We start from the raw sequence: 57671 nt of genomic DNA on the forward strand, positions 1-57671 counted from the left end.
TTGCTGTCACAATGTGCGCAAACTGTGAAACGTACTTCCATGGAATTAGGTGGTAACGCGCCTTTCATCGTGTTTGATGATGCAGACCTTGACGCCGCGGTAGAAGGCGCCATCAATTCTAAATACCGTAATGCAGGTCAAACCTGTGTATGCGCTAACCGTATTCTTGTTCAAGAAGGCGTTTACGATGCTTTCGCAGAAAAACTAGCACAGCGCGTTTCCAGCTTTAAAACCGGTGATGGTTTCGCCGAAGGCGTCAACATTGGCCCTCTTATTAATGGCGCGGCGGTAAGCAAGGTAGAGCAATTGGTTGAAGACGCGGTATCAAAAGGGGCTAAAGCGCTCATTGGTGGCGGTGTCGCACAAGGTGCAGGAACACAATTCTTTGAACCGACCGTCTTGACGGGCGTGACCGAAGACATGGACATTTTCTCTAATGAAATTTTTGGTCCAGTTGCGCCATTGTTTAAGTTCAAAACCGAAGAAGAAGCCGTTGCCATGGCAAACAATACCCCATTTGGCTTGGCTTCTTATTTCTATTCCCAAAACTTAGGTCGAATCTGGCGTGTTTCTGAAGCTTTAGAATACGGCATGGTGGGCATCAATGAAGGTTTAATTTCCAGTGAAGTTGCACCATTCGGTGGTGTAAAAGAGTCTGGTAGCGGTCGCGAAGGTTCTAAGTATGGCATCGATGAATACGTTGAAACTAAGTATTTATGCATGGGTGGTTTAGCTTAAACCCTCTCTCGTTTGTTTGCAGGGTGATAACGGTCATCCATTTTAGACTTTAAGGCAAAGCCAGTGCGACATTACTGGCTTTCATAACTAAGGTAGTACACATGAAAAACGCTGATTTACAAAAACGCAAAGAAGTAGCCATTGCACGTGGCCAAGGAAACATGGCGCCAGTCTATGTTGACCGAGCAGTAAACGCTGAAATTTGGGATGTTGAAGGCAAACGCCACATTGATTTTGGTGCTGGTATTGCCGTCGTCAATACGGGTCACAATCACCCGAAAGTAAAGGCTGCTGTGCAAGAACAGCTAGAGCGCTTCACACATACTTGCGTTATGGTTAGCCCTTATGAATCTGCTGTTGAGTTGGCCGAAAAGCTAAACGCAGCAGCGCCTGGTAACACGCCGAAAAAATCCATCTTTGTGACCACAGGTGCTGAAGCCGTAGAAAACTGTGTGAAAATCGCCCGAGCTCATACGGGTCGTCCAGGCATCATCGCGTTTAACGGTGGTTTCCACGGCCGTACTAACATGACCATGGGTCTAACGGGTAAAGTAAACCCTTACAAGATTGGTTTTGGCCCATTCCCAAGCGATATCTTCCACGTACCTTACCCAAATGAGTACCTAGGCATCACTGAAGAGCAAGCACTTGCTGACCTGCAACTGCGCTTTACTTGTGACATCGAACCTTCTCGCGTTGCGGCCATTATCATTGAGCCAGTGCAAGGTGAAGGCGGTTTCTATATGGCGTCAGCCAGCTTCCTACAGAAGCTTCGTGCGCTATGTGACGAACACGGTATTTTGTTAATACTTGACGAAATCCAAGCAGGTTTTGCTCGTACAGGGACTATGTTCTGCCACGAACAAGCCGGTATCGAAGCGGATCTGATGACGGCGGCAAAAGGCATCGCAGGCGGTTTCCCAATTGCGGCAGTAGTGGGTAAAGCGGATATTATGGACGCACCCATTCCTGGAGGTTTAGGCGGCACTTACGGTGGCTCTCCAGTAGGTTGTGCGGCCGGCCTTGCGGTATTTGACGTAATTGAAGAAGAGAAGCTGTGCGAGCGTGCTGTGCAAGTGGGTGATCACTTTGTGAAGCACTTGACTGAAATGCAAGCCGAATACCCACAGATCATCGGCGAAGTCCGTAATGCTGGCGCGATGATTGCGGTGGAATTTGTTCACGATGGCGATGTAAACAAGCCATACCCAGAGTTAGCAAAACAGTTGTCTGCGAAAGCCGCTGAAAACGGTTTAGTGCTTCTTTCTTGTGGTATTCGCGGTAACGTCATTCGTTTCCTACCAGCGTTGACCATCGAAATGGACATCATCGACGAAGGTATGGACATCTTCAAACGCTGCTTTAAAGAGCTTGTCTAAAGACTTCCGTTCAACTTATTGCATTCCATGTTATGAGTAGAGCAAGCCACTTCTTAGGAAGTGGCTTTTTTATGTCGTGGCGATATTCTCAATGATCATGCTTATCATAGGAATCATAAGGAGGTAGCCCTAAGTCTTTTCTTAAATACTCTGGTAAATTACGGCTCTCTAAATGCACTTCTCGTAATTCTTCACGTCTTTTCCTTTCTTCTCTTTTTTCTTTCAACGTATTGTTTAATAGTAATATTTTTTGATTTAACCACAATAATAGTGCCCACATACTCTCACCTCCTGTTGAATTATCACTTTATTCTGGTGGCAAAAGCGGGTAAAAACGAACGTTATATTCTTACGGGAAAGATTAGAAAATCTTATGGATTAAGGCCTATGAATCATAGAGTGACCCATCTTAAAGCCAGTCATTATTTCTCCGTTGCCAGTCAGACCTTAAGTTACACCAAGGCCGCGGAGCAACTGAATGTTTCACAGGCCGCAGTCAGTCAACAAATTCGCTTACTGGAAGAATACCTCGGTGTGCCTTTGTTTTATCGAGTCGGACGCGAAATGCGGCTCACCGTACAAGGTAAAGAGTTGGCTAGTCATCTCACACAAGCTTTCGAACACATCAGTCAAGGTTTGGAAAGCGTGAAACTCGAGCCTTTAGAAGGGACGTTACGAGTGTCTGGGTTACAAAGCTTTGTTTCTTTATGCTTAATGCCTAAATTGTGGCGTTTTTCTGATCTGTACCCTGGAGTGAATGTGAAACTTTTTTCCTCTGACGAAAGGGAAGACATTCACTCAGGTAAAGTGGATGTCATTATCGATAATCATAAGAATACAGACGACAATGCTGAGCAAGCGTTACTCCTGTCTTCCGAAGTCATCCCTGTATTTTCACCAGCGTTAGCAAAGAGAATTGGTGTGCAACAGCCAACTGATTTACTGCGCTGCTGGCTAATTCAAGTTGATTTACCTCAGTATCGTTGGCGTACTTGGTTCAATGAACAACAGATTTCCGCCCTAAACAGTGACCAATTACTTTGGGCAGAAGTCACCTCTTGGTATATGGGCATTAGCGCGGTCAAAGCTGGACATGGTGTATTTTTGTGCCCTAGGTTTATGGTGCAAAAAGAATTAGATGAGGGCTCTTTATTACAGGCTTACCCTAAAGCACTCAACACGCCCATTGAATTCTATTTGTGCTACGCCAAAAGCTCACCACGGAAAAAAAGAATACAGTCATTTGTGGATTGGCTACTGGAAATAGACAATCAATGCAGCGGTTAAATCACGTATTTCCGCACAGCTAGACATTAATAAGGCGCGACGATGAGTTCTTCTACCGTCTGATGTAGCACTCGAAGGAACAGCTCGCGAGGTTTATTCGGCTGAGTGGTTTTCTTACAAATCACAGCGACGCCTAAAGTATAAGACTTACTGTTAGGTGCAACCGCAAGAATGTCGCCGCGATCCACATAAGGTTGAGCATATTGTTCAGGCAAAAACCCTATGTATTGACCTGATAAAATCAATGCTAAGCGACTATCGTAAAAATAAGATATGGCGGTGAGATTCATATGTGAAATTTGCTCACTCACTGCTTCATGAGGCTTTAAACCGGCATGAGTAGCAGGGTAAACGTCAGCTTGTTCTACTTGATCAACTTCAGACAAACTCGCTAATGGATGATGCTTACCACAATAAAGATAACAGTCGTCGCTGTACAAATGCACGTAATCTAGACCATCTAACTTGCGGTGATAAGGAATAAAACCAATGTCCGCTTCATCGTTTAGTATCATTCTTTCGATATTCGACATGGACGATACATTTGTCGTGATGGATACCTCTGGGGCATCACTGACAAAACGTTGGATTAATTCGGGAAAGTGACTACGCGGATCCAAGCTCACTTTGTCTGATAAAGCGAGTCGTAGCTGACCGGTCAAACTGGCATTGAGATTGTTCACTGTGGTTCGAAACGCATCCAGAGATTCCAGTAGTTTTTCTGTCATTTCATAAATAATGATGCCTTCTTCGGTCAGGGAAAACCCGCCTCGGCCACGTTTGCATAACACCAAGTTCAAGCGTGCTTCCAAGTTCGAAATATGCAAGCTAATGGTCGAACGACCAATGTTTAATGAGGTTTCCGCTGCTGAAAAGCCACCACAGTCCACTACCGTCTTGAATACTTTAAGCTGTTTGATTTCATAATCACCAACTTGTCCTAGTGAATAGTTTTTTGCGCTCATCTCTGCCTCATTCGCCTTTGTGATTCATTATTATGAGTCAATTATCCTTCTTCTGACCTTAACAGGGTAGACACTGACATCCCTTATTCCTTGCTATTTTAGCAACTAAGTTCGTTGATCCTCTAACTTTACATTGATTGATCCTGCTTTCATCCGACTTAGGGCTTGATTAAGGTTATACAGGTCAAACACGCTCGTGATCTCAATGATCTGATTACTGAGAAAGTAACGTGTTTGCTCGGTTATACCTTAGAAATGGACTTTTGCCTATCGCATCTTTCATTTCGACCTTCCAGCATATTTGTTTTTGGCCTGTCTATCTATTTGGGTAGGCGGGCTTTTTTAATTTTACAAATAGCCTATTTGAAAAAGCGATTCTAGGGAGCTTAATATGTCGATCGCGTTATCCGTCCGTCAGAAACTCATCGCCATAGTGATCATGGTATCTATTGGTTATGCTGGTTTTGGCGCTTATGCCATATATAACTTGGCAAAAATGTCGAGTGCTGCTGACGATGCCAGTCAATTAAGTGCGTTAACCACTCAAGTGAAAAACATCGAAGTCGCGTTGTTGAAATTTGAACGAACCATGTCGATCGTCACAACCGGCAGTCTACCTCAAGTTCGAAATACGCTGGCCAACATCCAACAAACTACCGGCGCAGGCTTTGACATCAAAGCCAATCTAGTTGGAGAGCGTGGCACACAATACCTCAATCAAAGCCAGGCCATTCTACCAAACTATATTGAGGCCCTAGGTCAGCAACTAACGCAATTAGAAGCCTTAGGATTGGACGAAGAATCCGGCGCGCTGCGTGAGCTGAATCAATCCGCACAGGTTTTAGAAGAACAATTCAGTACTCTGGCAAGCTTTGCGGCTAGCTTTAAAGAAGTTCGTAATCAAGAAAAGAACTTCCTAGCTTATCGAGATGAAGATCATAGAAGCAGTTTGTTTGAGGCCATTAACCAACTAAAAAACAACGTTAATAACATTGGCTTTGGGGATGTTTTTAACCCTTTTATTCAAACTTATGAAGACGCCTTAACACCTGTTATCGATCGCGCCATGACCATAAAGTCACAACAAGTCGCACTGGCTAAGTTGAGTCATGATTTTACAGAATCCATGGATCAAAGTGCGGACTATTTACAGGGCACACTGCTCACCCAAGCGCAACAACGCTCCAAACAAACAGCACAACAAGCACGCAATTCTTTGATCATCGCTTGCCTATTACTTGCTGCGTTTATCGGCTTTGTTTTAATTGGTGTCATGCGCTCTTTAAATCAAAACCTGTCCTCTGTCTTGAAAATGCTGACACAAGTCGCACACGGTAAATTGACCTCGCAACGCTTTCAAGTCAAAACCAATAAGCCAGATGAGTTCCAGCAACTCTCTATTGCCTCTTATCAAATGTCGAATGAGTTGCATCAATTAGTTGGTCATCTACTGTCCAGCAATCAGCACCTCATTGTCACCGCCGATGAATTAGATACTGGCATTCAAACCATCGTCACTGGCAGTCAGCGCATTCGTGATCGTAGCCATACCTTAGCCGCCTCAACAGAAGAAATTTCGGCCACAGCAGACACAGTCCGTAATATGACGCAAGCCGTCGAAAGTGGGGCTCAACTGGCGTATGAATCGGCCAGCCATGGTGCGAAGACGATGGAGCAAGCCATGACCAGCATTGGTGATGTAGCAGACTCCATTCAACAGACCAATAATCGGGTGGATCGACTGGGCGCGTTATCTAAAGAAATCGATGTGGTGATTGAGCTAATCGTTGGTGTTGCAGAGCAAACTAGCTTACTGGCCCTTAACGCCGCCATTGAAGCCGCCAGAGCTGGAGAGGCCGGTCGCGGGTTTGCCGTGGTTGCGGATGAAGTCAAAGCGCTGTCAGAGCAAACCGTGAAAGCGTCTGGCGACATCACCAGTAAGGTGGAGAACATTCAGCGAGAGACACAAGCCGTCATTGAAGCCATGGTTCACAGTTTATCTAAAGTTGAGCAGAGCAAAGATCAAGGTGAGAACGCTGTCACCACCATACATCAGATTGAAAAGAACACCTTGGACGCCATGAAAAACAGCCAAGAAATCAGCCAAGCGATTCAAGAAGTCGCCTTAACCACGACACAAATGGCACAAGACATGGATATCATCGCTCAAGAGATCAAGGAAAATCACTTTGCTACAGAATCCATCCAATCTGCTAACGATAATATTCACCAACAAACAAAACAATTGGCCAAACAAATTCAAGGTTTTGAACTGTCTTAATGAGCTGAATGACAGGATTTCGAAAATCAATTTTCACAAAAGCACCATTTTAGGGCAACGATAAATTAGAATCATCCGTTGCCCAATTATCTTAAAAATTGCAAAAAATATGCAGATATTTCAATGCGATAGAATAGATTTACTCATGCTATTATTGATTTAAAGTTAACCTAATTGCGCACCATAATAGAGCACTAAAGCATCTTAATGGTGCGCTTTTCTTTATAGTTGGCTGATTTTAAAAGGCTTTTTTATTTTTCAATAGTTTGGTGATGGCAAAACTTTAGATGGGTTTTGTATGCTTTAACGCTAGTTGGCTTTTTGAAAGTATCAAATACAAGTTGTCACAACATCTGGTTGGTGACCTTTTTCTGCAAACTTTGTTTATGAGGTAGTTCATGTTAAAGACGATTCAAAAAGCAAAAAAACGTTTGGTCGCAAGTTCATTAGCTGTGGCGCTTGGTTTAGGAGCTGTCGCTTCTACTGCGGCTCAAGCAGCAGATCACAATTGGCGTTTCGCTAACCTATATAGCCGAGGCAGTGCGTTCGGTGAAGTATACGAAAGCTTGGCGAAAAACATTGAAACTATGTCTGATGGCCGTATCAAGGTTCAAGTACTTTATTCTGGTGAAGGTGTCGGTACAACAGGAATTCTAGGTGCCGTAAAAACTGGCCTGATTTCCATGGGCGCGCCTTTCCAATCTATGCACGCTGGTGAACTACCGGCAGGCATCGTGGAAATTGGTCTACCAGGTGGTACTGATAACGCAACGGAATTGACGACCTTGTTCCAAGAAAAAGGATGGGCACCTATCCTTAAAGAAGCTTACGGTTCACAAGGTCTTGTTTGGCTTGACCCATACATTCAGCCAGCCGTTTACGTTTTAACAAAAGAACCAATCAAATCCATTGAAGACTTCAAAGGTTTGAAAATCCGTGCGCCAGGTGCTTATGGTAAATTCCTACGTAATCTAGGTGCTTCACCTGTTTCTCTAGCTTGGGGTGAGATCTACACTTCTTTGTCTACTGGTGTAATCGATGGTTCTATCGGTTCTAACATGATTGACCACCGCGATGGTAATCACGTTGAAGTTGCGAAGTACATGTACCCACTTCCTCTAGCGGGCGCACAAGTGTTGCCAATCATAGTTAACCGCAATGCTTGGAACAAATTGTCTCCAGACCTTCAAGCAATCGTTTCTGCTGCGACAACTGTCCACGCTCGCGATCAGTTGACTAAGTCTAAGCTATGGGAATCTCAAGCCGTGGCTGAGATGGAAGAGAAAGGCCTAAAATGGAGCCCAGCACCAAGTGATGCTGATAAGGCTGCTTGGCAATCAGCAGGCGCAGGCTTGTGGGATGAGTACGCTAAATCTGATAAATACAGTGCTGAGTTGATTGAAGTACTTCGTAAAGAAGCGAACTAATTCAGCCTTTCTATCAAGGGATTGATACAATAAACAAAGGAGACATATTTTACTGTCTCCTTTGTTTTTAATAATTTGTCATAACGCACAACCAACCCTTCCCATCCTTTTAAGGTATTACACAATGATAGAGACAGCGATTAGGCGTTATTGCCTTACCATTCATGCGCTGGTGGCCTTTGTCGGCAAATCCATATCTTATTTGATGCCAGTGCTGGCTTTTGTCGTCGCTTTTGAGGTTTTCTCACGCTACTTCTTAAATAAGCCAACGATTTGGGCATACGACTTATCCCTGTTTATTTTTGGTTACATTGCCGCTTTAGGTGGAGCCTACGCGCAACAGCAGCGAGCCCACATCAACGTCGATATTCTTTACAACAAAGTGTCGCCACGTATGCGCAGTTTGTTCAATATTCTTTCATTCTGTCTCGCTATCTTCTTTGTCGCCATTATTTGCAAAATGAGCATCGGCAAATTCGAAGAAGCCTTACAGTTCAACTATCGCCGTCAAAGTGAATGGGCGCCTCATATGCACCATTACTGGGTCATGATGGCCGTTGCCAGCTTTATGCTTGGTTTGCAATTAAGCAGTGATTTATTAGAAGAAGGTTTTCACCTGATTACTGGCAAGACATTACTTCCAGATTCCATTCGAAATGTAGAGGAAACGCCTCATGATTAGTATTGAGCTGCTTACCGGCGTTTTATTACTTTGTATCCTAGTCACCTTCGCACTGGGTGCACCAGTTGGTTTGGGCCTAGGCGGTATCGCCATGGCAGTAGGTTACATTACTTGGGGAGACGGTTTATTTAATGTCATTCCCACCACCTTAGAAGCGACACACTTTAGCTTCATTTTGTTAGCCATCCCTTTGTATATTTACATGGGGCAGCTGCTGACCCGCTCTGGCATCGGAGATGCCATGTTTAACGCCAGTCAAATGTTGATTGGTAAAGTACGTGGTTCATTAGCCATCAGCGTTATCATTGTGTGTTCTATGATTGGTGCCATGGTTGGCATCATAGGTGCCGGCATTATGACTTCTGGCAGCATTGCCTTACGTCCTATGTTAGAACGTGGTTACAACAAGCGTTTGGCCTTGGGTGTAATCATGGCTGGTGGTGGTCTGGGGATTTTGATTCCCCCTAGTATCCCAATGATCATGTTTGCTTCTTCCACGCAAAACTCAGTAGGGCGCATGTTTATTGCGGCCTTGGTACCAGCCTTAATCACCATTGTGTTACTGATCACTTATGTGGTGATTTCGTGTAAGCTGGATCACAGCAAAGCCCCTTTGGACAAAGCGCCAGATGTACCACCAACATTAAAAGAAAAATGGTTTACGGCTCGTGATGGTCTGTTGTCATTGCTACTGATTGTAGCGGTATTGGGTAGTATTATCATGGGGGTTGCGACCCCAACAGAATCCGGCGCAATCGGTGTGGTCGGTGCCATTTGTTTGGCAATCCTCTTTAAGCGTTTTAAACCTCGCATGGTTCGTAATGCTGGCATGCAAGCCGCTTTGTTGGTCAGTGTCGCCATGTGGATCATTTTTGGGGCCACGGTTTTCAGTAACTTCCATCTGTTGATGGGCGTACAGAACATGGTCGCCGGCTTCACACAAGACCTAGGCTTATCGCCAATGATGGTCATCATTATGTTCCAGCTAATCATGTTATTGCTTGGCTTCATTATTGATGAATTCATTATTGTCTTGATGTGTGCGCCAATCTTCACACCAATTGCGGTGTCGTTAGGTTTTGACCCTATCTGGTTTGGTATCTTAATGATTCTTAACATCGAGATAGCCGTACAAACACCACCTTATGGTTTTGCCTTATTCTATTTAAAAGGCATCGCGCCACCAGGCATTACCATGTTGGACATCTATAAATCCGTGACACCGTTTGTTCTTATAAAACTCTTGGTGTTGATCATTTGTATGTGTTTCCCTGAATTGGTGATGTGGTTACCAAACAAATTGATGGGATGACGATTGTATTCCTGTCACTCTAAATGAATAAAAATAAAAGCGGCTCTGTGATTAGAACAGAGCCGCTTTTTTATTATGCTTATCTTTTAATCGCCTGCTGCCTCTAAGCCACTGTTATTGCTCAAACCGCTTTAAAATTATGGCGGCATTTACACCACCAAAACCAAAGCTATCAGACAATACATAGTCCACTTGTTTTTCACGTGAAACCAACGGCACCAAATCCATATCCTTGATGCCGTCTTCCGGCTGATGCAAGTTCAGTGTCGCAGGTAACTTACCAGTGAGAATACTTTGCGCACTGAAGATTGCTTCCACACCACCGGCCGCGCCAAGTAAGTGCCCAATAGAGGATTTCGTCGAAGAGACCGCTACTTGACTCACGGCATCGCCAAAGATGCTTTTTAAGGCATTAATCTCACCACGATCCCCAACAGGCGTCGACGTGGCATGTGCATTAACATAACCAATTTGGTCTGCCCTGATACCTGCCATCGTTAAGGCTGCCGAGATCGCGCGAGCGGCACCTTCGCCACTCTCAGGGCCAGAGGTTAAATGATACGCATCGGCACTGGTGCCATAACCGACAACTTCAACTAAAGGGGTCGCACCTCTTGCTAGAGCATGCTCTAACGTCTCCATAACAATGAGACCAGCACCTTCCCCCATGACAAAACCATCTCGCTCAGAGTCAAAAGGTTTTGATGCTTGCTCAGGGTGATCGTTATTGGTTGATAATGCTTTCAAAGCACTAAAGCTAGCCAATGATAAAGTATCAATACAAGCTTCTGTGCCGCCAGCTAAGGCTACCTTAGCTTCACCAGATCGCAGCAAACGCATAGCATCGCCTATGGCCTGAGCACCAGCCGCACACGCCGTAACCGGTGTACCAATAGGGCCTTTGAAACCATATTTTAGAGACACGTTGCCTGCCGCGAGGTTAGCCAGAAAGGCAGGTACCGTAAAAGCAGAAATCCGTTTTGGACCAGACTCCTGTAATGTTGTATGGGCTTTAGTAATGGTAGGAAAGCCTCCTATGCCCGTACCGATCACTGTGGCCGTCGCCTGTTTGTCTTGTTCCGTCTCAGGTAGCCAATTTGCCTGTTTTAGTGCTTCATCCGCTGCGGCTAAAGCAAACAGTGTAAACAGATCTACTCTTTTTCTTTCTTTTGGTGACAGATAGTCGGATTCATTTAATCCATTCTCTTGTTCCGTAATACTCGGCACTTGCCCGGCAATCTTAGTTGATAAGTTTGCGGCTATGGAATCGGGTAAAGTGCGAATACCAGATTCACCAGCAATCAGTTTTGCCCAAACGGATTCGACGCCAACGCCCAGTGGCGATACCAAGCCCATTCCGGTAATAACGATTCGATCTTGTGAAGACATGAGTTAACCCTCTGCATTTCAAATAAGTGGTTTTGCATTTTTGATCGTTTTATTTGATCTCTGCAAAATGACCTTACCCATGCTAGAGTGAGACTTAATATGATCAAGATAATATTTTGTTTACGTCAACATGACTTAATGCAAGATGGTTAAATTCAGGAGGAAACAAGATGCCTTATACTCAGCAACACAAAGAGCAAACTCGCCAACGTATTTTGGTGGCGGCGGCAAAATTATTTTGTTCCAGAGGATTTGACCGCGTCACTTTGACGCAAATTATGTCGAAAGCCAATATGACCCACGGTGCTTTCTATGCGCACTTTTCAGGGAAAAGCAGCCTTTACGAAGCCGCCATGCAATTTGCTACCTCTCATGCTTTCTGGGCGCGAAACGACAAGCAAAGCGAAGACAAAGAAACCCACATCAAAGCTCTAGTGACTCGTTATTTGAACTGGAGTAAAAGCGACGAAGAACACCCATCACCATTAGAATTTTTAGTAACCGATGCAGCACACAAGGAAGAAAAGGTTCGTCAAGCTTATCAAGCCTGCTTCGATAGCTTGGTTGATCGCCTTGCCCTTATCTTACAAAAACATGCCTTGAAAAAAAGCAGTGGCCAAGAAGCAAAAGCCTTAGCCGAAGAAACCGTGGTGTCACTCGTCGGCACCGTGGCTATCGCACGTTCCTTTGCGCAACCACTGCAAAACGATTTTTTAAAACGTGCAAAAGTCCGTATCGTCTCTCGGCTCAATAGCGGATTAAAAAGCACCGCCTAGCGACAGAACAGAGCATTTTATAGCATGGTATTTCAACACACCAAGGCAGAAAAGCGCTGATGAAGCGTTTCTTCTAGCGTATCTTGCAACGCCTGAACCGCTGCATTTTTCGTCCCCTCCGTTTCTAACATCAATAGTTGCAGAAAGGGAAGAGTAGGTAAGTATTCACTTTCAATAATAGATAGACTCTTGGGCATGCCAGCAATCGTTCTAACGGTAATCCCTAATCCCGCCTCAACCGCAGACCATGCTCCCGATAGGCTATGGCTAGTCAAAGCAATACGCCAGCCCAAAGCCTGCTGATCCAATGCTTGCAAAGCCTGCTCTCGCATTAAGCAGGGTCGTTCGAATAACACCAAGGGCAGAGGCTTATCTAATGTAATGGCATAGTCTTTTGGGCCAATCCATTGCATTGGAAAGGTTCCTAATACGGACGCACTCTGGGGTGGATCTAGCGCCCAGACAAGAGCCAAGTCTAGACTGCCTGCTGCAATACCTTCTTGTAGTTTCGCATTGCGCATGACTTTAACTTCAATCTCTACATCAGGAAAAGCGCGGCTAAAACGCGCAAGGGTTTCTGTGAGTACTTGCTCGCCGAAGTCTTCTTGTAAACCGAGGCGCACTCGACCATTAATTTGGCCTTGTTTGAGCAATAAAAAAGCATCGTCATTCACCGCTAACAATTGCTTAGCCGGTTTCATTAAACGTTGGCCCGCCGATGTCAGCTTTACATTCCGTCCATCACGATGAACTAATGGCTGACCGATTTGCTCTTCGAGTTTTTTTAAATGGGCACTGACTGCGGAAGTAGATCGACTCAAATGTTCCGCCGCTTTTGCAAAGCTACCCAGTTCAATGCCCATCACAAATGAACGCAAGGCTTCTAAATCTAATGTGGGTTTACGCATACAATTTTCAATCCCTATTTTCAGGACTATTAATATCAAATGTTTTGATATTCAGAATAGTATAGAGAGTTTAGTCTTGTTTCGTTCACTCAACAAGACTGATTTTAGGAGTATCGCATGTCCTCTCAAACACCTTTCAATCATGAGCCAGAAGCACAGGAAACATCTAACCAAGGTATGCTGCATTTTGGCCATATTGCACCTGAGTTTGCCAAACTAACGGACCAAGTATTATTTGACCAAGTCTGGCAACGTACGAAGCAATTAAGCGCACGGGAACGTAGCCTCATCACCATTGCCAGTTTAATCACACAAGCTCGTCCAGAGCCGTTGTTATTTCATTTAAAAAAAGCGAACGATAATAAGGTAAGTCATGAAGAATTAGCTGAAGTGATAACGCATCTGGCGTTTTACGCAGGTTGGCCTTCTGCAGCCGCGGCAAGCACCCAGCTACAAACCTTGATCACTGAAGATAATTAGGAGCTTTATATGCCATTCATCGAGCTATTTGTTCCCGAGCACAAATCAAAAACAGAACTTAAATGCATTTCCGACATTTTACATGATCAGTTAGTTACGCATTTTGATGTACCAGAAGAAGACAGATTTCATGTTTTCCATCCTATCGCATCAGAACGACGGTTTTTCGACTTGCACTATGGTGTATCAACAGGGCAGCGTTCCAAAGATTGGATACTCATTAAAATACTCGCGGGCAAACCTCGTCAGCCCGAAGCAAAACAGGCACTTTATCAAGCATTAGCTAAGAGCTTCAAAGCACAACTAGGTTTAGCCACAACCGACCTAATGGTTGTCATACATTTTAACCACATCAGTGATTGGTCGTTTAGCGAAGGACAAAGCGCTGTATTACCAAAAGAGGTATTACTATGATTATCATGCAGTACCAATTCGCCCTGCCAGCTCAATTTGATATGAATATAATACGCCAACGCATAGAGCAAAACGGCCATAAGCTAAATGGTTTTCCTGATTTAGGCTTCAAGGCATTCATGTTTCAAGAACAAGATAGTCCTGATATTTATCAACTAGAAAACAACTACGCACCTTTCTACTTTTGGAACAGTAGCGACGGTATGAAAGAGTTTTTAGCGTCTGATGGATACCACAACTTAGAGCAAGCTTTCGGACGGCCTGAAGTTTGTAGTTATTTACCCTTTATTCATAAACAATATACAAATGTAAGTGACAGTCGATATGTCTTGGCTAGCAAAGAAAATGTTTCACGTGACACAAATATTCGAACGTTATTAACACAGCAACAAGCGCTAGCTGATAATTTTAACCATTCTGAGGTAACGGCTTACATTGTCGCGCTCGATACGAAAATGTGGAATTTACATACTTGGTTGTTTTTCCGTTCGACTATTGATCGGCAAGAGCTTACTCGACTTGATGCAAACAGAGGTGCGGAGCTAAACACTTTTCAAGTGGGTTATGTGGCTAAATAAAATTTTTAGCAAGAAGAATCACAACACTAAGGTAAAGATTAACCTTAGTGTTGTGACTTGTACCAATTTATTACGCTTGGAGCAAGCTCTGGGCCAGACACAAAAAAATGCCCATTGAGTAGGGTTTCACGTTGATTATAACGGAAAGGTTTGCCGGTTGGTGTTACCAACATGCCGCCAGCCGCTTCAATGATCGCTTGTTGTGCTGCCGTGTCCCATTCACTGGTGGGGCCACGACGTAGGTGTAAATCGGCAATTCCTTCTGCAATGCGACACCCCTTAATTGAACTGCCTTTAGGCAACTCTCTGACTTGCTCATAATTGGCTTTTAGCGTGTTTTTTAAATCAATAGGCAGGGCAGGGCCATGACTGCGACTGGTCATGACAATAATAGGTTCTCTTGGCTCTCTAACATTAATAGATTCATATGACGCTTCACGATCTACGTCGTCATGCCATTTAATCGCACCAACCGGCAAGTCTCGCCAAGCTTCAGTAACACCAAAATAGCCTTCTGATGTGGTTGGCAAATAGACCATTCCAACAATGGGTTTGCCATCTTGCACTAATGCAATGTTAATGCTGAATTCACCATTCCGTTTAATGAATTCTTTGGTGCCATCTAAAGGATCAACGATCCAAAGGCATGGCCATTGAACGCGCTCTTCAAATTTAACCGTCCCTTCCTCAGACAATATTGGTATGTCAGGTGTAAGTACTTGCAAACCCGCAATAATCACACGGTGAGCTGCCAAGTCAGCCGCTGTCACAGGGCTATCATCAGACTTCTGTTGAATACCCAAATCGGCACGTTGATAAATTTCCATGATCGCTGTGGCTGCATCGTGTATTATTTTTTGTAGCGCTTGAAAAACGGGGTGTTGATTAACGTCCTGCATAACAGCCTCAATATGACAACAATATAGGTCAATGTATTCCTTATGAGTAAAACAGAAAAACAGTCAGAACTACAAGCTGTTCGTTTAGATAAGTGGCTTTGGGCGGCACGATTCTTCAAAACTCGCTCGCTCAGTAAAGACGCCATTGACGGAGGTAAGATTACCTATAACGGTAGTAAGGGCAAAGCCAGTCGTAATGTTGAAGTCGGCGCTTTGATCGGTATTCGAATTGGCTGGGATGAGAAGGTCGTAGAAATAAAAAGCATTAGTGGTCAGAGAAGAGGGGCGCCAGAAGCTAAGCTGCTTTATGAAGAAACGCCTGAGTCTATTGAAAAGCGAGAAAAAAGAGCATTGGAGCACAAGTCTTTTGGTGGTCGTATCATGGCAGATCATAAACCCAATAAGAAAGAGCGTCGTGACATCAAACAGTTAAAACAAGACATCTTTGGTGGCATGGATTAATGACATGCTCTAACCGATATTTATCCGCTTGTAATTATCATTAGACAATTTGGCTATTTCGACAATACAGCCCTGCGTTGCACTTTTCCCTGTGTTGCACTTTTCCCTGTGTTGCACTCTTAAAGATAAAGACTAAAGACGTACATAGCGACCGTCTTTGTTTTCTAGGCAAGCATTCAATTCTAACTCCATGAGTGCTTGCATTAACCCACTAGCATTGAGTTTGGTCGCGCGCGCCAGTTCATCAAAATCCATTGATCTTGCTTGATCATCGATACAGTTAATAATTTGTTTCGCATTCGATGAGAGTGATTCAGGAACCGGCTTAGCCGTGTGTTTTTTATCTTGCTCAAAGAGAACCGTCTGACGAGGATGAGCATCCGATGATGAAGGGTGTGGCTTATCTGCTGCTATGGTCTTGTTCATTGGCAGACAGTCATCAGGACATTCATCCAGAATGTCCTGAACATTACGGACCAAGGTCGCACCTTGACGAAGAAGCTGATGACAACCCGCTGCGTTAGCATCATGAATCCGACCAGGTAAAGCAAACACTTCACGATTTTGTTGTAGTGCATAACTGGCACTGATCAGTGAACCACTTTTGAGAGACGCTTCAGCCACCAGAACGCCCATGCTCAAACCGCTTATAATGCGATTTCTAGGAGGAAATAAACTGGGTTTGGGTGTCGTGGTTAGTGGGTATTCACTTATAAGCAAGCCACCTTGATCTAATAGTTGTTCAAACACTGGGGTATTCTTTTGCGGGTATAAATGTTTGAGCCCTGTCCCCATCACGGCAATACTAGGGGTCTGCTTAGAGGCTAATGCGCCTTGATGCGCTGCGGTATCAATCCCCATTGCTCCGCCACTGACAATGGCAATGCCTAAGGCTGACAATTCATAAGCCAGATGATACGCCATATCTCGCCCATAGCTTGAACAGCGTCTGGCACCGACAATACCAAACTTTGGAAACGTTAACGCCGTTAAATTTCCCTTTGCATATAATAAAGTGGGCGCAACACTGATTTGTTTTAATGCCTCAGGGTAAGCTGAGTGCGTTGGTAAAATAAGGTGATGGTCCTCTTGCTCCAACCAAGCTAGAGCATCTTGGCGTTTCTTTTCTTGTGCATCATTCAATCGTCCAGTGGTTAAATACGCCATCGCTTCACGTGCGGTGACATCTGGCCACTTTAAAGACCTCAAAACATCATAAGATAATACCGAATCTATGTGACTTTCTGACATACGACGCATTGTAAGCGGATCATCTAATGCTAAGGAATGAGGAGAATCAGAGACTGTCGAATTCTCTAAATGCATTAAATAGGTAAATAGTCGAGATAGACGAGCCGGACCAATACCGGATAAAAAGCTCAAGCAAAGCCAATCTTCTTGACGTAATAGGGAAGAGGTAGACATTTTTTTGGCATCCTTGCAGAACGAGTATTCGCCATTGGCATCCTGCCAAGTAGCATTTTGGTGATTCAATATCGTTAAAATAGAACACAACTATCAGACCCATTGAATCATATTGGGTAAAAAACCGCCATGAGAAGACTGCCCAATCCCGCCACATGCGTTACAATACACTTATTAACCTATGCAGAGCCTGGAGACTAAACCTATCATTTTTTGTTCTCCCTTGCCTGCCAACTTATTTAAAAGAGATTATTGGAATACAACATGGCGGTTTTACCTGTACTTGAATACCCAGACCCACGCTTACGCAAAGTAGCGGAACCTGTCAGCGATTTTACGGACGAATTGCAGTCTAAAATCGATGACATGTTAGACACTATGTATGATGAAAATGGCGTTGGTTTAGCGGCGACTCAAGTGGACTATCATTATCGAGTGGTTGTCATGGATCACTCTGAAGAACGCAATCAACCCATCATTTTTATCAATCCTGAATTTGATGTTTTGGATGATGAACCTAATGAATTTCAAGAAGGTTGCTTATCCGTTCCAGGGTTTTATGAACACCTGTATCGTGCCGCAAGAGTCAAAGTAAAAGCCCTAGATCGACACGGCAAACCATTTGAGATGGATGTTGATGAATTGATGGCGGTGTGTGTACAACATGAAATTGATCACCTAGATGGCAAGCTGTTTGTTGATTACTTATCGCCTCTTAAACGTAACCGCATTAAGAGCAAACTCGAGAAAGCGCACAAACTGGCTCAGAAAAACGCTCAATAACAAAGCACCCTGTTGTCCAGTTGTTATCCGACAATAGGAGAAACAGAAAAACATTTGAACTTCGTGAGCACTTATCTCACGGTAACTCGTTATCAAAATCAGGCTTCTAGCCTGATTTTTTCGTTAAGGAATCCACATGACTTCTTCACCACTTCGTGTTGTTTTTGCTGGAACACCCGATTTTGCAGCGGCCAGCTTACACGCTCTGATTGCGCATAAAGACCAGAACCAATATGAGTTGGTGGGTGTTTACACCCAACCAGATCGCCCAGCAGGTCGAGGGCAGAAACTGGTACAAAGCCCAGTGAAGCAATTGGCGGTTCAGCATGACATTCCGGTTTACCAGCCAATAAATTTCAAACAAGAAGACGATAAGAAGCAGTTGGCAGAGCTGAATGCCGATATCATGATTGTGGCTGCGTATGGCATCATTTTGCCAAAGGACATTCTAGAGACACCGAAAATGGGTTGTATCAATGTACACGCCTCCTTACTGCCTCGCTGGCGTGGTGCGGCTCCGATCCATCGCGCTATTATCGCAGGGGATGAGCAAACAGGAATCACCATTATGCAAATGGACGTTGGCCTCGATACGGGCGACATGTTGTTAAAAGCACAATGTGACATTGGCGCGACGGAAACCTATGCTTCACTCCACGATAGATTAGCTACTTTAGGTGGAACGGCATTGATTGACGCCTTAGAAAAACTGAAAGCGTCTGAGATAACACCTGAACCACAAGACGAAGCCAACACCTGTTATGCGGCGAAACTCACCAAGCAAGAAGGCAACCTTGACTGGTCTCATACCTCCGCGTTGCTTGAGCGTCAGGTAAGAGCATTATCTCCTTGGCCTGCTGCCTATACGTTTAGCCAAGTGGGTAGCATGAAAATTCATGCAGCAAGTGCCTCAGATGCGTCGTCCGCCTCAGAGCTTGCTGCCGGAACCATCCTTAAAAGTGATAAGAACGGTGTCCTTGTTGCGACCGGTGAAGGGGCATTGCTGATTACTGAATTGCAATTTGCTGGTGGTAAACGCATGAAGGTACAAGACGCTCTAAACGGCAAACACAAAACCGCATTAGAAGTTGGTAAGCAATTCAGCACCATTGAACAGGCAGTACAATCATGAGCCACATAGAACAAGCCGCGACACAAACGCCACGTCAAGTCGCCATACAAGTGCTAACCAATGTCTTGCTTCAACAGGGCTCCCTAAGCACACAGCTAAACCGATTACAGGGGCAGCTGGCCACGGACCAACAAGCGTTACTAAAAGAGTTTTGCTTTGGTGTTTGCCGCCAATACCCAAAACTTAACAGTGTGGCTCTGAGTTTGTTAACACACCCTTTTGAAGAGAAGGATACAGATCTGTATGCGATTCTCCTTTTGGGTCTATATCAATTGTCCTACATGAAAACGCCAGATCACGCCGCGGTAAATGAATCTGTTGAGGCCTGTCGAGAACTGAACAAGGACTGGGCAACGAAACTGATGAATGCGGTGTTGCGTCGTTACCAACGAGAAGAGCTTGAGATTATCGATAATCTTATGCAGATGCCATCAGTTGAATTCAACCATCCAAAATGGTTGGTTAAACGCTATAAAAAACATTGGTCAAACGATTTCCAGCAAATAATCGATGCCAGCAATGCTCATCCACCAATGTGTATTCGAGTTAACTTGGATAGAGTTTCACGTGAAACATACCAATCAACATTAAATGAATTGGGCATAGAAACAACACTTGGTCGTTTATCAAATGCTTCGCTGTACCTATCTAAAGCCATGTCAGTCAATCAATTACCAGGCTTCGAAGATGGCCTCTGCAGCGTACAAGATGAAGCCGCGCAACTGGCTGGTGAGATTTTAAATCCAACCCTAAATGAACGCTTACTCGACGCTTGCGCTGCTCCAGGTGGTAAAACAGGCCACTTACTAGAATGCATGAGTCACTCGCAGATTAAAGATCAGAAGGGCGACCAAAGTGAAACTCAAACGAGCAGCCAACGCTTACCGTCCTTGACCGCCATTGAGTTAGAAGCTTGGCGTCTTGAAAAAATTGAATCCAATCTAGAGCGCCTTGGATATTGCGCCGAGTTACTGTGTGCAGATGCATCAGAAGTCGAAGAGTGGTGGGACAAACAAACCTACGACAAAATCCTTCTCGATGTGCCGTGTTCGGCCACAGGGGTTATTCGTCGCAATCCTGACATTAAACTCAATCGTAAACCGGCGGACATTGAAGAGCTGACCCACATACAGAAAAACATTCTTAACTCAGTGTGGGCGACACTAAAACCAAATGGTCATTTGCTCTACGCAACGTGCTCTTTAATGCCCGAAGAAAATGAACAACAGATAGCGACTTTTTTGTCAGAACACACCGATGCTAAGGAAGTGCCTTTAAATCATTTGAATGCAGACTTAGATTCAAATTGGGGACTCGATGTGAGCCATGGGAAACAATTATTTCCCACTCTAAATGGAAATGATGGTTTCTATTATTGCTTACTCCAGAAGTCTGCTTAGCCGTGTAGTTAGCATTAGAAGACCTCTTATTCTCTTTTCATGGATGCTGTGTTTCATGTGAAACACAGTTAGGAGTTTTTTTAAACTCATGGAAACAGATTTAAATCACCATAAAGAAGATAAAAATAACCTCACCGTATTGAAGATAATTGATCTGTAAAAATAATTATCAGTATTTTGGTAGATCAAGTTAAATAATCTCGCTTATGTAGGTAGACTTTACCCATAAGGCTATTAAGGTTGTCATACTCTCCATATAAAGAAAGAAGATGGATCGCACACCGATAGTCTACCGGCTAAAACTTTCAGACAAGTTCGAGTCAACATTCTAAAACTGAATTGAATAAGAAACAGTAGGGCAATCGATGAGCTCTGCTAAGGCGAAGTATGAAAATCATCATTATTGGAGCCGGTCAGGTTGGCGCGACTCTGGCTGAAAATCTAGCAAGCGAAGATAACGACATTACGGTCATTGACACCGATTTAAATCGCCTTAGAGAACTGCAAGACAGACTCGACATACAAACAGTAGAAGGCAGTGGTTCGCATCCTGACGTTCTTAATCAAGCTGGCTGTAACGATGCCGACATGCTCATCGCGGTGAGTAACCAAGATGAAACTAATATGGTGGCCTGTCAGGTTGCTCATACCTTGTTTAAAACACCGACTAAAATTGGTCGCGTACGTTCCAGCGCTTATTCAAACTACCCAACGTTATTCAGCGATCAAGCCTTACCAATGGACGTGCGCATCAGTCCCGAAAAAGAAGTGACTAAGCATTTGAGTCGTTTGATTCGCTACCCAGGTGCATTGCAGGTTATGGAGTTTGCTGAGGGTAAGGTACAACTCGTGGTGGTCAAAGCCGAAAAGGGCGGTCCGTTAATAGATCAACCTATCAGTTTCTTAAAAGAACACATGCCTTCTATCCAGACACGTATCGCAGCCATCTATCGTGACGGTAAATCCATTTCACCTGATGGCAACACTCACATTCGCGCTAACGACGAAGTTTTCTTTCTGACAGCACAACGAGATGTACTGGATGTAATGAGCGAGTTGCGCCCATTGGACACACCTTATCGTCGCATTATTATTGCCGGTGGCGGTAACATAGGTGAACGTTTGGCGCAGAGTCTGGAGAAAGAGTATCGCGTCAAAATTATCGAACGCGATGTAGAACGTTGTCGCTACCTTTCTGAAACTCTCGATAACACGATAGTGCTTAATGGCGATGCTTCTAAACAAGAACTCTTATTAGAAGAAAACATCGAATCTACTGACGTATTCTGCGCACTCACTAATAACGATGAAGCCAACATCATGTCTTCTATGTTAGCCAAAGTGTTGGGCGTTCGTACTGTCATGACCATCATTAATAACCCAGCCTACGTAGACATAGTACAAGAAGGCATGATCGACATTGCCATCTCGCCGCAACACACCACCATCAGCTCTTTGTTAAGTTATATTCGTCGTGGTGATGTGGTGAACGTTCACTCTATGCGTAAAGGCGCAGCAGAAGCTCTGGAAGCCGTAGCTCATGGTGATCATCGCTCATCAAAAGTAGTCGGGCGCAGTATCGCCAATATCAATCTTCCTGAAGGGGCAACCATAGGGGCGATCGTACGAGGTGATGATGTCATGGTCGCAACCAGTGAGTTAGTGGTTCAAGCAGAAGACCACATCATTATTTTCGTGACAAACAAAAAACAAATTCCAGCAGTAGAGCAACTCTTTCAAGTAGGATTGACCTTCTTCTAAAAGAGCACTGTCTCTTACATAAGAGTTAAGGGACATAAGCTATTGAGATTAACATCAGATTACAGCCATTGTTCGGCACTACCGTCTCAGCCAGTAGCCGAATGTTAGGACATAGATATGCATTTTAAGGTCATCTTACGGGTCATCGGATTATTGGTCATGGTCTTCAGTGTGTCGCTGATACCTCCCATTATTGTGTCTCTCATTTACGACGACGGTGTTTTATCTGCCTTTTTGTATGCATTGGGGATCAACCTAATGGGCGGCTTTATTCTCTGGTTCCCGGTACGCAAAGAAAGAGGGGAATTGAAGATTCGCGATGGCTTCTTAGTGACCGTTTTATTCTGGTCTGTATTGGGGCTATTCGGATCTGTGCCTTTCTTTCTTGCTGAGACACCAGACCTCACCTTTACCGATGCCTTGTTTGAATCCATATCTGGTTTAACCACAACCGGTGCCACCATTCTGACGGGCATCGATGTGTTACCCAAATCCATTCTGTTTTATCGTCAGTTACTTACTTGGTTAGGCGGCATGGGTATCATCGTTCTCGCGGTCGCCATTATGCCAATGCTCGGCATTGGTGGTATGCAGTTATATCGAGCGGAAACCCCAGGGCCTGTCAAAGACACTAAGCTCACGCCGCGAATCGCAGAGACAGCAAAAGCCTTATGGTATATCTACGCGACGTTAACGTCCGTTTGTGCTTTGGGTTATTGGATTGCAGGCATGAGTTTGTTCGATGCCATTTGTCATAGTTTTTCCACCGTGGCAATCGGCGGTTTCTCAACCCATGATGCCAGTATCGGTTACTTCAACAGTGTCGCAATCGAGCTGATTTGTACCTTCTTTATGATCGTATCAGCCTTTAACTTTGCGTTGCACTTTTATGCTTGGCGACACAAAAGCGTATGGCATTACTTCAAAGACCCTGAGGCACGCTTCTTCCTACTCATCCTATGCAGTACTGTGATCCTGTCCACTTTAGTGCTGGCCATGACTGCCACCTTTGATTGGACCACTTCATTACGTTATGCCTTGTTCGAAAGTGTGTCCATTGCGACCACCTCAGGTTTTGGTACCTCAGACTTTTCCACTTGGCCGCATTTTTTGCCTTTCTTGCTTATCGTAACCTCGTTTGTTGGTGGCTGTGCCAGCTCAACGGGTGGCGGTATGAAGGTAATTCGTATTCTATTAATCCTCAAACAAGGCATACGTGAAATCCAACGCTTAATCCACCCTAACGCAGTGATTCCGGTTAAGGTGGGCGGTAAAGCCGTACAAGAGCGTGTGGTATCTGCAGTATGGGGCTTCTTCTCGGCTTACTTATTGGTTTACGTCATTTTGATGATAGGTCTAATGGCAACCGGCTTGGACCAAGTAACCGCTTGGTCGGCCGTGGCTGCCACCTTAAATAACCTAGGTCCCGGACTGGGTGAAGTGGCCAGTAGCTTTACCAGCATTGGCGACCCAGCTAAATGGATGTTGTGTTTTGCAATGCTGCTTGGCCGCTTGGAAGTCTTTACCTTACTGGTATTGTTCACGCCTATGTTCTGGCAGAAATAGTGATTTGATGAATTCAATTAGGATGACTCAGACATGACACCCGCAATTGATCAGCTTAAAAAACACAAATTTTCTTTTACATTGCATGAATACGAACATGATACACATTGCCAAAATTTTGGCGAAGAAGCCGCGAGCAAACTTAACTTAGCGCCAGCGACCGTGTTCAAAACGTTATTGGTTACCGATGAAAAGCAATTTTTTGTCGCCATTGTTCCCGTGACAGGGCAACTCAATTTAAAGCGTACCGCCAGTGTCTTTGGCGTTAAGAAACTGCGTATGGCTGACGCCAAAGAGGCGGAACGCATCACAGGCTACTTAGTGGGTGGTATCAGCCCAATAGGACAGAAGAAAGCACTGATTACCTGTGTCGATGAATCCGCTCAAGCTTACCCTAAGGTGTATGTGAGTGGCGGACAAAGAGGTCTAGACATTGGTCTTGCGCCACAAGACCTGAGTCACTTATGCCGTCAAGCTCGCTTTGCCAATATCGCTCAGCCCAAATAAAACATCAGCAAGAGAAGACTCATGCCACACATCAAACCCATCATCCTGTTGGACAGAGACGGCGTCATCAATCAAGACTCCGATGCCTATGTAAAATCCGTTGCCGAATGGCAGCCTATCCCAGGCAGCATCAAATCCATCGCGGCATTATCAAAAGCGGGATTTCAAATCTTCGTTGTAACCAATCAGTCAGGCATCGCTCGAGGCTACTATGACGAAGCCACTCTGCAAGCCATGCACGATAAAATGACCAGCTTAGTTGCCGCAGAAGGCGGCACGATTCAAGGCATTGAGTATTGTCCCCATGGGCCAGACGACAACTGCTTGTGCCGTAAACCGAAAAGCGGCATGATCGAAAAGATAGAAGCTCAGTTAGGTGTTAGCTTCAACAGCACGCCAGCTGTCATGGTAGGGGACTCATTACGAGATTTACAGGCGGGACATGCCAGAGGTTGTCAGTCAGTATTAGTGCTAACCGGAAAAGGTCGTCAAACTCAGTACAAGGACATTCCTTTTGCGTTTGAAGTTTACACAGACTTAGCCGCCTTTAGCATTGCACTACTGCATAAATACAACTAATCAATATAACAATAAACCCAGTATGTAAGCACTTACATACTGGGTGTCATATAAATTATTTTGTCATGCTGGATAAACGATACCAACTCACAGCAATCATACTGATCAAACACGCCAGTAAATAGGGAAAAGCGTCAACACTAAACAGCTCAATGATTGGGCCCGTTAACGTTGGCGCGACTAAGGCACCTAAACCACAACACACAAACACAAAGGCCGTGCGTTTACCATTTAAGGCCATGATGCTATTGGCATATGAAAACACCATGGGGAAGAAGGCGGAGCAGCCAAGGCCTAACCATAACGCCACCAGCACAAACGACGCGTCTGAAAAGATCATCGCCAACACACCCGAAGCCGCGATACACAAATGCAAATTCACCCCTTGCTGAGGGGTAATAAAACGCAGTAACGGTACAGAGACCAAACGGCCAATGGAAATACTGACAAAGAACCAGGTGACCAGAATGGCCGCCGCATTTTGTTCTACGCCAGATAACACCGCATAGGTACTTATCCAGCCAGCAATGGTAATTTCAAAACCAACATAGAGGAAAATCACCGTCACAAACGCTAAAAAAGTGGCTTTTTGCTTCGTCTCTGGCACCACTTCTTGCGCTCTGGCTTCAAACGTTGGACTGGGCTGTCGCCATAACAACAAGGGTAAGAAGACAGCATAGAGAGCAACTAACCAATAACCCGCACCGTAATCTTGTCCTAACCATCCAGAAAACACCAAAATCAATGGCGCTAACATAGAGCCGGCACTATGGCACAAATGCAATACGGTGACATAGGAGCCCACTTTCTCCTTATGCAACCAAATCATCATCATATTGCCACCAGCGTTCGCTGACACTTCCGTCGCTCCCAGCAAAAAGAACAACACCATTAACATGCTTAGACTGGTTGAGAAGGGCACCAAGACCAAGGCGACAATCATAATGCCCAACATAAGCATGATGTAATGATGGCCTTGCCAGCGCTCGTACATTCGTCCGGCCAACAATGCGCCGAGAATATTGCCGATAGCACGTGCTGTAAACACAACGGAAATCTCAGCAACCGAGGCGTCAATCAGATCGGATAAATAAATTAAGCTCGGGCCCAACAAACCGGCAACCGCACCAATCGCTATGAACATAGCGCAATATAAGCTTGTACGGGAAAGTTCTTTCATCGCTGCTCATCCAAAAGTATTCATCTGCTCGTCTTTCAATGACTCACATGAGGTTATTATTGTTCACAATCTGCAGAATTTAATCATGCAAGCTGATTAAATCCTAGGGCTTTTCAAAACTCTTTAAACAACTGAGGATAGATCATTGGCAGCACCACTTAATTAGATGATAATAGTTATTATTTGATGTTGCGCTAGATACTCCTATGACAAACCAAGACAAGTTGAATCGCATTGAAAAGGTGCTCGACTATATCCATGACCATTTAGATGAAACCATCCATGTGGCCGAATTAGCTGAGAAAAGCTGTTGGTCACGCTGGCAGTTTCAACGCGTCTTTGGTGAAGCCACAGGACTAACGGTGGCACAATACACTCGAGAACTCAGACTCAGTCATGCTGCAGAGCTGCTTCTTTCCAGTCAGCAACGACATTTGGACATTGCGATGCAATGTGGATTTGATTCGGAAATCAGCTTTTCCCGAGCTTTTAAGCAAATGTTCCATACCACACCAAGAGACTATCGTCAGCGCGGTATACGCCAAGGTTTGCGCACTCCATTACAGTACCGACAGGCCAATCACAGAGTCGAAGCGCCGAAGGCCTTTACTCAGATTCGCATCGAAAACCGCGGTTCATTTCAACTTAAAGCTCAATGCGATTGGATCTATGGACCTTTTTCAAACCAACCAGACTTTCAACATAAAGTCAGGGAATTATGGCGCAAAGTGGACAGTGAAGTCGCTGAAGGTAATCCAAAAGGACAGCCAATTGGCGTCATTAATACCCAATTTTGTGCCAAACACCCTGAACAAATGCACTATTGGGCCAGCTATGCAGAACAAACCATGCTGCCTGACAACTACCCAACACTGACCGTGCCCGCTCAGGAATACGCCGTTATTCCCGTTCACGGTAAGGTTCAAGCCATTGAAGAAGCGGTTCGTTGGTTTCTGTTTTATTGGCTACCAGATTCTGACTACAACGGCGTGTCTGGTTTTGAACTGGAAATGTATCAATCCCACTATGATCCTGCCGATCCAAGCAGTTATATGGAATATTGGTTACCGATTACACCGAGAAAGTAAGGTAAGAGTCATAACTTGCACCAAATCGTTAAGTTTTCCAAAGGTGATATCAATAGAATGAGAGTCATTCTCATGACTAACATTATTCTCGGAGCAACAATGAAATCGACTCAGTCATTTCGACCTACTTTGATCGCCTTAGCAATCGCCGTTGCGACAGGTCAAGCCATCGCGGAAGATACCATCGATACGAATGACCTAAGCACCCTTGAAGTAAAAGGCCAAACCTATCGTAACACGGCCACCAAAACCCAATTGGATGCAGAAGAAACACCACAAGCCATCAGTATAATAGATGGTGAGGTACTCGAAGAACGGGGCGTAGAAAGTTTAGCAGAAGCCGTGCGATACAGCTCTGGAATCAATACTGAACTGCGCGGCGGTTCTGTAACACGCCTAGATTTGTTTAACATTCGAGGTTTTGATAACGATACTGTCTTATTAGACGGTTTACCGCTGCTATACAATGAATGGAACTTACAACCGCAAATTGATACAGCTGTGGTTGATCAAATTGAAATATTCAAAGGACCAACTTCAACCTTATACGGTGAAATGCCACCAGGCGGTATGGTCAACATCATCAGTAAATCCCCTCAAGAGGACGCTGCCAACAGTGTGGAAATCACTTTTGGCAGCGATAATAAACAACAGATACAGTTTGATTCTACAGGTGCAATTAGTGACAGTGTAAACTATCGCGTCATTGGTTTGGCTCGTCAAAAGGACGGTCAATCCACAACAGCGGAAGAAGAACGTATTCTTATCGCACCATCCTTGGATATTCAACTTAGCGATTCAACCTTCTTGAATCTGAATATGTATTATCAAAATGACCCTGAGATGGGGGTATATTCGTCTCTTCCAGGACAAGGTACCGTCAATAAAAATAATGGTAGTCGACTGTCTTCAAACGCTTATTTAGGCGACGAAAACTGGGAGACCTACGAACGTGAAGTCTTATTGTTTGGTTATAAATTAGAACATGAGATTAATGATACTTGGAGCTTTCTTCAAAATGTTCGCTTTACTCAAGCTAAAGCCAAACAAAGAAATACTTATGGACTTGGCTTAGAAAGTGAAATCGCCGCCTATTTGGATTCTGAGTATGGCAACACTTATGGATTTGACATTAATGACAGCAGTACTTACTACCGAAATGTCTACTCAACAGATGAATCATCAAAAGGCATCAATATTGATAACCAACTTGCAGCCATAATTGATATTGATAACGTAGAGCATAACCTTCTGTTTGGTGTTGATTACTTAAAACTTGAGTCTGACGTTGTATATAAAGACTCTGGACTTAATGTCAACTACTTAGACCCAACGTATGCAACCAATAATAGCGTTCCAAATTTAACCAAGGCATATTTCACGCCTCTCAGCATTGATATTTTCAACCCAGATAACAACAGTCTTTCATCAACTCTGACCACATATACTTTTAGAGATGGTACATTAGAGAAAGAACAACTTGGTTTTTATGCACAAGATCAAATGCGTTTTGATCAACTCGTTGTCATTGCTGGTGGACGATATGATTACTTTGAAGGAAAAGATTTAGCTGGAACAGAAATCGATCAATCACAATTCAGTGGTCGAGTAGGTGCGTTATACGAGTTAAACAATGGTTTCTCACCTTTTATTAACTTCGCGCAAAGTTTCGAGCCTGTTTCTGGTTCTGATAGATTTGGTAACACCTTTAAAACCTCCACTGCAAATCAGGTTGAAGCTGGCATAAAATTCCAAAATGCAGACACACTCGCTTCGGTGACCGCTTTCAGTATTGTCAAAAGCAATGTACTGACTAGAGACCCAAATGGTGGTACCTACGACAAAGTCCAAGTCGGTGAAGTTACCTCGAATGGCCTAGAAGTTGAACTTACAAAAGCGCTTACCGAAGAACTGAATGCGACCCTTGCCTATACTTATCAAGATGTTGAAGTGACTAAGAGTAATGATGGTATTCAGGGAAACACACCTATCTGGACACCAGAGCAACAAGTTAGCGCTTGGTTAGGTTATCAACCTAAACAAGGTTCATTACTCGGTGCTTCTTTCGGTGCAGGCTTAAGATATGTGGGCCAAATGCAAATGGATGCAGCTAACTCGGATACCGTGCCTTCTTACACGCTGGTTGACCTGTCTATTGGTTACGATTTGGCACAATTATCAGCGGATTGGCAAGGCGCCAGCGTGCAATTTAGCGTATCGAATGCTTTTGATGAAACCTATTACACCTGTTATGACACCAGTAACTGCTGGTTCGGAGCAGACCGTTCTTTTGAACTAACAGGACGTTATGAATTTTAATGAGGATAAAAACTAGATGACGCGTTATCTGGATGAGTTGTTCCATACTGCTCGACATTTGATTCCCGTATTGGATGGTCAACGACCCAGCCAAACGCATCATCTAGAAGCGGCCAAGACACGAACGGATTCCCTCGAGTCTTGGCCTGACGCTACAAAACTCATTAATTCTCTTCATGAAACAATTCATCAGGCGCATCCGGAAACGGGTGCGCCTTATTGGCGTATTCGCAGCTGGGGATTACTTTGCTGGCAACCCATTTATTTGGCCCTAATCTGCGTTTATCACTTACGCGCCGTGCCAAGTAACATCGCCACTATCAAACAAAAACAAGTGGGGGAGATGGTTTGCGGTTATCAACTGACAGACGATCAATGGCTCGACCAAAGCTCACATAAGGCATTGATTACACATCTAGGCGAGGGCTTACATTCGTTATTCCAATCCTATCAGTCAGAGCTGATTGCCCAGCAGGGTGGTCGTCCAATCCTTTATCAAGCCTTATTGGCTGATCAACTGATTGAAACCATGCTGTATCTGCAGAGTTATGTGCAGCAACAAGATCAACAGAGTCATAATCACTTCGATTTAACAGCAGAATTTCTTCTCTGGGCAGACGTTTTAGCCTTACCCACGAAAGCCATACAGAGATTACAAATCGATCAAACAAGCCAAGGACCCCAATTTGTGCGGCAAACCTGTTGTTTACATTTCCGCAGAGAAGAGGGTAACTTCTGTGCTTCTTGTCCTAAAACCAATAAGCCAAAGAAAAATAAGGTTTTATAATCTCTAAAAATAATAAGTGAGTACTCACTTATTGGTATAAAAATATCCTATCTAAATCATTTTATTAAAAATTTATAATAAATCTAATACTTACCTTTTTGTATGTACTTACTAAAAGTTTGTTAGTGATGTATTCTGCTGTTCATCCAGTTTAAACAACTACTCAATAGGAGATACATTATGATTTTAGTCACAGGCGCAACAGGTCAACTCGGTAACCTTATTGTTAACAATCTGATCAAACGTGGCACACCTGCCAACCAAATCGTGGTAGCTGTTCGCTCTCCAGAAAAAGCACAAACTCTTGCTGAGCAAGGTGTGGTCGTTCGTAAGGCGGATTATTCAGATCCAGCGTCATTAAACGCGGCGTTCGAAGGCGTTAAACGCTTGGTACTAGTGTCTTCAAGTGAAATAGGCCAGCGCTTTCCTCAACATAAAAATGTGATTGACGCGGCAAAGCAAGCTCACGTTGAACTATTGGCTTACACCAGCATAATTCGCGCCCAAGAATCACCATTGGCCTTAGCCGAAGAACATGTACAAACGGAACAAGCTTTGGTGGCATCCGGTGTCCCATTCGTTATGCTTCGTAATGGCTGGTACTCAGAAAACTATACGGCTTCCGTGGCGATGGCGCTAGAACATGGTGTCGTACTCGGCAGTGCCGGACAAGGTAAATACTCAACAGCCGCACGCCAAGATTATGCTGAAGCCGCTGCAATCGTCATCACCTCAGACAATCAAGCTGGCAAAACTTACGAATTAGCAGGTGATGAGGCCTTTACACTAGCAGAGTACGCTGCCGCAATTAGTGAAGTAACAGGTAAAAGCGTGGTGTATCAAGATTTGCCGGTTGAAGAATACACTAAGGTTCTGATTGGCGTAGGCTTGCCTGAGGCTTTTGCTGGCTTATTGGCACATTCCGATGTGGGTGCATCAAAGGGCGGGCTGTTCAGTGATAGCAAAGACCTAAGTACTTTGATTGGCCGTCCAACCACGTCAATCAAAGACAGCATCAAAGCCGCTCTTTAATAAATCCAGCCTATCTATACGGGTGGGCTTTTTTTAGGCATAAAAAAAGGCTAGACAGTGTGTCTAGCCTTTATTGTTTTATCACTATAAAGACAGCTTACACGTCTAGGTTAGCCACGGTAAGCGCATTGTCTTGAATGAAGTTACGACGTGGTTCCACTTCGTCACCCATCAAGGTCGTGAACATTTGATCCGCAGCCACAGCATCGTCGATGGTCACGCGCAACATACGGCGAGCATCAGGATCCATGGTGGTTTCCCATAGCTGATCTGGGTTCATCTCGCCCAAACCTTTATAACGTTGAATGGTCATGCCACGGGAGGCTTCTTTCATCAACCAAGCTTTCATTTCTTCAATTTGAGTGACTGGCTGACGACGCTCACCACGCTGGATGTAAGACTCTTCACCAAACAACTCGGCAATGGTTTCTGACATGGCCACAATACGTTTGTATTCAGGCGAATTAAAGAAAGCCGCTTCGAAACGGTAACGATTCGATACACCGTGCGACATGATGTCGACAACAGGTAAGTAAAGGCTGCGTTCTTCATCTTTTTCGACAGCAAAGTCAAAACGGAAGCCAGTACGCGCATCTTGTGGCATTTGCAGGCGAATTTCTTCCACCCAAGCAGACACCGCCGCTTCGTCTTTCAGATGCTCTTGAGTCAATTCTTTACAGTACAGAAGTTTACCCATGACATCTTTAGGATACACACGAGCCAAACGATCAACGTCTTCTTCAATATGGATGTAGTCACGCACCAGCTTCGCCAAAGGCTCACCTTGAATGCCCGGAGCGTCTGCATTAACGTGCATATGAGCACCGTCCAACGCCACTTCAATCAAATGCTGATCAAGCGCGGCTTCATCTTTGATGTACTGCTCTTGCTTACCACGTTTAATCTTAAACAGAGGTGGTTGGGCAATGAAGATATGACCACGCTCGATGATTTCAGGCATTTGACGGAAGAAGAAAGTCAGCAACAAGGTACGAATGTGCGAACCATCCACGTCCGCATCCGTCATGATGACGATGCTGTGATAACGTAATTTATCGGCGTTAAACTCGTCACGACCAATACCACAACCCAGAGCGGTGATTAAGGTGCCTACTTCAGCCGAAGACAACATCTTATCAAAACGGGCTTTTTCCACGTTCAAGATCTTACCTTTGAGCGGCAAAATGGCTTGGGTACGACGATCACGACCTTGCTTAGCAGAACCACCCGCAGAGTCACCCTCCACTAGGTAGATTTCAGACAGAGCCGGGTCTTTCTCTTGGCAATCTGCCAATTTACCTGGCAAACCAGCAATGTCCAATGCACCTTTACGGCGAGTCATATCACGAGCACGACGCGCCGCTTCACGAGCGCGCGCCGCATCAATCATCTTGTTAACAATGATTTTGGCTTCCGTTGGTTTTTCCAGCAGGTATTCAGCGAAACGTTTTGCCATTTCTTGCTCAACCGCGGTTTTTACCTCAGAAGACACCAATTTATCTTTGGTTTGCGAAGAGAACTTAGGATCCGGCACTTTCACCGACACGATGGCGGTCAAACCTTCACGGGAGTCATCACCCGTTGTCGCCACTTTTTGTTTCTTCGCTAAGCCTTCTGACTCAATGAAGTTGTTCAAAGTACGCGTCAAAGCGCCACGGAAACCAGCAAGGTGAGTACCACCGTCGCGTTGTGGAATGTTATTGGTGTAACAGTAGATGTTTTCCTGGAAACCTTCGTTCCACTGTAACGCCACTTCCACTGCGATACCGTCTTCTAGGTCATCACGTTGACAAATAAAGTGGAAAATGTCGTTTATCGGTGTTTTGTTGGTGTTCAAATGCTCAACGAAAGAACGTAAGCCACCTTCATAATTAAAGAATTCTTCTTTACCACTGCGTTCATCTTTTAAGTGAATCGCCACACCAGAGTTCAAGAAAGACAATTCTCGTAAACGCTTCGCTAGAATATCGTAGACAAATAAAATGTTGCTAAAGGTGTCTGCAGAAGGTTTAAAGTGAACCGTTGTACCGGCACCATCCGTGTCGCCAATGATGGCTAATGGCGCTTGAGGTACACCATGAACATAGTTCTGTTCATAGATTTTGCCATTTTTGCGAATGGTCAATGTCAGACTTTCCGATAGGGCGTTTACTACCGAAACACCCACGCCATGCAGACCACCCGAAACCTTGTAAGAGTTATCGTCAAACTTACCGCCAGCGTGCAGTACTGTCATGATAACTTCGGCTGCCGATACACCTTCTTCTTCGTGCATGTCGACAGGAATACCACGACCGTTATCCGAGACAGAGATAGATTCGTCTGGATGGATCAACACCGTAATGGTGTCACAGTGACCCGCTAAGGCTTCATCGATGGAATTATCGACCACTTCAAAGACCATGTGGTGTAAGCCCGTGCCATCGTCCGTATCACCAATATACATTCCGGGACGTTTACGAACGGCATCAAGCCCTTTGAGCACCTTGATACTGGACGAATCATAATTATTTTCACTCATTTAACTCTCCTGCAAACCTTTGCTCAATAATGACAACTCGCCTTGCTGCATAACAAACTGACGAACGTCTGTGCTGTCGGCCCAAGTAAAATCCGTTGTGTCAGGCTCAACACTGGTAATAAAAATTTGACTGTTCAAAGACTCCAACAACTGACACAGTTTTTGTCTGTGTTGGCTATCCAGTTCAGCCGGTAAATCGTCCACTAAAAACACAAGGGGACGACCCATATCAATTAACAACTGCCCTTGGGCAATTTTCAACGCCGAGACCACCAGCTTTTGTTGACCACGAGAAAGCGTATCCAATGCATCTCCCGTCGCGGTTTTCACCCGTAAGTCCGCTCGTTGCGGGCCGGTATGGGTGTAACCCAGCTCAATGTCTCGATCACGTCCGGCTTCAACCGCCATTTGTAATGTTTTTTGCGCATCCCAACCTTGGAAAAAATTCAGATCCACCTTAAGTTCATCCGTAAGCAGGGATAATACTCGGTGAAAATGTGGCGTCAGCTTCTCAACGTACTTTTTTCTCGACAGATTGACTTGCTCTCCCAGTCGGATCAATTCTTGATCGAAAGCGGATAACAAACTAGCCGATATTTTACCACGTCTGAGCAAGGTATTCCGCTGTTTTAATGCTTTTTGCCAGCCTCGCCAAGCAGAAATAAACTCGTGATCAAAATGAAACGCACCCCAGTCGATAAATTGTCGCCTTATACTGGGAGAACCCTCTAATAATCGAAACGCATCTGGGTTAATTAATTGCACTGGCAGGCGCTCAGCCAACTCAATAACTGACTGTGCTCTTTGCCCTTGAATCCGTACATCAATTTGACCATCACGATGCCGTTGCAGTCCCACACGCGTATTTCGGCCATCCGCTTGCGCAAGCTGAGCGAAGATCAAGCAGGCTTCATTTTCATGTTGTATGTAGGTTTTGTGTTTGTGGCTGCGAAAAGAGCGGCCAAAAGATAATAAATAGATGGCTTCTAAAACTGAAGTTTTACCACTGCCATTTTTTCCAACAATGAGATTCACTTGTGGCGAAGGTTCAAAACGCACACTAGAAAGGTTGCGAACATGAGAAATGTCCAAACGCACCAGCGGCATAATCGTTAAACCTTGATCAGGAGAGGGACGACCCGCTTACTGACGCAAGCGGGCGCGAACATTTAGATGGTCAATACGCCATTACAAACGCATTGGCATCACAACATATTGTGCAGCATGACTTTGTGCTTCTTCAATCAAGGCACTGGAATTAGAGTCGTTCAGTGACAAGCGTACTTCTTGAGAGTCCACTACGCCCAGTACGTCCAACAAGTAACCTACGTTGAAACCTACTTCCATGTTGTCGCCTTGGTATTGAACCAACACCGACTCTTCCGCTTCTTCTTGTTCCGGGTTGTTAGCAAACACTTGCAACATACCATTGGACAGAATCAAACGGACACCACGGTATTTTTCATTGGAAAGGATAGAAGCTCGTAAGAACACCTGACGCAATTCCAAACGGTCAGCAATGACGATTTTTTCATTATTACGTGGAATAACGCGATGATAGTCGGGGAATTTTCCGTCCACGAGTTTTGAAGTGAATACGTAATCTGCCACTTTGGCACGAATGTGGTTCGAACCTATGGTCAACTCTACGCTTTCATCTGTGTCACTCAACAAACGATTGAGTTCCAATACGCCTTTACGCGGTACGATTACTTGCGTCAAATCACCACTGACTTGAGCGTCTTCCACGGCGGTTGCCAAACGGTGACCGTCTGTTGCCACCACGCGTAATTGCCCATCCGCCACTTCTAACAACATGCCGTTCAGGTAGTAACGAACATCTTGGTTTGCCATAGCAAACCCGGTGCGATCAATCAAACGACGAACACTGTTTTGCGCAATGGCAACGGTCAGATCACCCTGCATATCTTGAATATTCGGAAATTCATCTGCAGGCAAAGTCGACAAACTAAAGCGTGAACGTCCAGAACGGATCACCGCTTTTTGCTCATCTAACGTAAATTCAATCACAGCGCTGTCTGGCAGACTTTTACATATGTCCATCAATTTACGAGCAGGCACCGTAATACGACCTTCTTCGCATTCATCGAGTGGCACATGACCAACCAATTCGACTTCCAAATCGGAGCCCGTTAACGTCAATATTTGGTCTTTAACTTCCACCAAAACATTGGCTAATACCGGCATGGTTTGTTTGCGTTCTACAACGCCAGCCACTAGTTGAAGTGGTTTGAGAAGTGTCTCGCGGACGACTGAAAATTTCATTATTTTCCTCGTAAACTCAAAGTCTTAGACCATTAGGTGGTCAGAATTCGCATCAATTGTTTGTAATCTTCACGGATATCCGAATCCGTATCTTGCAGCTCTTTAATCTTGCGAATCGCATGCAACGCCGTGGTATGGTCTCGACCTCCAAAGGCGTCGCCAATTTCTGGCAAGCTGTGATTCGTTAATTCTTTCGCAAGTGACATGGCCACTTGTCGTGGACGTGCCACAGATCGACTACGGCGTTTCGATAATAAATCACTGATTTTGATTTTATAATATTCCGCTACGATGCGTTGAATATTATCAATGTTCACTAGCTTATCTTGCAAGGCCAAAAGATCTTTTAATGACTCACGAACAAAATCCGGTGTAATCGCTCGACCGGTAAAATGCGAGTTGGCAATAACGCGCTTCAACGCCCCTTCTAACTCTCGTACATTGGAGCGTATTTTCTGAGCGATAAAGAAGGCCGAATCATAAGAAAGCTTGATACCACTTTCATCCGCCTTACGCATTAGGATCGCCACACGAGTCTCCAACTCTGGAGGTTCAATGGCCACCGTAAGGCCCCAACCAAATCGCGACTTCAACCGATCTTCTAACCCTTGAATTTCTTTCGGGTAACGATCGCAAGTCAGGATCATTTGTTGGCCGCCTTCTAATAAGGCATTAAAGGTATGGAAAAACTCTTCTTGTGTACGGTCTTTACCAGCAAAAAACTGAATATCGTCAATCAACAAAGCATCCACGGAACGATAATAACGCTTAAAATCATTGATGGCGTTAAGCTGTAGTGCTTTAACCATATCCGCCACAAAACGTTCTGAATGCAGATAAACCACTTTGGCATTAGGGTTATGGCGCATTAGCTCCGTACCCACGGCTTGCATTAAGTGAGTTTTACCCAGCCCCACACCGCCGTAAATAAACAGTGGGTTATACGCACCACCAGGGTTTTCCGCTACCTGTAATGCAGCAGCATGGGCCAATTGGTTTGATTTACCTTCGACGAAGTTATCGAACGTAAAAGAGTTGTTGAGGTTTGCACCATGGTTAATCCCCCCCTCAACTTGTACCTTGCGCTTTGGTGGAGTGAGAGGTAATTGACCTTGTTCGTATGGTTCTGGATCGCCCTTTAATCCTGCCGTTGATAAGGTTAAAGGGGCTTCAAACTCTAAATCCGCATGAGGACTGTCTTCTTCGTCCATTAATCCAAAACCAGGACGATAACCCGATTCAGATACGGTTGTCGTATTTAACGAATTCACTGGCGGATTCTGATGCACAGGTGGCGGTGGAGGAGGAGGAGTAGGGGACGCCGTTGCAAAACCTTGTGATTTCACTACCAAGCTTAACGCTGGTGCTGGGTCATCTCCGGCAAATTCAGACAATAACTCTTTAATACGAGTTTGATACTTGTTACTCACCCAATCCAACACAAATCGATTGGGCGCACTTAAGCACAGCTCACCACCGGTCAGCATTTCGGCTTCAAGTGGACGAATCCAAGTGTTGAACTGAGATGTGGAAAACTCACTCTGCAAGCGTTGCAGACACAGATTCCAATGCTCCAAAGACACTGTAAACGTACTCCCTGGTTGAGTGACAGACAAGAAGCGGATTTTACCTTGGATAACTTGAGTTATCCACACATTAAATAAAAAAATCCTTTCGGACAAACAAACGACGGTTTGTTAATAACAGCAAGAGTTATACACAACAGTAGATAAAAAATATAAAATGTGCATAAAACACCTAGTTATACACAAATAAATAAAGCATTATTTTCTCTTTTTTCACCGTTCTCATAAACTTCAATGCAATGTTTTATAAACACTTTATTTAAAAACAACGCTAATCTGTGAATAAAATCACTCTTTTTCAAAAATCTTATCCACTTTCCGTGTATTAGTCTGTGCATAACCACTTTAATGCTTTTGTGGTTAAATTTTTACCAATAAAAAGTCAGCAAGGCATTGAACTTACTATGGAAAGGCTCTAAAATCCGCGCCCTGATTTGACAATCAAATGCTGAGGCTTGGCGATCGCTAACCCTCAAAACTGAAACACTGCTTCAGTGAGAGAAACTAAAATGAAAAGAACTTTTCAACCTAGCGTACTGAAACGCAAACGTAACCACGGTTTCCGTGCTCGCATGGCAACTAAAGGCGGACGTCAAGTTATCGCTCGTCGTCGTGCTCGCGGCCGTAAGGCTCTAAGCGCATAAACACGCTGATGACCGATTATTGTTTTCCCCGGCAAGTCAGGCTACTGAATGCCGGGGATTATCAATCCGTTTTTAACGACACTTCTGCAAAAGTCTTTGCTGGCGAATTCCTTTTATTGGCATACAAACGTAACGATGACCAAACTCGGTTAGGTCTCATTGTGTCTAAGAAAACCGATAAAACCGCCGTAGGTCGAAACCGTATCAAACGCTTGGTACGCGAGTCGTTTCGTCATCACAAATTGACGACGACAGGACTGGACATTGTCTTCTTAGCACGCAATGGCATTAAAGACATTGACAATGAATCGTTAAGACCAAGACTGGATAAGGCTTGGTCACAATTGGCCAAAAAAGCAAAAAACCCTTCCCAAATGAAAAAACGCTCGCATTCTAAGCAGAAATAGGCTGAAAAAACTGCCAAAGGCTGGTTTAATAGCGCGTGATTTTTCTATAAGGTTCACTGAACCTACTTTGTCTAACCAAACAAATTAGTTGAATACCATGGATTTCAGACGTTACTTTTTATGGGGCGCGCTTTTTATCAGTGGCTACCTACTGTTTTTACAGTGGAACCAAGATTACGGTCAACAAACGACCCAAAGTGTGGCTCAAAGCACCCAATCTCAAAATGAGACAAACCCTCAATTAAATGATGATTTGCCTCTAGCAACTCAAAACGATGCGCAAGCCAGCAGCGAAATTCCTCAAAGCGTCAGTAGCATCGCCCCAGGAAAGTTGATTGAAGTCACCACAGATACATTACGTGTGGCCATCAACCCAGTTGGCGGTGATTTAGTTGAAGCCGCTTTATTGGAATACAAAAAAGAATTAGGGCAACCTGATCCGTTTGTTATCCTGGAAGATGGTTCAGACAGAACCTATGTCACACAAAGTGGTTTAATCGGACGAAATGGTCCTGATGCCTCCACAGAAGGCCGTCCAGTATACCAATCAGAACAAACCGCCTATCAATTAGCTGACGGAAAAGATTCTCTGGATGTGAACCTGTATTACACCGATGCAAACGGTGTTAAATACACAAAAACCTTCCGCTTCATGAAGGGGACTTACCGTATTCGTCAGCTTATTACTGTCGATAACACTTCAGCGAACACTTGGCGCGGTAATTTGTTTGCCCAGATTAAGCGTGATAACTCTCCGGATCCAAGTAAAGCGACAAGTATGGGCCTACAACCATACCTTGGTGGTGCGATTTCTGACGAAGAAACTAAGTACAACAAAATTTCTTTCTCTGACATGGAAGAAGAGCCTGTAAAAGTCACCACCACACAGGGTTGGGTTGCCGTACTGCAGCATTATTTTGTGTCGGCTTGGGTACCTGAACAGGGTCAAAAAGTCACACTACAAGCACGTACTAACAATGGTTATAACATCATTGGTTTTACGGGCTCAGCAGTGGAAATTCCAGCGGGCAAACAAGGCACAATGAGTTCGACTTTCTATGTTGGTCCTAAATTACAGGGTCAACTTGAAGCAACCGCAGAAAACCTAGACTTAACCGTTGATTACGGTTGGTTATGGTGGCTTGCAAAACCGTTGTTTTGGCTACTGACCTTGATCCAATCTTTTGTGATCAACTGGGGTGTGGCAATTATCCTAGTGGTTGTTGTCGTAAAAGCCATCTTCTTCAAGCTGTCTGCGACCAGTTACCGTTCCATGGCAAAAATGCGTAAATTTGGTCCTGAAATTGCCAAATTGAAAGACAAATATGGCGATGATCGTCAGAAAATGTCGCAAGCCATGATGGAATTGTACAAAAAAGAGAAGATTAACCCTCTCGGTGGTTGCTTGCCCATTCTAGTACAAATGCCGGTTTTCTTGGCCTTATACTGGGTATTGATGGAATCAGTTGAATTGCGTCAAGCGCCATTCATTCTTTGGATTAACGACTTGTCTGTTATGGACCCATACTTCATCCTGCCAATCTTAATGGGCATCAGTATGTTTGTTCAGCAATCATTGAATCCAACGCCGCCAGACCCAATGCAGGCGCGTATTATGAAGATCATGCCAGTGGCATTCTCGATCTTCTTCCTATGGTTCCCTGCTGGTCTTGTATTGTATTGGGTTACCAACAACACCTTGTCAATTCTTCAACAGTACGTGATTACCAAACGTATTGAGAAAGAAAACTAGGACAAGACCTGTTGAACAACATAAAAAGGCTTCCTACACGGAAGCCTTTTTACGTTTCACTTGCTATATTTCTTTTGCATAAACATTCAGCCCATTTTGACAAATAACAGAGCCTAACTATGACGGATTTTCATTACACCACTGACCAAGACACGATTGCCGCTCAAGCTACCGCGCCTGGCCGAGGAGGTGTTGGCATTATTCGTTTATCTGGCCCTAATAGCCTTGCCATTGCCAAACGCATCATAGGCTTTGAGCCAAAACCACGTTATGCCCATTATGTGCCTTTTAAACAAGCTGACGGCGAGCAACTGGACATGGGCTTAGCCATTTACTTTCCAGGGCCAAACTCCTTTACAGGAGAAGATGTATTTGAACTACAAGGTCATGGCGGCCCAGTCATTATGGACATGTTACTTAGTCACTGTTTGCATCTTGGTGCTCGTTTGGCGCGTCCAGGTGAGTTCTCAGAACGTGCTTTCATGAACGATAAAATGGATTTAACCCAAGCGGAAGCCATTGCCGATTTGATCGACAGTACCTCTGAACAAGCCGCAAAATGCGCGTTACGTTCCTTACAAGGTGCGTTTTCTAAGCGTGTAGATGAATTAGTTGAAGCCTTAATTCATTTGCGAATTTACGTGGAAGCGGCCATTGATTTTCCCGAAGAAGAAATTGATTTTATCGGTGACGGCAAAGTCGCCAGTGAATTAAAAGGCATCCGAACAAAACTTGATGATGTCCTAAAAGAAGCCAACCAAGGCGCTTTAATTCGCGAAGGTATGAATGTGGTCATTGCAGGTCGACCCAATGCAGGTAAATCCAGTTTACTCAATGCGTTATCTGGTAAAGAATCCGCCATCGTCACCAATATTGAAGGGACTACGCGTGATGTGCTACGTGAACACATTCACCTTGATGGCATGCCATTGCACATTATTGATACGGCGGGGTTGCGTGATAGTCCAGATGAAGTGGAGCGTATCGGTATACAACGTGCATGGGATGAAATCCAAAAAGCCGACCGTATTTTGATGATGGTAGACAGTCAATCCATCGACAGCAAAGACCCGAATGAAATTTGGCCAGAATTTATGGCCAAATTGGGTAACCAAAATGCCATTACTGTGATTCGTAATAAAGTGGATTTGACGACAGACCAAATTGGTTTAGAAGAGCACCAAGGTGTGCCTGTGATCTCCTTATCGGCGAAAACGGGCGATGGAATTCAACACTTAACAGACCATTTAAAAACCGTGATGGGCTTTGACAGTACAACCGAAGGCGGTTTTATTGCTCGTCGTCGTCACTTAGAAGCCTTAAATAAAGCCAACCGTTTCCTTGAAGCAGGTCATGAACAGTTACACGGTTATGGTGCAGGGGAGTTATTGGCCGAAGACTTAAAAGAAGCCCAACAAGCGTTAAGCGAAATCACTGGCGCGTTCACCAGTGATGATTTGCTAGGACGCATTTTTGGCTCTTTCTGTATCGGTAAATAGTACTAAAATGCCTTCCCTAATTGCAGACAAGCCGCCACATTACGCGCTGTGGCGGTGACATTCTGTTCGGCGTCTGCTAACACTTGATCCAACTCTGCTAAGCCGGGAATAATCGGAAAAATGGCTGTCATTCCGTGAGCCAATATCGCCTCAGCATCTTCCCCAAAGCAACCCGCGATACCTATCACCGGCACATCTGCGGCTTTGGCTTGCAGTAACACTCCCATAGGCGTCTTACCAAACACCGTTTGTCCATCAATGCGACCTTCACCGGTAATCACCAAATCCGCGTCTTTTATTTTGTCAGCAAACCCAACGCAATCCATGACGATGTCGATGCCTGGTTTTAATTCCGCGTTCAACAAAGTTTTCATAGCAAAACCCATACCGCCCGCCGCCCCAACACCAGCAACAGAACGTTGATCAGCAAAGCCGGATTTGACCATCACATCCGCAAAATGACCAAGGGCAGTATCCAATTTATTAATCATGTCTTGGTTAGCGCCTTTCTGTGGCCCAAAAATCGCTGATGCGCCATTTTCACCACACAAAGGATTGGTTACATCACAAGCCACTTCAATCTGACAATGCGCCAATTTAGGGTGACTTTGGCTGACATCCACTGTCTCAAGATCCATCAAGGTCAAACCACCTGCACCTAATGGGTTACCGACGGCATCTAAAAAATGCATACCCAAGGCTTGCGCCATGCCTAAACCTGCATCGTTAGTCGCACTGCCCCCCAACCCCAAAATAATGTGTTTAATGCCACGGTCTAAAGCATCTTTGATCAGTTCACCAGTGCCATAGCTCGTCGTAGTATAAGGGTCTCGTTGTCCTCGAGGCACCAAGTGCAATCCAGACGCAGACGCCATCTCAATCACTGCGGTTGCCGTCAATTGCTCATCCGTTCCCCCTAAAATGCCATAGTGAGCTTCGACTTTTTCACCTAAGGGTCCCGTGACGTCAAGAAAAACCATTTCTCCTTGCGTTGCATCTACCATAGATTGCACGGTTCCTTCACCGCCATCTGCCATGGGTAATTTGATGTATTCAGCTTGAGGAAAAATTTGCCGAAAACCCATTTGGATAGCAGTGGCAACTTGCATTGCCGTGAGACTTTCTTTGAAGGAATCCGGTGCAATTATGATTTTCATAGGTATCCTTGTAATTTAGCAAGATGACACATCAGTCTTCGGTCAGATTGACTAACACACGACCACGTACTTCTCCATCAAGCAATTTATAGGCCGTTTCAATCGCTTTATCTAACGAAATTTCTTCACAAATTTCTTGATAATCACTGTCTTCCAGTAATTCACTCAAGGTTTGCCAAGCTTCTAGACGATCAGCAATAGGGCGCATCACACTATCGATGCCAATTAAACGCACGCCTCGAAGAATAAAAGGCGCGACAGAGCCAGGGAAATCCATCCCTTGAGCCAAACCACAGGCGGTCACAACACCACCATATTGAGTAGAAGCACAAGCATTGGCTAAAGTATGACTGCCGACACAATCCACCACCCCAGCCCAACGCTCTTTTTGTAAAGGTTTGCCGCTTTCCGACAAACTTGCTCGATCAATAATGTCCGCAGCGCCTAACGATTTTAAATAGGCCTCTTGACTCATTCGTCCAGTTGAAGCCACCACTCGATAACCAAGACGACTTAACAAACGAATTGCAAAACTTCCAACGCCCCCGTTAGCCCCTGTCACTAAAATATCACCGGATTCAGGTAACACTTTCTGATTTTGCAACGCAAGAACAGACAACATAGCGGTATAGCCTGCGGTTCCTACCATCATAGCTTGTTGAGGCGTCATATTTTTAGGCAGTGGAATCAACCAATCACTTTTCAGGCGGGCTTTTTGAGATAAGCCTCCCCAGTGTGCTTCACCCACTCCAAAGCCATTCAGTAATACCAACTCTCCAGATTGAAAACGATCACTTTCCGAATCGATAACGCGTCCGACTAGATCAATGCCGGGGACCATTGGGTAGCGTCGAGCAATGCGACCTTTTCCAGTAATGGCCAAAGCGTCTTTATAGTTCAATGTACTGTAAAGCACATCCACTAACACATCGCCATTAGGCAATTGATCTTCGTTTAAATGGGTTAATGAACATTGCTGCTGACCTGATTCAGTTTGCTCGATAAAAAGACTTTGAAACATGTATCACTCCTTTTAGACCGATCGTCTAGTTAAATAGTTAAAAAAACCAGATGATGTCCATCTGGTTTACTCGCCAGTTACTCTGGCTTCAAGATATTTGCCAAATAAAAGGCCATGTAGCTTTCCAATGGCTGACATGACTTCAACAGTCGTGCTCGATGCACCGCTCCTTCCCAACCTAACCAAAAAATTTGTGCCATTTGATTGGCATCGTCTTTAAAAGCGAATACTCCATCCACTTGTCCAGCCTGTAGATACTGAGCTAACCTGTTTTGCCAGCTCTGATAACAAGCTTGAATGTGTTGGTTAAAAGATTCCGACAAAAGCACAGACTCTTGTTCAAGGTTTCCCACTAAACAACCGCGTTTAAAGTGGTGCCGAACCATGCCCTCACAAGCATCTTTTGAAAAATGTACTAACCGCTGTTGATAAGGTAGTTCCTCATTCTGCAGAAAATGATCAAGCTTGCTCTCAAAATATTGCTGGTAAGCCTTTAAAACAGCTAAGCCAAACGCTTCTTTGTTGGAAAAGTAATGATAAAAAGACCCTTTTGGTACCCCTACGGATTTCAGAATCGGTTCAATGCCACTGACCGTAAAGCCTTTTTCCGTCAACATGGCCATACCAGCCCGAAGTAGCGCTAATTTAGTATCTTCTGATACAGATGCTTCGCTCTTGGGTCGACCACGGGGTCGCCTCGTTTTCAGTTCAACCATGACACCAACCTATCCACTCAATGCTATTAAAATAGACTAGTCGTCTATAAAATTCAAATGTGTATAAAGCACCATCAGCATTGGATGAATACACTGTATTTATCAACAGTAATAACGCATTCAAATAAAAATTCTGATTTTATTTTCACTTTCTTTCTGTGGATTGTTTTCTTTTATTTTTTCAAAAAAAACCACATAAAATTATACTTTTTCCTTTATAAACATAACGTTATGAAAATAAACTTGCTTTGAAATGACTGTTGATAACTTTGGTGATAGGTTGAAAAAAAGTTTTGCACAGTTTTTAACAAAAAAGGACTCTAAAATCCTTTCTGTATAACTAGCCTATTTATACACAAGAATAGATTATCCACATAACAGGAAGAAGAGCCCTTTTATCACATCTTGTTATGTTCATAACTTAATGAAAATAAAGATTTTTTAGTATTTATTAACAGATTTTGGCTTGCTATATAGACATAACATTAATAAAAAACACTATATATACTTCTTTATTTAATAATATTGATGACCGGAGAAAGCCTTGGTGCATCCCTTTCTTTTTCAAAATTAGCCTTTATACTAGGCGCCCTTATCCGAAATTGATCGTTTTTTATTCATTTGTTCTACTTACTAGTAATATCGAGGTTCCCGTGGATTTCCCAAGCCGCTTTGATGTGATTGTGGTGGGTGGCGGACATGCCGGCACAGAAGCCGCTTTGGCTGCTGCTCGTATGGGGGTAAAAACCCTTCTGCTATCGCACAACATTGAAACTTTAGGACAGATGTCCTGTAACCCAGCCATAGGTGGTATTGGGAAGTCCCACTTAGTGAAAGAAATTGATGCTTTAGACGGTGCTATGGCATTGGCGACAGATCAAGCGGGTATTCAATTTCGCACTTTGAATTCCCGTAAAGGTCCGGCGGTACGAGCGACTCGTGCTCAAGCCGATCGTATCTTGTACAAAGCGGCAATACGTCACCAACTTGAAAACCAAGAAAACCTTTGGTTATTTCAGCAGTCTGTTGAAGACTTGATTGTTGAAGACGGCGCGGCTCGTGGAGTCGTTACTCAAACCGGTATTCGTTTTAACAGTAAAACGGTTGTGTTAACCGCAGGGACATTTCTTGGTGGCGTGATCCATATTGGTTTGCAAAATCATGCTGGTGGTCGAGCAGGGGATCCACCTTCCATTGGGTTAGCGGAAAAACTGCGAGCTTTACCTTTCCAAGTGGATCGACTAAAAACCGGAACACCGCCTAGAATTGATGCTCGATCTGTTGATTTTACCCAAATGCAGCCACAACCAGGCGATGACATTACGCCGGTTATGTCTTATATGGGGAATCGAGATTTACACCCTCGTCAAATTGAATGTTTCATCACGCATACCAATGAACGTACCCACGATATTATTCGCAGTGGTATGGATCGTTCTCCTATGTATACGGGTGTGATTGAAGGGGTTGGTCCTCGTTATTGTCCATCGATTGAAGATAAAATTGTGCGTTTTGCCGATAAAAATTCGCATCAAATTTTCATTGAACCAGAAGGGTTAACCACCCACGAACTTTATCCAAATGGTATTTCAACTTCATTGCCATTTGATGTACAACTAGACTTAGTTCGTTCAATGAAAGGCATGGAAAATGCCCATATAACGCGACCAGGTTATGCCATTGAGTATGATTACTTTAATCCACAAGGTTTGAAATACTCACTTGAAACTAAGCACATGCCAGGGCTGTTTTTTGCTGGTCAAATTAATGGTACGACAGGCTATGAAGAAGCTGGTGCTCAGGGCTTATTAGCCGGTGCGAATGCAGCGTTATTAGCACAAGAAAAAGACCCTTGGACGCCTCGCCGAGATGAAGCTTATCTTGGCGTTTTGGTGGACGATTTGATTACCATGGGCACCAAAGAGCCATACCGCATGTTTACCAGTCGTGCGGAATACCGTTTGATTCTTCGTGAAGACAATGCGGACATGCGTTTAACCGAAAAAGGTCGTGACATCGGTTTGGTGTCGGATGCTCGTTGGGCCGCGTTTTGTCAAAAACGAGAAGCCATTGAACAAGAAACACAGCGCTTAAAATCCAGCTGGATTGTACCGAATTCTGCGGAAGCTGAGGCCATTAATCCTAAATTGGAAACGCCAATCAGCCGTGAATACAGCTTATTGGATTTGTTGAAACGTCCAGGCATTGTTTATCAGGACATTGCGGGTCTAAAAAACAGTCCTGAGCAAAGTGTTGATGAACAAGTTTCAGAGCAAGTTCAAATTACCGTAAAATACGCGGGCTATATTGCTCGTCAGGCGGAAGACATTGAGCGTTTACGTCGCCAAGAAAATACGCCGTTACCTGCGGATTTGGATTACAGCCAAATGGAAGGTTTATCGAATGAGATTAAACAAAAATTGAGCGAAGCGCGTCCTGAAAGTCTTGCGGCTGCGTCCAGAATACAAGGTGTGACACCAGCCGCGGTGTCCTTATTGTTAATTCATTTGAAAAAGCGTGCCATTGCTAAGAAAAGTGCCTAAAATCAGCAATCGAAATTTGCCAATTTAAACGGATCGATTGTGACGCACTTTGATACCATCCAAACAGGCGCCCAACAAATGGGCGCTGCTTTATCCGATGACACCATTCAACGCCTTGTAAGCTATCTTGCAATGTTGGAAAAATGGAATAAAGCCTATAACTTGACCGCCATTCGTGATGTTGAACAAATGATTTCATTGCATTTGCTCGACAGTTTGGCGACCTTGCCATACATCCAAGGTGAAAAAATCATCGATGTGGGCACCGGACCTGGTTTACCTGGTATGGTGCTTGCTATATGTTATCCTGACAAAGCGTTCACTTTGTTAGACAGTAATGGCAAAAAAACTCGGTTTTTAACTCAAGTTAAAATGGAATTAGGCGTTGAGAATGTCACGGTAGCCAATGAGCGAGTTGAAAAACATCCGCATCAGGGTGACTACGATCATGTTATTTCACGAGCATTTGCTTCAATACAAGACATGATCAATTGGACTTTGCCTCTTCCTAAACAATCGGGTAACTTTTTAGCGATGAAGGGTGTATACCCTCATGAGGAAATAGCGGCACTGCCGAAAGAGGTTGAAGTACTTTCGATAGATTCTCTTTCCGTGCCAAATGTTCAGGCAGAGCGTCATATGGTTGTAATGGCGCGTAAAGGATAAAGCATGGCTAGAATCATCGCAGTGACGAATCAAAAAGGTGGCGTAGGCAAGACGACAACATGTGTCAACTTGGCCGCCTCTCTGACCGCTATGAAGCGTCGAGTATTACTGATTGATTTGGATCCACAGGGAAACGCGACAACAGGCAGCGGTCTCAGCAAAGAAGAATTAGACACCAGTGTCTATGATGTGTTGGTGGGGTCTCATGGCGTCAAAGACGTTATGAAAAAATGCTCCCCTGGGGATTACTGGGTGTTACCTGCTAATGGTGATCTGACTGGGGCGGAAGTGGCTCTGTTGGATTTACCGAGTAAAGAAACCCGTTTGCGAGCAGGTCTTTACGAAGTAGACAATGATTTCGACTATATTCTGTTGGACTGTCCGCCAGCCTTGAACATGTTGACCGTTAATGCTCTAGCGGCATCGCAAGGGGTGTTGATTCCAGTACAATGTGAATACTATGCTCTTGAAGGTTTAACGGCATTATTGCAAACCATCGAGCGCATTACTCAAGCATTAAACCCTTCTTTAGAGGTCGAAGGTATCTTACGAACCATGTATGATCCTCGTCCTAGTTTGACTCACGATGTGTCGGTACAGCTGCATAAACATTTTGGTAATAAGGTGTACGACACGGTGATTCCTAGAAACATTCGATTGGCTGAGTCTCCTAGCTATGGTCTACCTGTACTGCATTATGAAAAGCAGTCTCGTGGCGCCATCGCATATTTGGCACTCGCTGGTGAATTTATTCGTAAACGAGCGGCGTAATTAGGTTGAAATCAAACCTGCTTTAATTGCAATTAAGGTTAATGAAATGACGATGAAAAAAAGAGGCCTAGGTCGAGGTTTAGATGCGTTATTGGCACCTCAAACGAGTGTGACCAAAGACATAGATAATGACTCGGCAGATGATCAGATTAAAGGGCTAACTTATTTACCTGTTGATTGGCTATCCAAGGGGAAGTTTCAACCTCGTCGTGACATGAATACTGCGCAGTTGGAGGATCTTGCTGCTTCGATTCGTACGCAAGGCATTATGCAGCCTATCGTGGTGCGCCCAATCAGTGGTGGCGGCTCTGATCAATATGAAATTATTGCCGGTGAACGTCGTTGGCGTGCTGCAAAATTAGCTGCTTTAGAACAAGTGCCTGTCATCGTACGTCATGTTGAAGACGCCGATGCGGTAGTGCTGGCGTTGATTGAAAACATTCAACGGGAAGACTTAAACCCAGTGGAAGAAGCGTTGGCTTTACAACGATTGGTCGAGGACTTCCATTTAACCCAGCAAGAAGTGGCCGATACTGTCGGTAAATCTCGTTCCGCGGTCGCCAATCTATTGCGTTTGCTTGGTTTGACCCCAGAAGTCAGACGTCTGTTGGAGCATGGTGACATTGAAATGGGTCATGCTCGTGCTTTGCTACCATTAGAGCATGATAAGCAAATACAGGCTGCGTCACAGGTCGTCACTAAGTCTTTGTCGGTTCGAGAAACGGAAAGATTGGCGAAAAACTATCAGGTTAACAATGATCATTCGACTGACACTAAGCCCGCTCTGCCTGATTTGAGTGCAGAAGCTGAACGTATTAGTCAAAAAATCAACGCGGCTGTGAAAATTCAACCAAGTGCGAAAGGAAAGGGCAAATTAGTGATTGAATATCGAAACCCTGAACACTTGGAGCTCTTGATTAGCGAGTTATTAGAGCAAAAAGGATGATTTATTAGAAATGTGTATTTTTGTAGCTAAGATCAGAGCCTTTTAAAGTGATTTAGCCGATCACTTTAAGTTGAACCCCGTCGCTATTACCCCTATAATGCCTCGAATTTTATAAATCGCCACATTGGTTGCACTTTTGTAGTGCGCTATAGAGAGTTTAGAAATGGGGAATCAAAAACCGCGTCGCGCAAGTGAAATTCTTAGCGCAAAAAAGAAAGCGGTATTACGTTTCTTGCTGTTACAACTATTTCTTTCTATTTTTACTGCGCTGGGAATTTTTTTGATTGCTGGTGGTCTGTATGGGTACTCTTTTATTCTAGGGGCTCTGTCCAGCGTTATTCCGAGCATGTTTATGGCATGGCGGATGTTTGGTAAAAAAGGCACACAGCCGGCGAAAGAAATGGTCAGAACATTTTATCGTGGAGAAGCGAGTAAGTTAGCTATGACAGTGTGTTTGTTGTCGCTGGTTTTTCTACTGATAAAGCCCTTATCTGCGGGCGCTTTTTTCGCAGGTTTTGGGATCGCTATATTGAGTCACTGGCTCAGCCCTATTTTATTGCGACACGCGTAAAATACATGGGTATAAAAGAATTTTAATCATTGAGAGAGTGTGGGTATTAGTATGGGGATTGAAAGTCCAAGTGCTGCATCTTATATAAAGCACCACCTTCAGAACTTGACCTTTGGTCAACACCCTGATGGGACATGGGGATTTGCTCATAGTGCGAAAGAAGCTGCTGAGATGGGATTTTGGGCCATCCATGTAGACACATTGGCCGTTTCGGTCGCTTTGGGTCTATTGTTTTTATGGTTGTTCCGTATCGCAGCAAAAAAAGCGTCGACCGATACACCAACAGGTCTACAAAACTTTGTAGAGCTAATGGTTGAATTTGTTGATGGCAGCGTTAAAGAAACCTTCCACGGAAAGAGTAAAGTGATAGCGCCTTTGGCGTTAACCATCTTTGTGTGGGTCTTCTTGTTGAACTTGATGGATTTGGTACCGGTGGATTTCTTACCGGCGGTCGCTCAATTTATCGGGGTGAATGTATTTGGTGCGGATCCGCATCATGTCTACTTTAAATTCGTACCAACAACGGACTTGAATGCCACTCTTGGTATGTCGTTGTCTGTATTTGTATTGATTGTATTTTACAGTATCAAAGTAAAAGGCATCAGTGGCTTTGTTGGCGAATTAACCTTGCAACCATTCGGTAAGTGGATGATTCCTTTTAACTTTTTGTTGGAAGGTGTCGGTCTACTTGCGAAGCCAGTATCACTAGCGTTACGACTATTTGGTAACTTGTATGCTGGTGAATTGATCTTCATTCTGATTGCTCTTTTACCATGGGGTCTACAGTGGGCACTCTCTGTTCCATGGGCAATCTTCCATATTTTGGTCATCGTGCTTCAAGCTTTCATCTTTATGATGTTGACTATCGTCTACCTGAGTATGGCGCACGAAGATCACTAAAAGTGTGTTCTTTAAAGTAATATTTTTTTAAACCTTATCTAAAACTGTGAAAATGTAGGAGTTAAAATGGAAACTGTAGTTGGTCTTACTGCGATTGCTGTAGCCCTTCTGATCGGTCTAGGTGCCCTTGGTACTGCGATTGGTTTCGGTATCTTAGGTGGAAAATTCTTGGAAGGCGCTGCGCGTCAACCTGAGATGGTTCCAATGCTACAAGTTAAAATGTTCATCGTAGCGGGTCTTCTAGATGCCGTAACTATGATCGGTGTAGGTATTGCATTGTTCTTCACGTTCGCGAATCCTTTTGTTGCTTTGGTCGCTGGTTAATATTCTGCAAAACTTTGCAGAAATAAATTTTAAACGACTAAAAGCGAGGGTATTAGCGTGAATTTAAATCTCACACTTGTAGGCCAAGCTATCTCGTTTGCCATTTTCGTCTGGTTCTGCATGAAATTTGTGTGGCCACCAGTGATTGCTGCGCTTGAAGAGCGTAGCAAGAAAATTGCAGACGGTTTGGAAGCAGCGAATCGTGCCTCACGTGATCTAGAATTGGCTCAAGAACAAGCCGATAAGATTTTACGTGATAGCAAAGAGAACGCGGCCGAGATTATTGAACAAGCCAACAAACGTGCGAACCAAATGATCGACGAGGCAAAAGAGCAAGTGATCGCTGACGGTAAACGTCTGCGTGAAGCGGCTCAAGCTGAAATAGAGCAAGATGCATTGCGTGCTAAAGAAGCATTGCGTGCTCAGGTTTCTGCTCTAGCATTTGCCGGCGCCGAGAAAATTTTGGGAGCCACCATTGACGAAAAAGCACATAGCGAGATCGTTGAACAGCTCGCCAAAGAGCTTTAAGCGAGGGTCTAATGGCTGAATTAAAAACAGTCGCGCGACCGTATGCCAAAGCGGCTTTTGAAGTAGCGAAAGAGCAAGGCCAGATTGCACAGTGGGCGGATATGCTAAGCATATTGGCTGCTGTGACAACCGAACCTAAGCTTCGTCAAGCTCTTGAAAATCCCGCTTTTAGTGCGGAAGAAAAGGCAAACGCTCTAGCGGATGTTTGTGCGGAAGTAGCAACAGAACAAGGAAAAGCATTTTTGCTGGCCCTTGCTGAGAATAAGCGTTTAGCGCTTCTTCCTGCTATTTCAGAACTTTTTGTTCTGTTTAAACTGAATTATGAGAAAGCCGTAAATGTTGAATTTACAACTGCTTTCGATTTATCAGCAGAGCAAACACAAGCATTAGCGGATTCATTGAGTAAAAAGTTGGACCGTACTGTCAACTTAACCAGTGAAACAGACGTAAGCCTAATTGGTGGCGTGGTTATCCGTACCGGTGACTTAATCATCGACGGTTCAGTACGCGGTAAATTAGCGAAACTGTCCGAGGCGATAAACTCCTAGTGTTCCGTTAAGTCGAAACCAGGGTTGAGGAATTTAGCATGCAGCAACTGAATCCATCTGAGATCAGCGAGATTATCAAGAAGCGCATCGAGAACCTCGATGTTTCTTCTGATGCCCAGAATGAGGGCACAATTGTCAGCGTGGCAGACGGTATCGTTCTGATCCACGGTCTGGCAGATGTTATGTACGGGGAAATGATTGAATTCCCTGGTGGTGTTTACGGTATGGCCTTGAACCTAGAGCGTGACTCTGTAGGTGCGGTTGTATTAGGTAACTACCAAGACCTTGTTGAAGGTCAAAAAGTAAAATGTACAGGTCGTATTCTGGAAGTTCCAGTAGGACCTGAATTGCTAGGCCGCGTTGTTGACGCTTTAGGTAATCCTATTGACGGCAAAGGCGCAGTTGACGCAAAACTAACTGACAAAGTTGAAAAAGTTGCGCCTGGCGTAATCGACCGTCAGTCAGTTGATCAACCAATCCAAACGGGTTACAAGGCAATTGATGCCATGGTACCGGTAGGTCGAGGTCAACGTGAGTTGATCATCGGTGACCGTCAGGTCGGTAAAACGGCTTTGGCGATCGACACCATTATTGCTCAGAAAAACAGTGGCATTAAATGTGTGTACGTTGCGATTGGTCAAAAACAATCTACTATTGCCAACGTTGTACGTAAGCTTGAAGAAGCAGGCGCGATGGAATACACCACTGTTGTTGCAGCTGGTGCTTCTGATCCTGCGTCTATGTTATTCCTTGCGCCGTACACTGGTTGTTCAATGGGTGAATACTTCCGTGACCGCGGTGAAGATGCATTGATCATTTATGATGATTTGACCAAGCAAGCTTGGGCTTACCGTCAAATCTCTTTGCTACTTCGTCGTCCACCTGGTCGTGAAGCTTACCCTGGTGACGTATTCTACCTTCACTCTCGTCTTCTTGAGCGTGCTTCTCGTGTTAGTGCAGACTATGTTGAGAAGTTCACTAACGGTGAAGTAAAAGGCCAAACAGGTTCTTTGACTGCTTTGCCTATCATCGAGACACAAGGTGGTGACGTATCTGCGTTCGTACCAACTAACGTAATCTCCATCACAGATGGTCAGATTTTCCTTGAAACGAGCTTGTTCAACTCTGGTATTCGTCCAGCGATGAACGCCGGTATTTCCGTTTCTCGTGTTGGTGGTGCGGCGCAAACTAAGATCGTTAAGAAACTTGGTGGCGGTATTCGTCTTGCTTTGGCTCAGTATCGTGAATTGGCGGCATTCGCTCAGTTCGCATCTGACCTAGACGAAGCAACACGTAAGCAGTTAGAACACGGTAAACAGGTAACAGAACTGATGAAACAAAAGCAGTTCTCTCCAATGCCTGTTGCTGATATGGGTGTGGTTCTTTACGCTGCTAATGATGGCTACCTTGAAGATGTTGATACAAGCAAAATTGCCAGTTTTGAAAGTTCTTTGTTGAGCTACATGAACAGCGAACACGCTGATCTAATGGCTGACATTAACAAAACAGGCAATTTTAACGGCGAGATTGAAGCGACATTTAAAGCGGCAATCGAGAAGTTTAAAGCGACGCAAACTTGGTAATGTGGTTGGTGACAAGTTAATCTTGTCACCATCTTCTTGCAGTTTGTGAAATAACATTCTCACAAGGGCAGTTCTATTATGGCAGTCGGAAAAGAGATACGTACTCAGATTTCGAGCATTAACAATACGCGTAAAATTACTCGTGCCATGGAAAAAGTGGCCGCTAGTAAGACGCGTAAAGCTCAGGATCGTATGGCCGCTTCTCGTCCGTATGCGGAACGAATTCGCCAAGTAGTTGGTCATTTGGCCAACGCGAATCCTGAGTATAAACACCGTTACCTTACCGAGCGTGAGGCGAAGCGTGTTGGTTATATCGTAATCTCTTCTGATCGTGGTTTGTGTGGTGGCTTAAACGTAAACGTGTTTAAAGCTGCTATTAGAGATATGAAACAGTTTGCTGATTCAGGTGTTGAAGTTGACATCTGTGCGATCGGTTCAAAAGCCGTTTCATTCTTTCGCAACTACGGCGGAAATGTCACAGCAGCCCACACTGGTTTAGGTGATGCGCCTAAAGCCGACGATCTTGTTGGTAGTGTGAAGGTGATGTTGGACGCTTTCGATGATGGTCGAATTGATCAATTGTTTGTGGTTTCTAATGAGTTCGTGAATACCATGACTCAGAAGCCAACAGTTGAGCAGCTTTTACCATTAAAAGCGGAAGAGAATACAGAGTTACAGCACCACTGGGATTACATCTATGAGCCTGAAGCCGTTGAAATTTTGAACGAGTTATTGGTTCGCTATATTGAATCTCAAGTGTATCAATCAGTGGTTGAGAACATTGCATGTGAACAAGCAGCTCGTATGCTTGCGATGAAAAATGCAACGGACAACGCTGGTGATATCATTGATGAATTACAGCTGGTGTACAACAAGGCTCGTCAAGCAGCGATTACTCAGGAAATTTCTGAGATAGTCAGCGGCGCGGCAGCGGTTTAAGGTATTAGGTATTAAGAGGATCCGAACATGAGTAGCGGACAAATCGTACAGATTATCGGTGCGGTTATCGACGTGGAATTCCCACGTGATAATGTGCCAAAAGTATACGACGCCCTCACAATCGAGGGAAAAGAGTTGGTGTTGGAAGTTCAACAACAGCTAGGCGACGGTGTTGTTCGTACCATCGCCATGGGTTCCACTGATGGTATGAAGCGTGGCCTTCCAGTAACAAATACTGGTCACCCTGTTTCTGTCCCAGTTGGTACTCAAACACTAGGACGTATTATGGACGTTCTAGGTAACCCAATTGATGAAAAAGGCCCTATCGGCGAAGAAGCACGTTGGTCTATCCACCGTTCTGCTCCTTCTTACGATGAGCAAGCATCTGGTAATGAACTACTAGAAACGGGTATCAAGGTAATCGACCTTGTATGTCCTTTCGCGAAGGGTGGTAAAGTTGGTCTGTTTGGTGGTGCCGGTGTAGGTAAAACCGTAAACATGATGGAACTTATCCGTAACATCGCGATCGAGCACAGCGGTTACTCTGTATTCGCTGGTGTTGGTGAGCGTACTCGTGAGGGTAACGACTTCTACCATGAGATGACGGATTCGAACGTAATCGATAAAGTATCTCTAGTATACGGTCAGATGAACGAGCCACCAGGTAACCGTCTACGTGTTGCTTTGACTGGTTTGACTATGGCAGAGAAATTCCGTGACGAAGGTCGTGACGTACTTTTCTTCGTAGATAACATCTACCGTTATACGCTTGCTGGTACGGAAGTATCTGCATTGCTAGGTCGTATGCCATCTGCGGTAGGTTACCAGCCAACTCTTGCTGAAGAGATGGGTGTACTACAAGAGCGTATTACGTCAACTAAGACGGGTTCTATCACATCGGTACAAGCGGTATACGTACCAGCCGATGACTTGACTGACCCATCTCCAGCGACGACTTTCTCTCACTTGGATGCGACTGTTGTATTGTCTCGTGATATCGCTGCTTTGGGTATCTACCCTGCGATTGACCCTCTTGATAGTACTTCTCGTCAGCTTGACCCATTGGTTATCGGTCAAGAACATTATGACGTAGCACGTGGTGTTCAAATGGTATTGCAACGCTATAAAGAGCTAAAAGACATCATTGCAATCTTGGGTATGGACGAGTTATCTGAAGAAGATAAGCAAACGGTTAACCGTTCTCGTAAAATCCAACGTTTCTTGTCTCAGCCTTTCTTCGTAGCAGAAGTCTTCACTGGCGCACCTGGTAAGTATGTTTCTTTGAAAGAAACCATTCGTGGTTTTAAAGGCATTCTTGACGGTGAGTACGATGAGCTTCCAGAGCAAGCCTTCTACATGATTGGTAGCATCGACGAAGCGGTCGAGAAAGCTAAGAAACTTTAACCATTACGCCTAGCAAGAGTGCTGTTTGAGCACTTTTGCTAAGCATGACTAAGAGAGGCAACTTATGGCTATCACAGTACACTGCGATATCGTAAGCGCTGAGCAAGAGATCTTTTCCGGTACGGTTCAGTCTCTTGTGGCTGCAGGCAGCTATGGCGATCTGGGCATTATGCCTGGTCATGCGCCATTGTTGACTACTCTGCAACCAGGTCCTGTTCGTGTGGTTAAAGAAAACGGTGATGAAGAGTTTATCTTTGTGTCTGGCGGCTTCCTAGAAGTTCAGCCACACCGCGTTACTGTTTTGGCTAACACCGCCACTCGTGCCAATGATCTGGACGAAGAGGCAGCACTAAAAGCTCAGGCGCATGCTAAAGAGCTTTTAGCGAATCAAAAACCTGATGTTGACTACACTCGTGCGACAGCTGAGTTGGCAGAAGCCGTTGCTCGTCTGCGTACACTTCAACAGTTTCGTGATCATAAATAATCGAAATGGTTGAGTAAGCGTCAAAAAAAGCAGCCTAAGGGCTGCTTTTTTTATGTCTTACTTTTTTATGACTTATTAGCCGAACCAAATGGGGTTATAGCATTCTCCATAAGGTATCGAAAATGATCTGTTGGGCCTTTGCTATGTCCTGTGATTCCAGTACCACGGCCGATGGAAAATTATTGCTGGCGAGGGAAATAATGGCACATTTTGGTGGATAAATAGCAATGTAACTGGCGTCAACCGCCCCTTCTGTTTTAATCCATTTACGTTCGGACAGCTCCGCATCTTCACCACCGTCACCTAAAGCGATAACCTTTACATTGATCCCCAGCTTA

Annotated in this window: 55 protein-coding genes (2 of these 55 running past the window's edge); 40 read left to right on the top strand and 15 right to left on the bottom strand. The window is 44.4% G+C overall.

Annotated elements, in window-relative coordinates; all coding sequences use genetic code 11:
- Positions 1 to 738, top strand: the 3' portion of a protein-coding gene (locus OA79_RS05910) for an NAD-dependent succinate-semialdehyde dehydrogenase (protein ID WP_063332299.1). It extends 729 nt beyond the left edge of the window; the window shows 738 of its 1467 coding nt (coding positions 730–1467); its start codon lies off the left edge, out of view; its stop codon occupies positions 736 to 738.
- 101 nt (positions 739 to 839) lie between these two features.
- Positions 840 to 2117 (top strand): 4-aminobutyrate--2-oxoglutarate transaminase, encoded by a 1278-nt coding sequence (gene gabT / locus OA79_RS05915; protein ID WP_063332300.1) that lies wholly within the window; start codon positions 840 to 842, stop codon positions 2115 to 2117.
- Between the two features lie 88 nt (positions 2118 to 2205).
- On the opposite strand, the gene OA79_RS05920 is transcribed toward gabT, so the two are convergent.
- A complete protein-coding gene (locus tag OA79_RS05920; protein ID WP_063332301.1) occupies positions 2206 to 2397 on the bottom strand; it encodes a hypothetical protein in 192 nt (63 codons plus the stop codon).
- Between the two features lie 107 nt (positions 2398 to 2504).
- On the opposite strand from OA79_RS05920, the gene OA79_RS05925 reads away from it, so the two are divergent.
- Entirely contained in the window at positions 2505 to 3404 is a 900-nt protein-coding gene (locus tag OA79_RS05925) for a LysR substrate-binding domain-containing protein (protein WP_063332302.1), read from the top strand.
- A gap of 26 nt (positions 3405 to 3430) precedes the next feature.
- Here the strand turns inward: OA79_RS05925 and OA79_RS05930 are convergent, their stop codons facing one another.
- Complete coding sequence (locus OA79_RS05930; protein WP_063332303.1) at positions 3431 to 4369, bottom strand: LysR family transcriptional regulator; 939 nt, start codon at positions 4367 to 4369, stop codon at positions 3431 to 3433.
- A 391-nt stretch (positions 4370 to 4760) separates the two neighbouring features.
- Here OA79_RS05930 and OA79_RS05935 point away from each other — a divergent pair, with 391 nt between their 5' ends.
- The 4 genes from OA79_RS05935 (at position 4761) to OA79_RS05950 (ending at position 10071) form a co-directional block, all read left to right on the top strand.
- Positions 4761 to 6650 (top strand): methyl-accepting chemotaxis protein, encoded by a 1890-nt coding sequence (locus tag OA79_RS05935; protein ID WP_063332304.1) that lies wholly within the window; start codon positions 4761 to 4763, stop codon positions 6648 to 6650.
- A 398-nt stretch (positions 6651 to 7048) separates the two neighbouring features.
- The gene (locus OA79_RS05940; protein ID WP_063332305.1) at positions 7049 to 8077 is read left to right on the top strand and encodes a TRAP transporter substrate-binding protein; all 1029 of its coding nucleotides are present in this window, start codon (positions 7049 to 7051) and stop codon (positions 8075 to 8077) included.
- A 124-nt stretch (positions 8078 to 8201) separates the two neighbouring features.
- Positions 8202 to 8759, top strand: a complete 558-nt coding sequence (locus tag OA79_RS05945; protein WP_063332306.1) for a TRAP transporter small permease subunit — start codon at positions 8202 to 8204, stop codon at positions 8757 to 8759.
- Positions 8752 to 10071 carry a TRAP transporter large permease gene (locus tag OA79_RS05950; RefSeq protein WP_197465363.1) on the top strand — a complete coding sequence of 440 codons (1320 nt, stop codon included), beginning with the start codon at positions 8752 to 8754 and terminating at the stop codon, positions 10069 to 10071. Before OA79_RS05945 ends, OA79_RS05950 begins: the two co-directional genes overlap by 8 nt.
- A gap of 114 nt (positions 10072 to 10185) precedes the next feature.
- Here the strand turns inward: OA79_RS05950 and fabF are convergent, their stop codons facing one another.
- On the bottom strand, positions 10186 to 11460 hold the full coding sequence (fabF, locus tag OA79_RS05955) for a beta-ketoacyl-ACP synthase II (RefSeq protein WP_063332307.1): 1275 nt from the start codon (positions 11458 to 11460) through the stop codon (positions 10186 to 10188).
- A 170-nt stretch (positions 11461 to 11630) separates the two neighbouring features.
- On the opposite strand from fabF, the gene OA79_RS05960 reads away from it, so the two are divergent.
- Positions 11631 to 12236, top strand: a complete 606-nt coding sequence (locus OA79_RS05960) for a TetR/AcrR family transcriptional regulator (protein WP_063332308.1) — start codon at positions 11631 to 11633, stop codon at positions 12234 to 12236.
- Between the two features lie 32 nt (positions 12237 to 12268).
- Here OA79_RS05960 and OA79_RS05965 read toward each other — a convergent pair whose 3' ends face one another.
- Complete coding sequence (locus tag OA79_RS05965; RefSeq protein ID WP_063332309.1) at positions 12269 to 13144, bottom strand: LysR substrate-binding domain-containing protein; 876 nt, start codon at positions 13142 to 13144, stop codon at positions 12269 to 12271.
- A 117-nt stretch (positions 13145 to 13261) separates the two neighbouring features.
- Here OA79_RS05965 and OA79_RS05970 point away from each other — a divergent pair, with 117 nt between their 5' ends.
- Genes OA79_RS05970 through OA79_RS05980 form a run of 3 tightly spaced genes read left to right on the top strand, consistent with a single transcriptional unit; the run spans position 13262 to position 14616 of the window.
- Positions 13262 to 13624, top strand: a complete 363-nt coding sequence (locus OA79_RS05970) for a carboxymuconolactone decarboxylase family protein (protein ID WP_231908816.1) — start codon at positions 13262 to 13264, stop codon at positions 13622 to 13624.
- Positions 13625 to 13633: 9 nt separating this feature from the next.
- The gene (locus tag OA79_RS05975; RefSeq protein ID WP_063332310.1) at positions 13634 to 14038 is read left to right on the top strand and encodes a tautomerase family protein; all 405 of its coding nucleotides are present in this window, start codon (positions 13634 to 13636) and stop codon (positions 14036 to 14038) included.
- Positions 14035 to 14616: a DUF4865 family protein gene (locus tag OA79_RS05980; protein ID WP_063332311.1), complete on the top strand. Its 582-nt coding sequence runs from the start codon at positions 14035 to 14037 to the stop codon at positions 14614 to 14616. The genes OA79_RS05975 and OA79_RS05980 overlap by 4 nt, the downstream gene beginning before the upstream one ends.
- 44 nt (positions 14617 to 14660) lie before the next feature.
- Here OA79_RS05980 and cysQ read toward each other — a convergent pair whose 3' ends face one another.
- The gene (gene cysQ, locus OA79_RS05985) at positions 14661 to 15515 is read right to left on the bottom strand and encodes a 3'(2'),5'-bisphosphate nucleotidase CysQ (RefSeq protein WP_063332312.1); all 855 of its coding nucleotides are present in this window, start codon (positions 15513 to 15515) and stop codon (positions 14661 to 14663) included.
- Between the two features lie 42 nt (positions 15516 to 15557).
- Here cysQ and OA79_RS05990 point away from each other — a divergent pair, with 42 nt between their 5' ends.
- Positions 15558 to 15977, top strand: coding sequence for an RNA-binding S4 domain-containing protein (locus OA79_RS05990; RefSeq protein ID WP_063332313.1), 420 nt, complete (start codon positions 15558 to 15560; stop codon positions 15975 to 15977).
- A 132-nt stretch (positions 15978 to 16109) separates the two neighbouring features.
- On the opposite strand, the gene dprA is transcribed toward OA79_RS05990, so the two are convergent.
- Positions 16110 to 17402: a DNA-processing protein DprA gene (gene dprA, locus OA79_RS05995; RefSeq protein ID WP_063332314.1), complete on the bottom strand. Its 1293-nt coding sequence runs from the start codon at positions 17400 to 17402 to the stop codon at positions 16110 to 16112.
- A gap of 264 nt (positions 17403 to 17666) precedes the next feature.
- On the opposite strand from dprA, the gene def reads away from it, so the two are divergent.
- From def to gmhB, 7 genes are all read left to right on the top strand, one after another.
- On the top strand, positions 17667 to 18185 hold the full coding sequence (def, locus tag OA79_RS06000; protein ID WP_063332315.1) for a peptide deformylase: 519 nt from the start codon (positions 17667 to 17669) through the stop codon (positions 18183 to 18185).
- 136 nt (positions 18186 to 18321) lie between these two features.
- Positions 18322 to 19317: a methionyl-tRNA formyltransferase gene (gene fmt / locus OA79_RS06005; protein ID WP_063332316.1), complete on the top strand. Its 996-nt coding sequence runs from the start codon at positions 18322 to 18324 to the stop codon at positions 19315 to 19317.
- The gene (gene rsmB, locus OA79_RS06010) at positions 19314 to 20717 is read left to right on the top strand and encodes a 16S rRNA (cytosine(967)-C(5))-methyltransferase RsmB (protein WP_063332317.1); all 1404 of its coding nucleotides are present in this window, start codon (positions 19314 to 19316) and stop codon (positions 20715 to 20717) included. The genes fmt and rsmB overlap by 4 nt, the downstream gene beginning before the upstream one ends.
- A gap of 387 nt (positions 20718 to 21104) precedes the next feature.
- Positions 21105 to 22478, top strand: coding sequence for a Trk system potassium transporter TrkA (gene trkA / locus OA79_RS06015; protein WP_063332318.1), 1374 nt, complete (start codon positions 21105 to 21107; stop codon positions 22476 to 22478).
- A gap of 117 nt (positions 22479 to 22595) precedes the next feature.
- Positions 22596 to 24044: a TrkH family potassium uptake protein gene (locus OA79_RS06020; protein WP_063332319.1), complete on the top strand. Its 1449-nt coding sequence runs from the start codon at positions 22596 to 22598 to the stop codon at positions 24042 to 24044.
- Positions 24045 to 24077: 33 nt separating this feature from the next.
- Complete coding sequence (gene ybaK / locus OA79_RS06025; RefSeq protein ID WP_063332320.1) at positions 24078 to 24551, top strand: Cys-tRNA(Pro) deacylase; 474 nt, start codon at positions 24078 to 24080, stop codon at positions 24549 to 24551.
- 21 nt (positions 24552 to 24572) lie between these two features.
- Entirely contained in the window at positions 24573 to 25130 is a 558-nt protein-coding gene (gene gmhB, locus OA79_RS06030; RefSeq protein ID WP_063332321.1) for a D-glycero-beta-D-manno-heptose 1,7-bisphosphate 7-phosphatase, read from the top strand.
- 55 nt (positions 25131 to 25185) lie between these two features.
- Here the strand turns inward: gmhB and OA79_RS06035 are convergent, their stop codons facing one another.
- Complete coding sequence (locus tag OA79_RS06035; RefSeq protein ID WP_063332322.1) at positions 25186 to 26310, bottom strand: MFS transporter; 1125 nt, start codon at positions 26308 to 26310, stop codon at positions 25186 to 25188.
- Positions 26311 to 26516: 206 nt separating this feature from the next.
- On the opposite strand from OA79_RS06035, the gene OA79_RS06040 reads away from it, so the two are divergent.
- From OA79_RS06040 to OA79_RS06055, 4 genes are all read left to right on the top strand, one after another.
- Positions 26517 to 27398, top strand: coding sequence for an AraC family transcriptional regulator (locus tag OA79_RS06040; RefSeq protein WP_063332323.1), 882 nt, complete (start codon positions 26517 to 26519; stop codon positions 27396 to 27398).
- A gap of 72 nt (positions 27399 to 27470) precedes the next feature.
- Entirely contained in the window at positions 27471 to 29717 is a 2247-nt protein-coding gene (locus OA79_RS06045) for a TonB-dependent siderophore receptor (protein WP_231908817.1), read from the top strand.
- Positions 29718 to 29733: 16 nt separating this feature from the next.
- A complete protein-coding gene (locus tag OA79_RS06050; RefSeq protein WP_063332325.1) occupies positions 29734 to 30504 on the top strand; it encodes a siderophore ferric iron reductase in 771 nt (256 codons plus the stop codon).
- A 180-nt stretch (positions 30505 to 30684) separates the two neighbouring features.
- Positions 30685 to 31536 carry an SDR family oxidoreductase gene (locus OA79_RS06055; protein WP_063332326.1) on the top strand — a complete coding sequence of 284 codons (852 nt, stop codon included), beginning with the start codon at positions 30685 to 30687 and terminating at the stop codon, positions 31534 to 31536.
- A gap of 97 nt (positions 31537 to 31633) precedes the next feature.
- On the opposite strand, the gene gyrB is transcribed toward OA79_RS06055, so the two are convergent.
- The 4 genes from gyrB to dnaA all read right to left on the bottom strand — a co-directional run bounded on the left by gyrB (position 31634) and on the right by dnaA (position 37926).
- Entirely contained in the window at positions 31634 to 34057 is a 2424-nt protein-coding gene (gene gyrB / locus OA79_RS06060; protein ID WP_063332327.1) for a DNA topoisomerase (ATP-hydrolyzing) subunit B, read from the bottom strand.
- Entirely contained in the window at positions 34058 to 35164 is a 1107-nt protein-coding gene (gene recF / locus OA79_RS06065; protein WP_063332328.1) for a DNA replication/repair protein RecF, read from the bottom strand.
- Between the two features lie 81 nt (positions 35165 to 35245).
- Positions 35246 to 36343: a DNA polymerase III subunit beta gene (gene dnaN, locus OA79_RS06070; protein WP_063332329.1), complete on the bottom strand. Its 1098-nt coding sequence runs from the start codon at positions 36341 to 36343 to the stop codon at positions 35246 to 35248.
- Between the two features lie 32 nt (positions 36344 to 36375).
- Positions 36376 to 37926, bottom strand: coding sequence for a chromosomal replication initiator protein DnaA (gene dnaA, locus OA79_RS06075; RefSeq protein ID WP_063332412.1), 1551 nt, complete (start codon positions 37924 to 37926; stop codon positions 36376 to 36378).
- A gap of 512 nt (positions 37927 to 38438) precedes the next feature.
- Here dnaA and rpmH point away from each other — a divergent pair.
- From rpmH to mnmE, 4 genes are all read left to right on the top strand, one after another.
- Positions 38439 to 38573 carry a 50S ribosomal protein L34 gene (gene rpmH, locus OA79_RS18045; RefSeq protein WP_013663328.1) on the top strand — a complete coding sequence of 45 codons (135 nt, stop codon included), beginning with the start codon at positions 38439 to 38441 and terminating at the stop codon, positions 38571 to 38573.
- Between the two features lie 8 nt (positions 38574 to 38581).
- On the top strand, positions 38582 to 38980 hold the full coding sequence (gene rnpA, locus OA79_RS06080; protein WP_063332330.1) for a ribonuclease P protein component: 399 nt from the start codon (positions 38582 to 38584) through the stop codon (positions 38978 to 38980).
- Positions 38981 to 39077: 97 nt separating this feature from the next.
- The gene (yidC, locus tag OA79_RS06085) at positions 39078 to 40733 is read left to right on the top strand and encodes a membrane protein insertase YidC (RefSeq protein WP_063332331.1); all 1656 of its coding nucleotides are present in this window, start codon (positions 39078 to 39080) and stop codon (positions 40731 to 40733) included.
- A gap of 119 nt (positions 40734 to 40852) precedes the next feature.
- On the top strand, positions 40853 to 42232 hold the full coding sequence (mnmE, locus tag OA79_RS06090) for a tRNA uridine-5-carboxymethylaminomethyl(34) synthesis GTPase MnmE (RefSeq protein ID WP_063332332.1): 1380 nt from the start codon (positions 40853 to 40855) through the stop codon (positions 42230 to 42232).
- 2 nt (positions 42233 to 42234) lie between these two features.
- On the opposite strand, the gene OA79_RS06095 is transcribed toward mnmE, so the two are convergent.
- The 3 genes from OA79_RS06095 to acuR all read right to left on the bottom strand — a co-directional run bounded on the left by OA79_RS06095 (position 42235) and on the right by acuR (position 45126).
- Positions 42235 to 43389, bottom strand: a complete 1155-nt coding sequence (locus OA79_RS06095; protein ID WP_063332333.1) for a glycerate kinase — start codon at positions 43387 to 43389, stop codon at positions 42235 to 42237.
- Positions 43390 to 43420: 31 nt separating this feature from the next.
- Positions 43421 to 44410, bottom strand: a complete 990-nt coding sequence (gene acuI / locus OA79_RS06100) for an acrylyl-CoA reductase (NADPH) (RefSeq protein ID WP_063332334.1) — start codon at positions 44408 to 44410, stop codon at positions 43421 to 43423.
- Between the two features lie 77 nt (positions 44411 to 44487).
- Entirely contained in the window at positions 44488 to 45126 is a 639-nt protein-coding gene (gene acuR / locus OA79_RS06105; protein ID WP_063332335.1) for an acrylate utilization transcriptional regulator AcuR, read from the bottom strand.
- Between the two features lie 653 nt (positions 45127 to 45779).
- Here acuR and mnmG point away from each other — a divergent pair.
- From mnmG to OA79_RS06170, 13 genes are all read left to right on the top strand, one after another.
- The gene (gene mnmG, locus OA79_RS06110) at positions 45780 to 47669 is read left to right on the top strand and encodes a tRNA uridine-5-carboxymethylaminomethyl(34) synthesis enzyme MnmG (protein WP_063332336.1); all 1890 of its coding nucleotides are present in this window, start codon (positions 45780 to 45782) and stop codon (positions 47667 to 47669) included.
- 39 nt (positions 47670 to 47708) lie between these two features.
- Positions 47709 to 48335: a 16S rRNA (guanine(527)-N(7))-methyltransferase RsmG gene (gene rsmG, locus OA79_RS06115; RefSeq protein WP_082825395.1), complete on the top strand. Its 627-nt coding sequence runs from the start codon at positions 47709 to 47711 to the stop codon at positions 48333 to 48335.
- A 3-nt stretch (positions 48336 to 48338) separates the two neighbouring features.
- Entirely contained in the window at positions 48339 to 49106 is a 768-nt protein-coding gene (locus OA79_RS06120) for a ParA family protein (RefSeq protein ID WP_063332337.1), read from the top strand.
- 46 nt (positions 49107 to 49152) lie between these two features.
- On the top strand, positions 49153 to 50052 hold the full coding sequence (locus OA79_RS06125) for a ParB/RepB/Spo0J family partition protein (RefSeq protein ID WP_063332338.1): 900 nt from the start codon (positions 49153 to 49155) through the stop codon (positions 50050 to 50052).
- A gap of 163 nt (positions 50053 to 50215) precedes the next feature.
- Positions 50216 to 50623 carry an ATP synthase subunit I gene (locus OA79_RS06130; protein WP_063332339.1) on the top strand — a complete coding sequence of 136 codons (408 nt, stop codon included), beginning with the start codon at positions 50216 to 50218 and terminating at the stop codon, positions 50621 to 50623.
- 51 nt (positions 50624 to 50674) lie between these two features.
- Positions 50675 to 51523, top strand: a complete 849-nt coding sequence (gene atpB / locus OA79_RS06135; RefSeq protein ID WP_063332340.1) for a F0F1 ATP synthase subunit A — start codon at positions 50675 to 50677, stop codon at positions 51521 to 51523.
- A gap of 66 nt (positions 51524 to 51589) precedes the next feature.
- Positions 51590 to 51847, top strand: a complete 258-nt coding sequence (gene atpE / locus OA79_RS06140; RefSeq protein WP_012072127.1) for a F0F1 ATP synthase subunit C — start codon at positions 51590 to 51592, stop codon at positions 51845 to 51847.
- Between the two features lie 57 nt (positions 51848 to 51904).
- Positions 51905 to 52375 (top strand): F0F1 ATP synthase subunit B, encoded by a 471-nt coding sequence (locus OA79_RS06145; protein WP_013798012.1) that lies wholly within the window; start codon positions 51905 to 51907, stop codon positions 52373 to 52375.
- A gap of 11 nt (positions 52376 to 52386) precedes the next feature.
- Positions 52387 to 52923, top strand: coding sequence for a F0F1 ATP synthase subunit delta (locus tag OA79_RS06150; RefSeq protein WP_063332341.1), 537 nt, complete (start codon positions 52387 to 52389; stop codon positions 52921 to 52923).
- A gap of 38 nt (positions 52924 to 52961) precedes the next feature.
- Positions 52962 to 54506 carry a F0F1 ATP synthase subunit alpha gene (atpA, locus tag OA79_RS06155; protein WP_063332342.1) on the top strand — a complete coding sequence of 515 codons (1545 nt, stop codon included), beginning with the start codon at positions 52962 to 52964 and terminating at the stop codon, positions 54504 to 54506.
- Positions 54507 to 54584: 78 nt separating this feature from the next.
- On the top strand, positions 54585 to 55445 hold the full coding sequence (atpG, locus tag OA79_RS06160; protein WP_063332343.1) for a F0F1 ATP synthase subunit gamma: 861 nt from the start codon (positions 54585 to 54587) through the stop codon (positions 55443 to 55445).
- A 27-nt stretch (positions 55446 to 55472) separates the two neighbouring features.
- The gene (atpD, locus tag OA79_RS06165; RefSeq protein WP_063332344.1) at positions 55473 to 56849 is read left to right on the top strand and encodes a F0F1 ATP synthase subunit beta; all 1377 of its coding nucleotides are present in this window, start codon (positions 55473 to 55475) and stop codon (positions 56847 to 56849) included.
- Positions 56850 to 56913: 64 nt separating this feature from the next.
- The gene (locus tag OA79_RS06170) at positions 56914 to 57333 is read left to right on the top strand and encodes a F0F1 ATP synthase subunit epsilon (RefSeq protein WP_063332345.1); all 420 of its coding nucleotides are present in this window, start codon (positions 56914 to 56916) and stop codon (positions 57331 to 57333) included.
- Positions 57334 to 57427: 94 nt separating this feature from the next.
- Here OA79_RS06170 and OA79_RS06175 read toward each other — a convergent pair whose 3' ends face one another.
- Positions 57428 to 57671: the 3' portion of a TrmB family transcriptional regulator gene (locus OA79_RS06175; RefSeq protein WP_063332346.1), read on the bottom strand. Its footprint extends 497 nt past the window's final position; the window shows 244 of its 741 coding nt (coding positions 498–741); the start codon falls outside the window, past its right edge; it ends in the stop codon at positions 57428 to 57430.

The organism is Marinomonas sp. TW1, from assembly GCF_001625355.1.
Lineage (GTDB): Bacteria > Pseudomonadota > Gammaproteobacteria > Pseudomonadales > Marinomonadaceae > Marinomonas.

Coding starts and splice junctions, on each gene's coding strand:
- gabT (WP_063332300.1), top strand. CDS start 840: ATGAAAAACGCTGATTTACAAAAACGCAAAGAAGTAGCCATTGCACGT.
- OA79_RS05920 (WP_063332301.1), bottom strand. CDS start 2,397: ATGTGGGCACTATTATTGTGGTTAAATCAAAAAATATTACTATTAAAC.
- OA79_RS05925 (WP_063332302.1), top strand. CDS start 2,505: ATGAATCATAGAGTGACCCATCTTAAAGCCAGTCATTATTTCTCCGTT.
- OA79_RS05930 (WP_063332303.1), bottom strand. CDS start 4,369: ATGAGCGCAAAAAACTATTCACTAGGACAAGTTGGTGATTATGAAATC.
- OA79_RS05935 (WP_063332304.1), top strand. CDS start 4,761: ATGTCGATCGCGTTATCCGTCCGTCAGAAACTCATCGCCATAGTGATC.
- OA79_RS05940 (WP_063332305.1), top strand. CDS start 7,049: ATGTTAAAGACGATTCAAAAAGCAAAAAAACGTTTGGTCGCAAGTTCA.
- OA79_RS05945 (WP_063332306.1), top strand. CDS start 8,202: ATGATAGAGACAGCGATTAGGCGTTATTGCCTTACCATTCATGCGCTG.
- OA79_RS05950 (WP_197465363.1), top strand. CDS start 8,752: ATGATTAGTATTGAGCTGCTTACCGGCGTTTTATTACTTTGTATCCTA.
- fabF (WP_063332307.1), bottom strand. CDS start 11,460: ATGTCTTCACAAGATCGAATCGTTATTACCGGAATGGGCTTGGTATCG.
- OA79_RS05960 (WP_063332308.1), top strand. CDS start 11,631: ATGCCTTATACTCAGCAACACAAAGAGCAAACTCGCCAACGTATTTTG.
- OA79_RS05965 (WP_063332309.1), bottom strand. CDS start 13,144: ATGCGTAAACCCACATTAGATTTAGAAGCCTTGCGTTCATTTGTGATG.
- OA79_RS05970 (WP_231908816.1), top strand. CDS start 13,262: ATGTCCTCTCAAACACCTTTCAATCATGAGCCAGAAGCACAGGAAACA.
- OA79_RS05975 (WP_063332310.1), top strand. CDS start 13,634: ATGCCATTCATCGAGCTATTTGTTCCCGAGCACAAATCAAAAACAGAA.
- OA79_RS05980 (WP_063332311.1), top strand. CDS start 14,035: ATGATTATCATGCAGTACCAATTCGCCCTGCCAGCTCAATTTGATATG.
- cysQ (WP_063332312.1), bottom strand. CDS start 15,515: ATGCAGGACGTTAATCAACACCCCGTTTTTCAAGCGCTACAAAAAATA.
- OA79_RS05990 (WP_063332313.1), top strand. CDS start 15,558: ATGAGTAAAACAGAAAAACAGTCAGAACTACAAGCTGTTCGTTTAGAT.
- dprA (WP_063332314.1), bottom strand. CDS start 17,402: ATGTCTACCTCTTCCCTATTACGTCAAGAAGATTGGCTTTGCTTGAGC.
- def (WP_063332315.1), top strand. CDS start 17,667: ATGGCGGTTTTACCTGTACTTGAATACCCAGACCCACGCTTACGCAAA.
- fmt (WP_063332316.1), top strand. CDS start 18,322: ATGACTTCTTCACCACTTCGTGTTGTTTTTGCTGGAACACCCGATTTT.
- rsmB (WP_063332317.1), top strand. CDS start 19,314: ATGAGCCACATAGAACAAGCCGCGACACAAACGCCACGTCAAGTCGCC.
- trkA (WP_063332318.1), top strand. CDS start 21,105: ATGAAAATCATCATTATTGGAGCCGGTCAGGTTGGCGCGACTCTGGCT.
- OA79_RS06020 (WP_063332319.1), top strand. CDS start 22,596: ATGCATTTTAAGGTCATCTTACGGGTCATCGGATTATTGGTCATGGTC.
- ybaK (WP_063332320.1), top strand. CDS start 24,078: ATGACACCCGCAATTGATCAGCTTAAAAAACACAAATTTTCTTTTACA.
- gmhB (WP_063332321.1), top strand. CDS start 24,573: ATGCCACACATCAAACCCATCATCCTGTTGGACAGAGACGGCGTCATC.
- OA79_RS06035 (WP_063332322.1), bottom strand. CDS start 26,310: ATGAAAGAACTTTCCCGTACAAGCTTATATTGCGCTATGTTCATAGCG.
- OA79_RS06040 (WP_063332323.1), top strand. CDS start 26,517: ATGACAAACCAAGACAAGTTGAATCGCATTGAAAAGGTGCTCGACTAT.
- OA79_RS06045 (WP_231908817.1), top strand. CDS start 27,471: ATGACTAACATTATTCTCGGAGCAACAATGAAATCGACTCAGTCATTT.
- OA79_RS06050 (WP_063332325.1), top strand. CDS start 29,734: ATGACGCGTTATCTGGATGAGTTGTTCCATACTGCTCGACATTTGATT.
- OA79_RS06055 (WP_063332326.1), top strand. CDS start 30,685: ATGATTTTAGTCACAGGCGCAACAGGTCAACTCGGTAACCTTATTGTT.
- gyrB (WP_063332327.1), bottom strand. CDS start 34,057: ATGAGTGAAAATAATTATGATTCGTCCAGTATCAAGGTGCTCAAAGGG.
- recF (WP_063332328.1), bottom strand. CDS start 35,164: ATGCCGCTGGTGCGTTTGGACATTTCTCATGTTCGCAACCTTTCTAGT.
- dnaN (WP_063332329.1), bottom strand. CDS start 36,343: ATGAAATTTTCAGTCGTCCGCGAGACACTTCTCAAACCACTTCAACTA.
- rpmH (WP_013663328.1), top strand. CDS start 38,439: ATGAAAAGAACTTTTCAACCTAGCGTACTGAAACGCAAACGTAACCAC.
- rnpA (WP_063332330.1), top strand. CDS start 38,582: ATGACCGATTATTGTTTTCCCCGGCAAGTCAGGCTACTGAATGCCGGG.
- yidC (WP_063332331.1), top strand. CDS start 39,078: ATGGATTTCAGACGTTACTTTTTATGGGGCGCGCTTTTTATCAGTGGC.
- mnmE (WP_063332332.1), top strand. CDS start 40,853: ATGACGGATTTTCATTACACCACTGACCAAGACACGATTGCCGCTCAA.
- OA79_RS06095 (WP_063332333.1), bottom strand. CDS start 43,389: ATGAAAATCATAATTGCACCGGATTCCTTCAAAGAAAGTCTCACGGCA.
- acuI (WP_063332334.1), bottom strand. CDS start 44,410: ATGTTTCAAAGTCTTTTTATCGAGCAAACTGAATCAGGTCAGCAGCAA.
- acuR (WP_063332335.1), bottom strand. CDS start 45,126: ATGGTTGAACTGAAAACGAGGCGACCCCGTGGTCGACCCAAGAGCGAA.
- OA79_RS06120 (WP_063332337.1), top strand. CDS start 48,339: ATGGCTAGAATCATCGCAGTGACGAATCAAAAAGGTGGCGTAGGCAAG.
- OA79_RS06125 (WP_063332338.1), top strand. CDS start 49,153: ATGACGATGAAAAAAAGAGGCCTAGGTCGAGGTTTAGATGCGTTATTG.
- OA79_RS06130 (WP_063332339.1), top strand. CDS start 50,216: ATGGGGAATCAAAAACCGCGTCGCGCAAGTGAAATTCTTAGCGCAAAA.
- atpB (WP_063332340.1), top strand. CDS start 50,675: ATGGGGATTGAAAGTCCAAGTGCTGCATCTTATATAAAGCACCACCTT.
- atpE (WP_012072127.1), top strand. CDS start 51,590: ATGGAAACTGTAGTTGGTCTTACTGCGATTGCTGTAGCCCTTCTGATC.
- OA79_RS06150 (WP_063332341.1), top strand. CDS start 52,387: ATGGCTGAATTAAAAACAGTCGCGCGACCGTATGCCAAAGCGGCTTTT.
- atpA (WP_063332342.1), top strand. CDS start 52,962: ATGCAGCAACTGAATCCATCTGAGATCAGCGAGATTATCAAGAAGCGC.
- atpG (WP_063332343.1), top strand. CDS start 54,585: ATGGCAGTCGGAAAAGAGATACGTACTCAGATTTCGAGCATTAACAAT.
- atpD (WP_063332344.1), top strand. CDS start 55,473: ATGAGTAGCGGACAAATCGTACAGATTATCGGTGCGGTTATCGACGTG.
- OA79_RS06170 (WP_063332345.1), top strand. CDS start 56,914: ATGGCTATCACAGTACACTGCGATATCGTAAGCGCTGAGCAAGAGATC.